Genomic DNA, 57,671 nt, shown 5'->3' on the forward strand with positions numbered 1-57,671 from the left:
GGTTGCTCTGAACTGTTTAGGTATGACAAGAATTCATCAAAACCGAGATACGAAAAAGCCCGCCTGTTTACACAAGCGGGCCTCTCTGAATATGGCAAAGGAGCAAGGATTCGAACCCTGCATGACGGCGCTATAAACCCAGCAATCCTCAAAGCGGTGCCAAGCCAATTCGTATCATCAAAACTGATGATACGAAAAAGCCCGCCTGTTTGCACAAGCGGGCCTTTCTGAATATGGCGGAGGAGCAGGGATTTGAACCCTGGATGGGCTATAAACCCATGCCGGTTTTCAAGACCGGTGCATTCAACCACTCTGCCACCCCTCCGGAACGAGGCGAATAATATCGCTAACCCCAGACTCTGTAAACCGTTAATAAATCATTTTATTCCAACTGCTTGTTCATTAGNCGGCGCAAATAGTATAAGCTCACTAAGCCGTTGTAAACCCTTATTTCTAAAAATATGTTCACATGTCTAAATCTCAGCCATCCGAAGGATTCAAACGGAACTCATATCGAACAATAAAAGGCTGCCCGAGATGGAGATTTACCATGCTGCCCCGCCGCCCCTGTGGTAAAATCAGCTTATCTTTAAATGACTTTGAACCACAATGAAGCCTAGCTTGATCCCGGCCGGGGCCCTTACCCCTCAATACTCCAATCTGCAGCTTCCCACATCGAGCCAACTGACAGATCTATTACTTGGACAAGAAAGAGTCATAGAGGCCTTTGGGCTACTGCAATCCTTATCAGGACAACAGCTCTTCCTGGCAGATTTCCAGGGTATCCACCGCACTTGGCTATTTGAAGCCCTGAGCGCCCAGAGCAAGATGCCGATGCAATACTTAAGTGGTCGCATCACCCGGGCTCAGCTACTCGGCTATCAGAATAGTCAGCAACAAAGACAACCTAGCGCCCTCACAACGCCAGGAATACTCTTTATCTGCGCCGAATCTCTATGGAAACGTGAGCCTTTATGGGAGCTATTGCTGGACACCATAGAGAAAGGGGGCTTCGAGCACCAAGGGCAATGGCAGCCCCTGCAAGCGAAAGTCGTGTTGGTAGGTTCGAGCCTGCTCTACAGCGAACTCAGGTACCATGAACGCAGATTCAGCGAATTATTTGCCCTGCTTGGGGAACTAGTATTTGAAATTGATTTGCAAAAGGTTGCTGTCAATGACTATGTAGCCTGGTTGGCAGAGTTAGCCAAGCTCAGTCATTGTCAACTGACAGAATCGGCCTTACTGCCGCTGCTCAGATACAGCAGTCGTCTGACAGAGCATCAACAACGCTTGAGCCTCGCCAGCGCAGATTTGGCACAAGTGTTCGCTGAAGCGGCTTTTTATAGCCAAGGACAAGCGCTAGACGCCAACGCCATTGAACATGCCCTGCTCCAACGCCAGCAGCGACATAACGCCCAAGAGCAGCAGTCGGCCCAAAACCTTGATGACGCCTTCATCTATTTGCCAACTGAGGGTGCTATGGTGGGGCAAATCAATGGCCTAACAGTGATAGACACCTTGGATTATTGCTACGGAGAACCGGCCAGGATCACGGCATCGGTGCACTATGGTGATGGTGAAGTCGCCGATATTGAACGGAAATCAGAGTTGGCGGGTAATATCCACGCCAAGGGAATGATGATCCTGTCCGCCTGTCTCTATCGGGTATTTGGCCGCGACGCGCCCTTGCACCTCAATGCCAATATCGTATTTGAGCAGTCCTATCAGGAAATTGATGGTGACAGCGCCTCCTTGGCCGAATACTGCAGCCTGATCTCGGCAATAACCGAACAGCCGATAGACCAAGGACTGGCTGTGACCGGCGCGCTTGATCAGTTTGGCAATGTGCAGGCGATTGGTGGCGTCAATGAGAAGATTGAGGGCTTTTTTAAACTCTGCGCGAGGCGCGGCTTGACCGGCAGCCAAGGGGTAATTATGCCCAAGTCCAATGTGCAGCAACTCAACCTGGCACCCGATGTCATCGCTGCGGTAGAGCAAGGGTTATTCCGGCTCTATGAAATCACTCATGTAGACCAAGCCGTCACTCTGTTAATGGGGATTAAAGCCGGAGAAGCCGACGAAGATAACAACTTCCCAGAGGACACGCTTTACGGCATGGTACAACAACGGCTCGACAGATTGGCGGGTAATCTTGATGAAGAACCCGGCTATTTTGCAAGGTTACTGGCAAGATTGCCATTTTTTAACCAATAACTAGCTGATCGGAGTTGTTTAGCTTACACCTGTTCGCTAATCTTGGCGGCACTTGAAGAAGGATGTGGTAACAACAATGACTAAAGCAAACAGTTTCAACAAAGAAGAGCTCATCGCCTGCGGCCATGGTGAGATATTTGGCAAGAACTCCCCTCGCCTGCCCGTGGACAACATGTTGATGATCGACAGAGTCGTGACCATCAACGACAACGGCGGAGCCTTCGGTAAAGGTGAAATTGTTGCAGAGCTGGATATCAACCCGGATCTCTGGTTCTTTGGCTGTCACTTTGTTGATGACCCTGTTATGCCTGGTTGTCTGGGACTGGATGCCATGTGGCAACTGGTTGGTTTCTTCCTTGCCTGGGAAGGGGCCGTGGGTAAAGGCCGCGCACTCGGGGTTGGTGAAGTCAAATTTACCGGCCAGGTGCTGCCAGGCGCCAAGAAGGTGACTTATAGGCTGAATATCAAGCGCACCATACACCGCAAACTGGTGATGGGTATTGCCGATGCGACTTTGGAAGTCGATGGCCGCGAGATCTACTCGGCCACCGATCTGAAAGTCGGTGTATTCAGCGATACCTCAACCTTCTAAAGCCATCGAATACGAGCAACAAGGTCGGCAATTGCCGACCTTGTTGCTTTCAGAGCGCCATAAAAATGCCCTCATCTGGGAGGGCAGTCTTGCTGAATTACTTATTGAACAGGCCGGTAATTCGGCCTTCTACCCCTTCGCGCCAGCCTCCTAGCCACTGGGAGCGAGAATCAAGATTCGAATAAGGACAAAGCTCCTTGGAGCGGCCGCCGACACCGGCTTGGAATCCCTTCGAAAAGGCTCGGTCTAAACGATCTCGTTTTTGTCTCTTCATGCAAGCGTCCTCTGTACTATTTTACATAGAAGCATCAGCTTCACTTGCTATGAATAGAACTTTTCAACGCCGAGATCAATCAAAAAATCGCCAATTATAACGAAGAAATTTTAAACTATTGAGATCCTGATTAAAAAAAAATCGGCGCCTTTTGGGCGCCGATCTCACAGGCTTAAACTAAGCTTAAATTTTGCGTCTGCGCCACCAGATCAGCGGCAGCAATGCCAACCAACCCAAACTGGCCGCACCGGAACGCTCAAACGGCTTATCGATATCACCGTCGTCCACCTGAGTACAGGCTTCACCACTATTACTGGGCTTAAGTACCACCATACGCGGCAGATAAGAAGTCACAGGCTGACCGTTACCATTAAGCTCAAACAGCGGCTTGCCGTTTTCACCGATCACCAAATTACCTTTTTCATCAAACTGGTAAGAAGGCTTACGGATAAAGGCGGTACCGACTATGGTGCCTTCCTCATTGATACTGTTGGCTTCCACCACCACTATGTCAGTGTTGTAGGTCAGGGTTTTGCCTGAGCCATCTTCAACACTCACTTCATGACGTTTCCAGTTGCCTTCGGCATCTTTCTCATAGCCTTTGGACTCACAGGTCAGTAGCTTATTGAGATTACTGAACTCACCGGACTCTTTGTCAAACAGGAAGCCCACCTTGGGTCTTGGCTTGTCCTTATCATGGGTTGACTCGATATAACCCACAACCTGGCCCTTGTTGTTGATATCTCGAGGCTTGCTGGAGAGATCAGACATGGTGTTGTAGAAATCGTTGGGCGTGACCGGCTTGGTCTCTGGGTTATTGGTATCATAGATAAAGAACTTATCGCGGATATAACCCTGAATGTACTTGTTATAGCTGCCGACCAATATCCCAGCATCATTGATGTCATAGGCAATGGAGTTACGCACATCGTCATCGACAACCGGGATCCAATGGTATTGGTATTCACCATTGGCATCTTTACTCCAGTAAGCCGCATCCATTCTCAGGTTATCTGAATCGTTATAACGATAGACATGAGAGCGTCCGGCAACAACTCCAGAGTTGTTCAGCCCCAGCCCCTGAGCAGTAAAGGTATAATCTGAATCACCGGGAGTCAGGCCAAGTGGCAACTCGGTACCGGTAACCGCACCGTTTTCGTATTGCCAGACATAGGCACGCATCTGATACTGGATATTGCGGGTGTTGTTGGCGTTGGGGTATTTTTCCCGTTGCAAACACACATCCAGCGGCAGCGTGTTGTCACTACCCAGACAGGCAGCAACCCGCTCTGCCCCATAGTTACTGATGGCAGTACTGGCATAACCGGCAATCTGGTTATTGCTGTTGATAGCCGATGCCATAGACCAACCGCCGAGTTCAGCCGTCTTGTTGTCCTTGGTATAAGTGGTGTAAGGCGGCAACAACGGCACTTCGGTGTCACCGTCTTTAACAAAACCGCGCTGTTCAAAGTCACGGTAATACCAGTAGTCCTGTTCTGTACTTTCCCCGGTATAGTCGACCTTATTCTCTTTACCTGTCATGGCTCCGACGCGAATACCGGCGTCATTGATACCATAGAAGAAACTGTCTACTGAATTTACGCTGGCCGGAACGGCAGGGTCGGTATCTGCCGGAGGGGTGCTACCGTTGATACTCTCGAAATTAGGCGTCCAGGGACTCACAGGATCGTTTTCCTGGGAGTTAAAAGTGAAGTTATTGGCAATAATGGGTTTATTAATGGAATAGGTGATCTTTTCCTCGGGCGCGATACCATCTTCAATATCAATGATGCCATCGTCATTGTCCACATCCGAGATGCTGAGCTTTTTCTTGCCCTTGGCCACAGCTATGGCTTCATTGTTGGCATTAACGCCCATACCATAGCCGGTACGAGTATCGGTCAGGTTGCCTTTGAGATCATATCCATCCAGGTTAACAATTTCGTAGACAGGAGCCGCCTGCGATACTTGTAATACACTGATAACCCCCATGGCCACCAATGACAGCGCACTATTCAACTTCATTAATTTAATTCCCATTATATTTTTTGAGCTTACTTCATTGACTCGAGTTCTTCCCAACGCTCGAAGTAAGCCTCCAGTTGCTGTTCTTTCTCTGCCAACTGTTGCAATTCGCGACCAACAATCTCTTGCTCTTGCGAATAAAAGTCCGGCTGGTTGACACGCTCCTGCAGCTGTTCCAGCTCCTGCTCCAGTGTTTCCATCAGGGCTGGTAAAGCATCCAACTCACGCTGAAGCTTATAGGAAAGCTTTTTGGTTGTCTTGGGTTCTGCGGCTTTTTGCGGTGCAACCTCCTGTTTGACAGGCTTAGCCGCCTCAGGTTCCTCAGCGTCGCGATAGAAACGTGCCCCCTGGGCAACCGCATCCTGATAGCCGCCGACATATTCACTCCAACGACCGTTGCCACTGAACCACCAGGAACTGGTGACCGTATTATCAATAAAGGCCCGGTCATGGCTGACAAGCAGCAGAGTGCCTTCATATTCAGTGAGCAGAGACTCTAGCAATTCCAGTGTCTCTATATCAAGATCATTTGTCGGTTCATCGAGAATGATAAGGTTGGCCGGCCTAAGCAGCAGTCTGGCCAGTAGCAAGCGGTTTTTCTCACCGCCGCTGAGCGCCTTGACCGGTGTGCGTGCACGCATAGGCGAAAACAAAAAGTCCTGCAGATAACTGAGGATATGCCTGTCTTTGCCGTTAACAGTGACTGTGCTCTTACCCTCGCCGACGTTCTCTTCAACCGTCTTTTCCGGATCCAAAGCTTCGCGGTATTGGTCAAAGTAGGCGACTTCCAGCTTGGTGCCCGTCTTGATTTCACCACTCTGCGGCGCTAACTGACCTATCAACAACTTAATAAGCGTGGATTTACCGCAACCATTGGGGCCAATCAGTGCGATGCGATCGCCGCGCATCACATTGGTGGAAAAGTCCCGCACCAGGTCCTTATCTGCCAGGTTGTAATTGAGATCCCGCACCTCAAACACCAACTTGCCACTGCGATCGGCTTCAGACACCTGCATTCTGGCATTGCCCTGGCGCTCCAGGCGAGCCCGGCGTTCCATTCTCAAGGCCTTGAGAGCCCTCACCCGGCCTTCATTACGGGTACGGCGAGCCTTGATCCCCTGACGGATCCACACCTCTTCCTCGGCGAGTTTCTTGTCAAAGTGGGCATTTTGCTCGGCCTCAACCCTGAGCCACTCCTGCTTACCATCGAGATAACTCTGGTAATCACCGGGCCAGGAGGTAACTACTCCGCGGTCCAGATCGACTATGCGGGTGGCAATCTTTTGAATAAAGCCACGGTCGTGACTGATAAAGGCGATGGCGCCCTTATATCCCAACAGGAACTGTTCCAGCCATTCTATGGTGTCGATATCCAGGTGGTTGGTTGGCTCATCGAGCAACAACAAATCTGGCTCGCTCACCAAAGCTCTGGCCAGGGCGACTTTACGTTGCCAACCGCCAGAGAGTTCAGACAAAGGTTTATCCGGGTCCAACCCCAGCAGCCGGCAGTTTTGCTGAATACGATTGTCGAGTTGCCAACCATCGAAGTGATCCAACTTGGATTGCAACCGCTCGAGGTTTTTCAGCATTTTCTCGAGCGCTTCACCCTGGGCCTTGGCCATAGACTGCGACAGTTGATGGTATTCTTCGAGCAGTTGGCCCACATCGGCCAGACCGGCGGCAATATAGGAATAGACAGTGCCCTGTTCCGCTTTGGGTGGGTCCTGTTGCAGGCGGCTGACTTTAACATCGGTGGCGATATTGAACTCACCATCATCAAGCAGGACTTCTCCTGCCAACACCTTCAATAGACTGGACTTGCCGGCGCCATTACGGCCGACAATACAGACCCGCTCGCCGGCTTCAATACTGAAATCTGCCTGCTGCAGCAGAGGGGTATAACCATAGGCAAGCGAGCCATTATTGATACGAACCAGACTCACATTATGCTCCTGTAAAGCGTTTTACTTGCTGTTCATCGAAGGGCCAACAGAGTTCCTCACCCATGCTGTTGGCCAGCACAGGAATAAGCACTCCATAGCGTTCGGCAAGCGTTTCTTGCTCGCAAATATCCTGGGTGCGATAACCAATATTCAGGCCATCGAGCAAGGTCATGGCCAACTCACACAGATGGCAACCATCTGTGTGGTATAGGATCAATGGCGTCTCAGGCATGGGTGATCAACCAGGTATTATGAATATGCGGATTGCGTTTGTAATCCATTGGCAGCATCTGGGCATCCATATTGGTGACTGACATGCCCTGAGCCGCCATGGCTTCGATATCCATTTTGAACTTACGTTTATTGTTGGAAAAGATTATATCTCCGCCCGGATTGAGCAGTTTGAATAGATCAGACAACAACTTGACGTGATCGCGCTGCACATCGAATGAGTCTTCCATCCGTTTGGAGTTGGAGAAGGTTGGCGGATCGATAAAGATAAGATCGAACTTGCGATCACAATCGCGGATCCACTGCAGGCAGTCACCCTGCTCGAAACGATACTGTTTGCCAATCAAACCATTGAGCACAAAGTTATCCTTGGCCCAGTTAAGGTAAGTGTTGGACATATCCACTGTCGTGACCGACTTGGCACCGCCAAGCCCGGCGTGCACCGACGCGGTTCCCGTATAGGCGAACAGGTTGAGTACATCACGGCCACTGGCTTTACTGCCCACCAGTTTACGAATAAGCCTGTGGTCGAGAAACAACCCGGTATCAAGATAGTCGGTCAGGTTGAGTTTGAAACGGGCACCATACTCCTGAGTAACCAGCTCCAGCTTTTCTTTGTCGAGCCGTTGATACTGATTTGTGCCTTTCTGCCGCTCGCGGGTCTTAAGGATGATCTTGTCCGGCTCAACACCAATGGCGCCGGGTAAAGACAGAAGCACATCGGTCAAACGTCGCTTGCTGACGGCTTCAGGTATGCTGGCAGGCGCCGCATACTCTTGAATCACCACATAATCCAGATACTTGTCGATAGCGACATTATATTCAGGAATATCTGCGTCATAGAGGCGATAACTGTCGATCCCCTCTTTACGGGCCCACTTATCCAATTGTTTTAGATTCTTTTTCACCCGGTTGGCAAAGGCACTGGCGATATCACTGACCTCAGCCCCCGACTGCTCGGCTGCCACCGCCGCCCTGCGGGTAGAATTGGCATGCAGGGTATAGAGGTTAAAGGCGCACTCAAGTGCCCCGTTGAACATCTTCATCTGCTTGTCGGCCTTGAGCTTAAGCGATGAGATCAATTCGATATCACTGCAAAGCAAGGCCACTTGCCAACCACCAAACTCACGCTTGAGCTTGTCGCCAAACTGATAGTAAAGCTGCAACAAGGAGGAGACATTGCCCAAACGTTCGCCATAAGGCGGGTTGGAGATCAACAAGCCTTTGTCCAGCGGTGGCGTGATATTGAGAGCATTAGCAACACTGAACTCGATCAGTTCACTGACACCGGCGCTCTTGGCATTACGTTTGGCCAGCGCCACCATGCGCGAGTCTATGTCCGAGCCGAAGAACTTCACTTCACAACGGTTCTTGCCTATGCTGGCCCGCGCCTTGGCTTCCTCGACTATGCTTTGCCAAAGTTTGGCGTCATGGCGATGCCAGTGCTCAAAGCCAAAGCGATGACGCTGCAGCCCCGGGGCCATATCGGCCGCAATCATGGCCGCCTCAATCAACACTGTGCCGCTGCCACAAAATGGGTCCAGCAAAGGCGTTTGTTTATCCCATTGGGCCCGGGCCAACATGTTGGCGGCAAGGTTCTCTTTCAATGGCGCCTCACCGGTACCGCTGCGATAGCCACGTTGATGCAGCGCCGGGCCGGAGAAGTTCAGCGCTATGGTTACCTGACCGTTTCGGTAGTGGGCATCGATTTTGAAGTCGGCATCGACACGTTGCACATTGGGGCGGTTTAGATCGTCTTCACGGAAGCGATCCACTACAGCATCTTTAATCTTGAGAGCGCCGAACTGGGTGTTCTTGATAAAACCACCCATGCCGTGAAAGTCGATACTAAAGGTACAACGGTTATCAAAGTGGCTCGGCCAATCGATACAGAAGGCCGCATTATAAAGCTGCTCAGCGGAATCACAGGGGCCGCGATGCATTATAAGCAAAATACGGCTTGCCAGTCTGGTCCAAAGGGTAATGCGGTATGCCAGTTCCAGCGGACAGGAGAAATAGACCCCGGCCAAACTTTCCTTGACCTCAAGCGCACCAAACTCGCGCAGTTCCTGCGCCAAAGCATATTCAAACCCCTTGGGGGCCGCCGCAAAAAAATTCAACATGAACTAACCAGATAGCAAAGCAAAAATGAATGGCGCATTATACCCTCTGATTAAGGTAAAAGATAAAAACTTCCGTTTTCAGGATCGCTTTTCTCGATCAATCCTACCGATTTGTTGGAGTTGTAACCAATACGTTTACCCCCTGCGCATTAATGAATTAAATTTGAACACTCAATGGCATTTTGATGATTTATCCTTGCATTGCCGCCCCTTGGTCGTTATAGTCCACCCCGCTTTGACGGACACCGGATGGAGCAACATGATAGCTAGCCTGGCTCAGTTCTTTCTAAGAGCCTAGAAAGTTGTCGGTTCAAATCCAGCGCCGTAAGCAAATTCCTTAATTATGAATTCAAACTGATTAGTACAATTCGGACGCGGGATGGAGCAGCATGGTAGCTCGTCGGGCTCATAACCCGAAGGTCGTCGGTTCAAATCCGGCTCCCGCAACCAATTCCTTAATTATGAATTCAAACTGATTAACACAATTCGGACGCGGGATGGAGCAGCATGGTAGCTCGTCGGGCTCATAACCCGAAGGTCGTCGGTTCAAATCCGGCTCCCGCAACCAATTCCTTAATTATGAATTCAAACTGATTAACACAATTCGGACGCGGGATGGAGCAGCATGGTAGCTCGTCGGGCTCATAACCCGAAGGTCGTCGGTTCAAATCCGGCTCCCGCAACCAATTCCTTAATTATGAATTCAAACTGATTAACACAATTCGGACGCGGGATGGAGCAGCATGGTAGCTCGTCGGGCTCATAACCCGAAGGTCGTCGGTTCAAATCCGGCTCCCGCAACCAATTCTTTAATTCCTTCATGCAGCAAGGTAGCTGGTCGGGCTCAGTTCTTTACAAGGAGCCTCGAAGATCGTCGGTTCAAATCAGCTCCTGTAACCAATTTTATCCTAAAGTAGCAAACTCCCCTCATTAACTATGAGCATAGCGAGAGCTATCGGGATCGGCTTGTTCTTGTATTGCAGGAAATTATTATGTTTCCCCTCCCCTTGGTTCAAGCTCAAAACATCAACCAGATTTCAGCCTTTGAACATGGCTACCTATTCATGACCGTTGCAAAAACTCGCGCAGAATGGCCACACCATGTAATACGTAAAAGAAAAGCCACTCTGTGAGTGGCTTTGTCAGCGTGTTATTTTTAATAAATCGGCGGCATACCTTCCGGACGAGTGCGCAACACCTTAAGAAACCACATATATTGCTCGGGGTAGGCGGTAATCACCTGCTCCACGGCCTTGTTTAATGCAATGGCTTCATTTTCCTTGCCCTGCATCGACGTGGGGGCAATTGCCGGCATAACCGTCAAGCGAAAACACCTAGCTTGCTGATCATAGCCAATCTTCACCGGCATTACTTGGGCGTTACCTGCTTGTGCCAAGCGGCCAACCACTGGCAATGTGGCCTTGACTGTTCCTAAAAATGGTGCAAATACGCTCTGTTCTGGTCCCAAGTCTTCATCCGGCAAATAGAAGAAACTATTGCCCTGTTTCAGCTCAGCCAACAAGGCCCGGATCCCGGCTTCACGCATATAGATATTGCCGCCTTGAGAGCTTCGCATCCGGTTATTGAACCAGTTGAACAATTCATTTCGATGCGCCTTGGCCATGGAGACCATGGGCAAGTCCAAATTCAGCCTCAAACCGGCATACTCTATGCCCCACACATGGGGCATGATAAAGATAATCGGCTGCCCAGCTTCACGGGCAGCGGCAATATGCTCTTCTCCCTCAACCTTGACTCTTTTGCGTATATAGGAACTCGGCATCAAGATAAGCTCAGCTTGGGCCAGCAAGGTCATCACAAAAGCTTCGGTGTTGCGCTCCAGCAACTGCTCGATTTCCGATTCACTCTTATCGGGGAAACAGGCTTTGAGATTGGCTCTGGCCACCTTAATGGGCTTATGGGCTATACGCCTGACCAAACGTGACAAACCGCGAGCGATAGGATCGCGAATAATGGCGGGCAAGAGTCCAAACAGAACCAGTACGCCTATCGCCAACCAACTGCCCCAAAATCTCGGATGCAACAATGACCAACGGAAGCGCCTATCGAAGTATTTGCCTTTCTTAGGCTTGGAAGGTGTATTTGACAAGGTTTAACCCCTGGGTTTAATCCCAATGCAATGCCAAACCTGGCATTAAAAACAACAGATCTATATGAAAGCGTTTTCTACAGACACAAACAGGGAAGCCACCCTCAGGAGCGGCTTCCCTGTTCTAAATTACTGACCGAGCAGTTATTTGCCTTTATTAGCGGCTTCTACGCGACTCTTCAGTTTCTGACCAGGGCGGAATGTCACCACCCGGCGGGCAGAAATAGGAATATCTTGACCTGTTTTGGGATTCCTTCCCGGTCTTTGATTCTTATCCCGAAGGTCAAAATTGCCAAAGCCAGATAACTTGACCTGCTCACCATTTTCGAGCGCAGTTCGGATCTCTTCGAAAAACGCTTCAACCATCTCTTTGGCTACGCGCTTATTGATACCAAGCGTTTCAAAAAGATGCTCTGCCATTTCGGCCTTGGTAAGTGCCATACTTTAATCCCTCAACGATGCGTTGAACTCGGACTTGAGTGCAGAAACGACTGTATCAACCATCTCAGCTATCTCCTTTTCCTCAAGTGTACGAGTGTTATCTTGTAACGTAAGTGCGATCGCCAGACTCTTTTTGCCCTGCTCTACACCTTTACCTCGGTATACATCGAACAAGTTTAAGCCAACCAACTGATTTCCGCCAACTTTTCTTATTAGCGTCATCACTTCACCTGCAGCGACTTCTTCATCAACTACTATGGCAATATCGCGACGATTAGCTGGAAACTTAGATACAGCCTGGGCTTGCGGCAATTTAGCCTGCAGCAAAGCATCCAATTCCAGCTCAAAAACTATAGTTTTACCATTCAGCCCGAAAGGCTTCTCGAGGCTGGGATGGACTGCACCTATGTATCCTATGACCCGATCATTTCTCAGTATTTCAGCACATTGCCCCGGATGCATAGCCGGATGCAGCGCTCCTTTAAAACTAAATTCAGCTTCGGAAACTGTCAAGCCAATAATGGCCTCTAAATCACCTTTAAGATCGAAGAAATCAACAGTTTTCGACTCCATGCTCCAGTGTTCATCACTCTGGGGACCGGCAATCACCGCGCCCAGCATGGCTTGTTGTCTTACGCCGGATTCTGCTTGTGCATCAGGAATAAAGCGTAAACCAGTCTCAAACAGGCGCACGCGCCCCTGTTGACGTGCCTGGTTGTAACCCACAGCACTCAACAATCCGGTGAACATAGACAAGCGCATGGCCGACATTTCACTGGAAATCGGGTTAGGCAACACCATAGCTTCGCTATCAGGATGCACCAGTTTTTGCAGCTTGGGATCGACAAAGCTGTAGGTGATGGCTTCCTGGAAACCACGGGCAACCAACATAGCCCTCACCCGGCTCAGCTTCAGAGCCGTCTCTTGATGATCTGTCATAGACAGACGTGCCAGCGGCGCCGTGTTGGGGATATTGTTATAGCCGTAAATTCGGGCAACTTCTTCGATAAGATCTTCTTCAATTGCCATATCGAAGCGGTAAGTGGCGGTTTTCACCTGCCAGTCACTAGCCTGCTTTTCAACCTGGAAGCCCAATCGGGTCAGAATTTGTTCAACATCTGTGTCATCGATATGATGTCCGAGCAGTTTGTCCAGCTTGCTGCGACGCAGTTTAATGTCGGCAGCCTTTGGCAGATGCGCTTCGCTCTTGGCCTCAACCACAGGGCCGGCTTCACCGCCACAGATATCCAGCACCAAACGGGTGGCTCTGTCCATAGCCTTATGCTGCAGCTCTGGGTCAACACCGCGCTCAAAACGATGCGACGAGTCGGTGTGCAGTCCAAGGCGACGGGCCTTACCCATGATGGCCAAAGGCGCGAAGAACGCACACTCCAGCATAATATCGCGGGTTTGCTCACTGACGCCGGAAGTCTCACCACCGAAGACACCTGCCAGGGCCAATGCCTGGCTGTTATCGGCAATCACTAGGGTATCGGCTGGCACAGTAATTTCATTGCCATCGAGCAGAGTCAGTTTCTCTTCACCATTACCCAGGCGTACCTTGATACCGCCGTCAATCTTGTCCAGATCGAAAGCATGCATAGGTTGGCCGAACTCAACCAACACATAGTTGGTGATATCCACGATAGGGTCTATGGAACGAATACCGCTACGGCGCAGCTTTTCCACCATCCAATCAGGCGTTTGCGCCTTGACATTGACATTACTGATAACCCGGCCCAAATATCGTGGGCAGGCTTCCGGGTTGGCAACCTCTATTTCAACTGTACGCTCACTACTAACACTGGCGGCTTCCCAGCTTGGCTCGGTCACGTTCAGTCGGTTGAGCACGCCCACTTCACGGGCCAGACCCACCATACCCAGGCAATCTGCGCGGTTGGCGGTAAGATCCACATCGATGATCACATCATCAAGCTGCAGATATTCGCGAATATCTGTACCTATAGGAGCATCCAACGGCAGCTCAATAATGCCATCGCTTTCAATCTCTATGCCCAGCTCGCCATAAGAGCACAGCATGCCATGTGAAGGCTGTCCACGCAGTTTGGCTTTCTTGATTTTGAAGTCACCAGGCAGCACCGCACCGACAACGGCCACAGCAACCTTGAGTCCCAGGCGGCAGTTAGGGGCGCCGCAAACAATATCCAGCAGCTCTTCGCCGCCGACATTGACCTTGGTGACCCGCAGCTTGTCGGCATCCGGGTGTTGACCACATTCAACCACCTCACCCACTACCACGCCGGAAAAGTCACCGGCAACGGCAATGACGTCGTCCACTTCTAGGCCGGCCATGGTGATTTGGTGAGTTAATTCGTCACGGCTAATCGCAGGGTTAACCCACTCACGAAGCCAGGATTCACTGAATTTCATAGTACTAAAGCTCCGTTATTTGAATTGCTTGAGAAAACGTAAGTCGTTTTCAAAGAAGGCACGCAGGTCGTTGACACCATAACGCAACATGGTCAAACGCTCGACGCCCATACCAAAAGCAAAACCGGAGTACTTATCAGGATCGATTCCCACACCGCGCAGCACATTAGGGTGAACCATGCCGCAACCGAGCACTTCCAGCCAGCCGTTCTTACCTTTCACATCCACTTCGGCAGACGGCTCGGTAAAGGGGAAGTATGAAGGACGGAAACGAATCTCCAGATCCTCTTCAAAGAAGTTACGCAGGAAGTCGTGCAAAATGCCTTTCAGTTCGGCAAAGTTTACATTCTCGTCCACCAGCAAACCTTCCACTTGATGGAACATTGGCGTGTGGGTCATATCATAGTCATTACGATAGACACGGCCGGGAGAGATGATTCGCAACGGTGGCTTTTCCACTTCCATGGTACGAATTTGCACCCCTGAAGTCTGGGTACGCAAAACTAACTTGGGATTGAAGTAGAAAGTATCGTGATCAGCCCGTGCAGGATGATGCTCGGGAATATTCAAGGCATCGAAGTTGTGATAATCATCTTCGATTTCTGGTCCCTGTACGACACTAAAGCCCAACTCACCAAAGAAGCTTTCAATTCGTTCTATGGTACGGGTGACCGGATGTAAACCACCATTGTCCAGGCGACGTCCCGGCAGGGTGACATCAATTTTTTCCGCCTGGAGCTTTTGCTCCAACTCGGCGGCTTTCAGCCCTTCAATGCGTTGATTGAGGAACTGCTGTACCTTCTGCTTGGCTTCGTTGACCTTCTGACCGAAGGCGGGCTTTTCTTGTGGACTCAGGGTCGCCATCAACTTCATCATGTCGGTTATCTTGCCCTTCTTGCCAAGATAATCGACGCGGATGTCATCGAGGATTTTCAGATCACTGGCCCCTTCGATGGCGGCTAAGGCCTGTTCTACGATCTCAGTTAACTGCTGCATCTTCTCTTCCAGTGCATGCCAGCCCGTAGGCGGCGATTTTGGTGTCTGTTTGAAATAAAACAGTAAAAGAGTGAAATTCTACGTTAGCCACGGGTCTTTGACCAGTGGCGAGAGCCATTTTAACAAATGAATTGCCTACAAAAAGTGCTTTTTTTGACCATTGATGCCCTAAGCCGAACGCGCTGGGGTTTGGATGGGTAAAAAGCCGTCACCAAGGTAGACATACGGGAAATCCATAAGTGAAAACCACAGCTCCGGAGCCGGTTTGTGATAAGCTCGCCGCATGGTCAATTTCGCCTCACAAATCAGTGTCAGCAGTAGACAGTAAACAGCCAGCAGCTCAAAAAGCCAAGACAAAACCTCAGGCAGAGAATACCGCCAAGGCCAGTATTCAATTGCGTGATTATCAACAGCAAGCCGTGGATGCAGCGGTGCGCTATTTCCGCGCTCAGTCTGGCTCGGCAGTGATAGTGCTGCCCACGGGAGCCGGTAAGAGTTTGGTGATTGCTGAGCTGGCCCGTATCGCCAAAGGTAAGGTACTGGTACTGACCCATGTCAAAGAGCTGGTCTCCCAAAACGCCGAAAAAGTTGCCCTGTTAACCGATGAAGCCAGCATCTACTCGGCCGGCCTGAGACAAAAACTCACCCAAGGCAAAACCGTTGTCGCCAGCGTGCAATCCGCCGGGCGCAACCTGGAAGCCTTCGACAACCACTACTCCCTGGTGGTCATAGACGAATGCCACAGAGTGAGTCTTGAGCAGGACAGCCAGTATCAGCAACTGCTTGAGCACCTCAAATCCCACAACCCCAAACTTAAGCTACTGGGATTGACGGCCACTCCTTATCGCCTTGGACTGGGATTTATCTATCGCCGCCACTATCACGGCCGGGTCGGTAATCCCGACCTAGGGATTTTCGATGACTGCATTTTCGAGTTGCCCTTAAGGCCCCTCATTAAGCAAGGCTATCTGACGCCGCCCAGGCTTTACGATGGCCTAAGCGCTCAGTATGACTTCAGCAGCCTGCCGAGTAACGGCAATGGGGAATATGATGAGGCTAAGGTTGATGCCCTGCTCAGTCACAGTGGCCGCGCGACCAAGGCCATTGTTAACCAACTAAGGCAACTGGCCAACACCCGCAAGGGAGTGATTATTTTTGCCGCCACTGTGCGTCACGCCGAAGAAGTGCTAACGCTGCTAGCTGGCGAACAGGCAGCGCTCATCACAGCGACCACAGAGATGCAACAACGGGATGCCATCATCCGTGCCTTTAAGGCTCAGGAACTTAAGTTTCTGGTCAATGTGGCCGTGCTCACAACCGGGTTTGATGCGCCCCATGTGGACCTTATTGCCATCATGCGGCCCACGGCATCTGTGAGCCTGTTTCAACAGATGGTTGGCCGCGGCCTGAGGCTGGCCGAAGGCAAACAGGACTGTCTGGTCATAGATTATGCCGCCAGCGGCTTTGATCTCTTCTATCCCGAGGTCGGCACTCCCAAGCCCGCGGCAAACTCGGTGCCGGTGCAGGTTCCCTGCCCCGAGTGTGGTTTTGCCAATATCTTCTGGGGCAAGACGGATGAGGATGGTGATATCCTCGAACACTTCGGCCGCCGCTGCCAGGGACTGTTGCAGGACAATAGTCAATGCAGTTATCGCTATCGCGCCAAGTCATGCCCGGATTGCGGCGCCGAAAACGATATCGCCGCCAAGATTTGCCACCAATGCCAATCGACTCTGGTCGACCCGGACAAACGCCTCAAAGAGGTGTTGTCAAAACAACATCATCATCTGTTCAAGGTGCAGCAAATGCTGCTGCACGCCGAAGAGGGGCGCCTCAGAGTTCAGTATCTGGATTATGACGGCAATGACTTCAACCAGTATTTTAAAATGGAGACCAGTGCTCAACGCCGGGCATTGTTTGCTTGTTTTATCCATCCCCATAGCAAAACACCCGGGCTGAAACTGCCGAAATACAGTCAACCACAACAACTGGTCGATGATGCTGCGCGGTTTCGGGCGCCGGATATGCTGCTGCTGAAAAAACAGGTGCGGCGCTGGGATTTATTGCAAACTTTCTTTGATTATCAAGGCAGGTTTCAAACCGAAAAATCATTCCTGGGATCGAGCGGCTTAGCATAGGTTCTTAAGCTGTGGTATAACTGCTGCAAATCAAGTCCAAGGGAGTCAATATGTTTGTAGTTATTTTCGGTCGTCCAGGTTGCCCATATTGTGTACGTGCCGTGCAGCTTTCTGAACAACTGGCTGAAAAGCGTGATGATTTCAAGTTTAAATATGTCGATATTCACGCCGAAGGTATCACCAAGGCCGATCTGGAAAAAACCGTAGGCAAGCCGGTTGAAACCGTGCCGCAGATTTTCGTCGACAAAGAGCACGTCGGCGGCTGCACTGAATTTGAAGCTTATGTCAGAGAAAACAATCTGCTCTGAAGCAAATCAAAAACATAACGCCAAGGCACCCAACGGGTGCCTTTTGTTTAGCTTCCCCCCAAATAAAACCATTAATCTACCCGTTCCATTTCAGCGCTGATTAAACTTCCCACCCACAGCTCTCTTTCAGAGCCTCTGATCGATATAAAACTGCGAGCTGAAATCCTTAGAAAAATGGCGGCTTTTCCCGAGAGGTTGTATTATGTAACGGCTTGAAAAGCTTATTACTGAGGATATATGCAAGGGAACCAGGCAAAGCAACAATCCAACCGATTACCTTGGCTTCCCAGCTGGCTAAAACGCTTGCCGGTCAAGTTTGCCCTCAGTCAGTTGCTCATCAGTGCGCTTATTGTTATCAGCACTGTGTTGGTATTGCTCAGCATTCAACGTAACCAGCTGCTCAGTCAACAAAGAGCATTGAACCAAAGCTATGGTCAGGTCGTTACCGCGAGACTGCAGGAAGTAACCTCGCAGATAGAAAGCCTGGTCAGTACCATGGCGAATCTTGGCGCCCTTTATCGCAGCAATGGCACAGCACTCAAGGCCAGTATCGAGTCGGTGCTGGAATTGGAAACTCAGAAAGAGATGATCACCGGCGGCGGGATCTGGCCAGAGCCGCGAGCCTTTGAACCCGGACGGATCCTAGACAGCCTCTTCTGGTATCGCGACAGCTACGGCAAACTGCAGCAGCTCAACAGCTATAACGAGCAGCCGCAGCAACGCTACCACAACGAAGATTGGTATAAACCCACTCGTTTTTTTCCGGCCGACAGAACCTTCTGGTCCAGCGCCTATCGCGATCCCTACACGGCCGAGGCCATGGTCACCGCTTCTGTGCCTATCTGGCAGGATCATGAGTTTATCGGTGCCGCCACCGTGGACATCAGCCTTGGCGGCCTCAACCGTTTCTTCAGGGGCGCACTCAAGGATCTCAGCGGTTATGTATTCGCTCTCGACTACCGCAACCATCTACTCGCCTCTCCCTGGGAAGATGAGTTGCAGGACAGCACGCAAGAAAAGCCGCTGACTCTGGATAACTTTCAACGTCTTGAACGCCTGTTCCCCGAGTTTCAATCCGTCGGTGAAGCGCTGCGCAGTGCCGATCAGGTGCTTATTCAAGAGGCCAATCAACACAAGGCCTTCAGCAATCAACAGCTCAAGAACCTGATGGGCGAGCGTGATCAAACCGAAGCCGCACTGCTTGGCACCATAATCAACAATTCGGCCAGAGAATGGCCGGCCAATGCCAAGCTGTTGTTGACCCAGGAACTGGCCCGGGATCCCTTGCTCAACGAACCCGCGTTGGTTTCGGTATTTTTGATGCCCAAGACCTACTGGAAAATTGTAATAGTTACCCCTTTGTCATCGCTCAAAGAGGACGCGACACTGATTGCCGGCAAGGTCGGCATCTACCTGGTAGCGATCCAATTGCTGGCACTGCTGCTGTTATTTCTGGTGCAGCATAGGTTATTTATCAAGCCTATCAGCCGCATGGTCGCAGCACTCAGGGAAAACAACCCCGCCCGGCTGGAGCTGGATGCCAGAGACAGAGAAGATGAGTTGGGAATGCTGGCCGGTAGCTTTATCTCCCGCACTCGCCAATTGGAAACGGCAATGGCCAGCTTGGACGCCAGTAACCTGGCGCTGGAGCAGCAGTTGGAGGTACAACACAACGCCCAGCAGATTCTTCAACTACGTACCAAACAGCTCAATGCATTGATGAATTACTCACAAAACATCATCTATATCAAAGATTTGAATGGTAAATATCTGCTGGTTAATGATAAATACTGCGAAATTACCGCCCATGAGCGGACGCAACTCATCGGCGCCGATGACAATCAGATATTTCCTCTCGGCTTGGCGCAAATCTATCAGGCCAACGATCAAAGAGTGATCAACAATCAGAGCCCCTTCTGCTCCGAAGAGCCGATAGCCACCCCTATGGGCGATATTTTATTTCAAGTAACCCGCTTCCCCGTGCGTGATGAGTTTGGTGAGTTGAGTGCTATAGGGGCTATCGCGTTCGATCTCTCCAGTCATAAGCGTCAGGAACAACAATTGGAACAAGCCCTGGAGTCGCAGGCCGATATCAACAAGCGCAACAGCCGCACCCTGCAACAACAGCAGCAACAGATAGCTCAATTGGAAGGTCAGTTGCAGCAGGCCCAGAGCAAATATCAGTTACTCAGTCTCAGCAGTACCTTGATGAAGGAGCAGGAGCTGCAACTGCCAAGATTATTGGGACAAGTTGTTGCTGAATTATCTGCCAATTTCGATCAACTCGGTACCCGGTTGCTTGAAGAGCAAAACGCCGAGTCCCTGCTTCAGTCAAAAGAGATGATCTTGCTCGGCTCCACCAGGTTACGCCATCTGTTAGCATTGGTTAACGCCCCGCAAACAGAGATCAAGGCGCTTCATTTCGATGAGTTTATGGCTCATCTGCTGGCACTGATGGCGCCACCATTAACTGCGGCAAATGTTGAAGTGAAATTAACCATTGCCAAAAAACTGCAACCCGGCGCTAGAGCCTGGCAGCTGTTATTGCTCTTCTACCCTTTGCTGAGCAATATCCTGCACCATGCCTTTACCCAGAAGTCCACTCCGGCATGGATAGCCATCCAAGCAGACCGGCTGGATGAACGCCATCTAGAGATCCTGGTGACAGACAACGGCAGCGGCATAAATCAGGAAATACTTGCCCGCATCGAGCAGTCCGCTTCACAAAATGGTGCGGGTACTCTGTCGCGGTTACAGAACTATGTGAGGTTAAAACTGCTGGGGGAAATGACCATTAGCTCAGAGCCAGAACAAGGTTGCCAGATCCGTATATTGCTGCCACTGGCGTTTATTGATTAATAGAGTAAAGGAGGCTTGAAATAAAGCAGCCCCGGTGTCTGTGCGTACTTACCCGGCGATATTCTCTCACGACAAAAAAGAAAGCCGTTCATCTTGGACGAACGGCTTTCTTCCCGCTACCCACTTTGACAAAAGCTTCAGGTAACAATTAAAAATCAGTCAATTCATTTGAGGCTGACATCCACCAAATAGTGTCCCTGCAACCAGTTTCGGCCAATCAGCAATTTATGAGTCATCTTGCTTCTGTCTTTCAGGTTGACCTTGACCGGATATTCTCTTCCCGGCTCACCAATATTGAGTTCCACCATATAACGAATTTCACTGCCCTGAGCATTACGAATAAGTGAGGTATTGGTGATCATGGCATGCAGGCGTTGCTTTTCGCCCTTTTCGTTTTCGGTGGTGAAGCTCAGCTGCTTACCGATATTCTTCTCCATATCTTCATCACCATTCTCTACTTTCAGATCTATGGCATGCAATGAGTTTTCTACCGCACCGGTATCGATGCGGGTTTGGAAGATCAGTCCTGACTCCCGCACACTAATGGGAGCAACCGGCCCTATGATACGTTTTTCTGCTACATCGACCAAAAAGTCATCGGCCAGCCAGTTGCGGCCTATAAGCAACTTGTAGTCCATATGACTACGATCCCTGAGATTGACCTTGACCTTGCGCTGGTGCTCACCAAACGCGACGTTCAACTCCACCATGTAGCGAGTCTCGCGTCCCTGGGAATTACTGACGGTAGAAGTCTTGACAATTTTGGCCTTGAGCTGCTTTTTCTCACCACGCTCGTTCTCAGTGGTAAAACTGAGCATTTTGCCCACGTTATCCTGCATCTTCTTGGCACTACCGCCAATGACCTTGAGATCCACCGCATGCATGGAAGTATTGGCCGCCCCGGTATCGATACGGGCTTCAAAACTGAGTCCGGCTTCGGCGACGGTCATAATTTCAGTCTGACCTATGACTGTCTTGTCCTGGGCAAACACAGATGTCGAAAGCAACATAAAACAAAGACCAAGTTTTTTAAGCATAGAACTATTCCATTCATTTCACTTAACAAGATGAAAATCCGGTTGAAATACCGGAACGTATAGATAAGACAGATGTTAACGCTTCAGGTTCCCGAGAGCCAGGCTCTGCCCCTGACCATTTCATCCCGGGGAAATACAGCGACCGGACAAGGGATCATCAGCGCCATGGTCCGAGCCATGCCTTCGGTGGCAACGCTATCGGTGATCACAGCTATACGGGAAAAGTCCTGCAGATGGAATAGCCCAAGACAGAGATCATCCCAAAGCGCCTGCAATGAGATGCCTTCGAAGTCGGCACCATATTCGTACCAGAGTTTGATGAGCACATGGTCCCTGAGCTTAGACTCTATCGCTGGCAGCAAGACTACAGCATAATCCTCAGCGCTGATCACACCGCTGACGCGAACTGCCACTGTATTGTCATCAAACCCGGAAAGCAGTGTCAGCATCAGGCGCCTCCACCATCTGCGTTATTGAGGTAGGAGCTTGGCAATTTCCTGATCGAACAAGTTTTTGATCAACCCGGAAAATTCAGTGATAAACAAGGTTTGCTTCGCGGTAGCCCTTTGATCTGCAACTTTAGCGAGGATCTCTTCCAAGTCGTACACTATGGCATCGATCTCGCGGATAACCGTGTTACGCTCCGAAAAAGATAACTGCGGATTCTGGCCACAGACCATAATAATCTGCGCCGACAGCTGTTCTTCAAATAATTCCATAACGCTGCTGTCGCCCAAAGGTTCCCCCTCCGGAGTCTCAAACAACCCCAAGTGTTCTGTCAGGTATTGTATGAGGTGCATATAGCCTTCTTTGTCTGTAACCATCTTTCTTCCCGCGTGCAACGTCTCAGGCCAACCCATAAAGGGTAAACTTCCGAGCGCCGTCAATGCGGCGTTCGGGAGTGACATTATGAAACAAATTCCGCCTTGAGTCTTGCCTCAAATCAAGCCGATGTTTGTTACTTGTTTAATCTTAGAACAAAAGACACGGGAACAGCCTGACTGATGCTGGATAGACCGGCAATTTCACGCAATTTTTCAAGCCCATCGGTCAAATTAAACTCTTCGGCATACACTATAACGGGTCTGTTCGAGGTCACCAAAAGACCGGAGTCACCCAGCCTGGCCACCACCACGCCAAAACTTTTGTGTTGACTCTTACCATGCAGCGACAATTTGCCCTCTATCTCTAAGGTCAATAGTTCGCCAGGCTTGAGGTTATTCACCTGCTCAGTAGGCACATGGGCAGTTAGAGTCAGTTTCGGGAAATTCGCCACCTCAAACAACATGGTTTGCATTCGCTTGTCACGGATCTCTATGCCGGTATTGACGCCGCTAAGAGGGATCTCCAACTTAAATTCACCATTCTCGGCAAGTGTGCCGCTCAACTGGTTAAACTCATGCACCTCGGCGATATCACCTTTCTTGACTGACACAAAGCTAACCCTAGAGTCGGCATTGTCCAATTGCCAGTCAGCCGCTAGGGCTAGGTGACTGAAGGCGCCGAGCGCCAGCAAGGGGAACCATTTATACATATTATTATTCCTTGTAAGGTGTGAATTGAACTGCGCCAGATTTCACCCGGGTAAAAGCAAGCGCTTTTTGTAGATTACTCATTACTAAAGCATATTGTTCACTCCAAGAAAACCTTTGCCACCATAGAGTGAATTTTTGCAACCATTTCTCTCAGCGTCATCAGGCTGTCAAACCAATGAAACAAAGCCCTTTTAAGCTACAAGCAAGGATACAGACCCGCAGCCAAGATGAAGTAACGAGGAAACTATGTCAGAGCAACAAGTGACAGGAACCGTTAAATGGTTCAACGATGAAAAGGGCTTTGGTTTTCTAACCCAGGAAAACGCCGCCGATGTGTTCGTCCACTACCGCGCCATTCAAGGCAGCGGCCGCCGCACCCTGAAAGAAGGAGAGAAGGTCAGCTTCAGCGTGACTGAAGGCCAAAAGGGGTTGCAGGCAGAAAACGTAGTGCGGTTAAAATAGCTGGGGGATAAAGTAGAGGGACGGCAGATGCCGTCCCTCTTGTTATGCCATAACGCCATCAAGGTGCGAGTCGATTGATCTCCCATCCGTCATCTGTACGGCTGTATAGGAATCTGTCATGCAGCCTGTGCTCACCGCCCTGCCAAAATTCCACACTGGAAGGCACTATGCGGTATCCGCCCCAAAACTTGGGCAAGGGGACTTCGCCCTTGGCAAACTTGGCCTTCATCTCGGCAAACTTGCTCTCGAGTGCCTGGCGGGCGCTAAGCTTGCTCGACTGTTTCGAGACCCAGGCCGCTATCTGGCTGTCTTTCGGACGGCTGACAAAGTACTTGAATACCTCTGTAGCAGACAGGGCTTCGGCTACACCTGTCACGGCGACCTGGCGCTCCAGCGGATGCCAGGGGAACAGTAAACTGACCTTGGCATTGACGGCAATCTGCTGCGCCTTACGGCTTTCCAGATTGGTAAAGAATACAAAACCCTGCTGATCAAAACGCTTCAGCAAGACTATCCGCTGAAACGGTTGGCCGGTTTCGTCCACTGTGGCCACCACCATGGCAGTAGGATCTGTCAAAGGTGCATCCTTGGCCTGCGCCATCCAGCGCTCGAACTGCGCCATGGGCTCGGCGGCCAGATCGGCGCGCCTGAGGCCGCCCTGGGTGTATTCGCGGCGAATATCACTCAAATCTGTCATTGTCTATCCTTGTCCCTGAGCCGGGCGCAATGCCCCAGCGAAACGGCCCCCCAGCCTAGCTAGGGGGCTCTATACAAAAAGAAAAGCCAACGACAAGCGTTGGCTTAACGTGAAGCGGCTTACTTGACTTTGCCCTGGCACAAGGCCCAAACATGCAGCATTTCCAGGCCCAGCGTTGCGCCCGCCAGCGCGGTAATGTCGGCGCTATCGTAAGCAGGTGCCACTTCAACCACATCCATACCCACTATGTTGAGGCCCTTGAGACCACGGATAATCTTCAGCGCCTTGTCACTGGTGAGACCACCGCACACCGGAGTACCGGTTCCCGGCGCGAAGGCAGGATCCAGGCAATCGATATCGAAAGTCACATACAAAGGCATATCGCCAACCCGCGCCTTGATCTGCGCTACGATTTCATCGGCGGTCATATCATTGGCCATGGCGGCGTCAATCACCTGAAAACCGTGGCCCTCTTTGGTGTATTCGGTGCGGATCCCCACCTGCACAGAATGGGCCGGATCGATCAAGCCTTCGTTGGGGGCATGATAGAACATGGTGCCGTGGTCAAACTTGCTGCCTTCACTGTAGGTATCGGTGTGCGCATCGAAGTGCAGCAGTGCCATCTTGCCAAACTGTTTGTGGTGCGCGCGCAGCAACGGCAGGGTCACAAAGTGATCGCCGCCAAAGCTCAGCAGTGTCTTGCCTGAGGCCAAAACTTTGCTGGCAAAGTTTTCGGTGCGCTCGGTAAAGTCGGCGGCATCACCACAGTTGAACACCAGATCGCCGGCGTCCACTATCTTGATATATTCGCTGAGGCTGAAATCCCAAGGCCAACGCTTCTCTTCCCAGGCCAGATTGGTCGAGGCATTACGGATAGCCCCTGGACCCATACGGCCACCGCTGCGGCCGGTAACGGCCATATCGAAAGGCAAACCTATTACCACTACATCCGCATCGCTTTCTAGCGGTTTGAAATCCAGTGGCTGACGCAAATAACCAAACGCATTTGAATAAAGCGAGTAATCAGGTTTATCTGCTAAAGTGGTCATAAATACTCCAAAACTTGGCTAATGCCGATATTTACATGGACTCAGGGATCAGCACTTCGTGGCACATCTGCTGATAATGACTGAAGCTGACATTATAACCCTGCTCCAGAGACAAAGAGCAACTTCCCAGACATAAATGTTCCGGGAAACCACGGGTGTCCTGCTGGGCGTTGAAGCCGATGACATCCCAACTACCGGGGTTAAGAATGGCCAGCAAACGGGCGAAGATATCTATCGGTTGCGCGGCGAGATCCAGGTTGGTCTCGAAGCTGACATAAGAGCTGCTTTCCTGCGGTGTGATATGAATAGTCATATACTCTTTACCGCGAATGCCGTTGATGGAATAACCAAAGGGCTCAAACAGGAAATCATCAAACTGAAAGCCGGGCAACATCTCTTCCAGTGCCAACAGTTGACGTATTCCGGCGCAACTTTGGTTATCGGAGCGCAAATAGTCGGCCGCTTCACCGCGAATGTGATACATCAACAGTTCATTGGTGATATCGTCGTTCTCGGCGCGATATGCCTTGTCACTGCAAAACAGATAATGATGATGGGAATCCAGATGACCGATACGATATGCCACCCCGGACATCTTATCTCTCAGTGCCTGTAAGTCTTGCTCAAAAGAGCTGGCTTGCAGGTGTGAAAGATATTCGTTTTTGCGCTGAAAAGTCGCAAAGGCTATCGCCTCTTCACCGAGAGAATCGATAAAATGCAGGGTCGAGCGCGCCAGTGTGGTGGTACCACAGGTCAACATTAAAAATCTGTCGTCCCAAACAAACAGGCTCGACTCGCTAAGCAGATAAGCATCGCAATAATCATTGCTGACGGAAGAGAGGATTTCTGCATTGGCCTTGGCCACCATCTCTTCCCAGAAGGGCTTTCCCAGTGAGCGCAGCGAAGGCGTAGCCGGCGTCACTATCACTTCAATTTTTTTTTTCTGAACCTTCAAAAAACATCTTTTATCTCTACTTATTGCAGGCCCCGAAGGGCCTGCTGAATGCACCGACCTTATGAAAAATCTTCCAGATAGGTATAACCCTTAAGACCCAATTGCAGCTCTTCAAGGATCGAGGTGCGTTCGTCTTCGGCAATATGCTGATTCACCAGCTCTTCATAGGTGCGCATAAAGGACACGGCATCCAGGTTCACATAGCGCAGCACATCGGCCACAGTGTCACCGGACAGCACAGACTCTATGTTGGCCAGGCCGCTTTCATCGAGACGCACCACAGCCGAGTTGGTATCACCAAACAGGTTGTGCATGTCACCGAGGATCTCCTGATAAGCCCCAACCAGGAAGAAACCGATAAGATACGGGCTCTCGGCACTCCAGGCAGGAACCGGCAGTGTGGTTTCAATCCCCTGCCCGTCCACATACTGATCCACCATGCCGTCCGAGTCACAGGTGATATCCAGCATCACGGCGCGGCGCTCAGGTGCGGTATCCAGCCCGGTTAGCGGCAACACAGGAAACACCTGATCTATGCCCCAGGCATCCGGCAGCGATTGGAACAGCGAGAAGTTAACGAAGAACTTGTCGGCCAGTTTCTCATTGAGTTCATCAATGATGGGCCTGTGATAACGGTTCTTGTTGTTCATCAAGCCCTGCAGCTCGTGACAGACACGCAGGTTGGTCTGCTCCGCCCAGGCGCGCTCTTCCAGGCTCAGTTGCCCAAGAGCAAACAGAGCGTGAGCTTCGGCCAGATCCGATTGAGTATCGTGGAAAATCTCAATCAAGGCGCGGGAATCGGCGCGGCCGCGGATATCGCTCCAGGACTGCCACATATTGTGCAGCAGCTGCGGAGCATCCTCTGCCGGTGGCTGGATATTCTCAGGGGAATAGGCCTCAGTACCGATAACATCCGTGATAAGTACGGCGTGGTGCGCCGTCAGGAAGCGGCCGGACTCAGAGATAATTCTCGGCACCGGCTGCTCGTACTCGGCGCAGACATCACTCAGAGCGCTGACGATATTGTTGGCGTATTCGCTCAGGCCATAGTTCATAGAGTTGTTGCTTTGGCTGCGGGTACCGTCATAGTCCACCGCCAGGCCGCCGCCCACGTCGAAACAGTTGACCTGGGCACCCAGTTTTCTCAGCTCACAGTAGAAGCGCGCCGCTTCACCCACACCATGGCGAATATCGCGGATATTGGCGATTTGCGAACCCAGGTGGAAGTGCAGCAACTGTAGCGAATCCAGCATGTCGGCACTCTTGAGCTCGTTAACCACCCGCAGCACCTGCGCAGCAGACAGACCAAACTTGGACTTTTCACCGCCGCTGGCCTGCCACTTGCCCTTGCCCTGGAACGCCAGACGTGCGCGCAGCCCCAGACGCGGAGTAACCCCAAGCTCGCGGGATTCCTGCAGTACCATCTTAAGCTCGGACATCTTCTCCAGCACTATGTAGACCTTGTGGCCCAACTTTTCGCCTATCAGTGCCAGGCGGATATATTCTTTATCCTTGTAGCCGTTACAGACTATGACTGAGCTGGCCTTTTGTGCCATCGCCAGTACCGCCATCAGCTCAGGCTTACTGCCGGCTTCAAGCCCAAGTTGCGGAGCTTCTTTGCTGACCTGGCTGGCGAGGATTTCCTCAACCACTGTCTGCTGCTGGTTCACCTTGATGGGATAAACCAACAGATAGTCCTCGCTGTACTCGTACTTTTGAATCGCCTGATTAAAGGCTTGGCACAGGCTATCGACCCTGTGGTGCAAAATCTGCGGGAAACGGACCAGCACAGGCAGGTTAACACCGGCCTTCACCATATCTTTGGCCAGTTCGTTCAGGCCGATTTTGCTGTCCGGATTCAAAGGATCCGGTGACACTGTCACCTCACCCTGATCGCTGATCCCGTAAAACCCCTGGCTCCAGTATGCGACGTTGTAGCCGACGCGGGCATCGTCAATAGACCAATCACTCATGTTCGTTAGCCTGTTATCAAAAAATGGGTTATGCGGTAACCGTCATCGCTGACGCGACCGCCTGTTCGACAAACGCCGGCAGCGCAAAGCTTGCCTGATGGATAGCCGGCGTGTAATAACGGGTGGTAATACCGGCCCGTTCAAAACGCTCTTCGAGAGTCGCCAGGCTATGCTGACGCGCCTCAAGATCATCGGTTGCCCAGGCAAAGGCCATGCTGCCACCCACATAGGTAGGCACGGCCGCCATATAGAACCGACACTCTTTCACATAAGAGCTCATGCGTCTGACGGTATTTTGCACTTCATCCAGCTGCATAAAAGGCACGCCGTTCTGAGCGACAAAAATCCCATTTTCATTGAGACAACGCTTACAGCCCTCGTAAAAGTCGGAACTGAACAGCACTTCCCCCGGACCAACGGGATCTGTGCAATCAGAGATAATCACATCAAATTTTTGCTGTGATTGCCTAACATAATCCATCCCGTCGCTGATCACCAAGTTGACTCTGGGGTCATCATAGGCGCCTTGAGAATGGTTTGGAAAATAGCTTTTACACATTTCCACTACGGCGGCATCAATCTCCACCATGGTAATGGATTCAATCTGTTTATGTTTGACCACTTCCCGCAGCATGCCGCCGTCACCGCCGCCTATAATAAGCACCCGCTTGACGTCACCGTGGGCCAGAATAGGCACATGGGTCAACATTTCGTGATAGACAAACTCATCTTTCTCTGTGGTCTGGATGGCGCCATTGAGCGCCATGACCCGTCCCATAGCAGCATTTTCAAAAATGCTCAGGTGCCACTGTTCGGTCTTTTGCTCGAACAGCACCTTTTCCACCTCAAAATACTGCCCGTATGCCGGATGCAGTGTCTCGTAGTAAATATTCTTGGCTTGCATTTAACCTAAAACTCTTGGTGTTGAATGTAAGGGTGGACAAATAACCCGTCCTCGGCAATTCCAAAACGAATGCCGAGTGAATGTATCGTCGTAGATGGACGACGGGCTCAGTTGGGACTATTGGCCTGTTCGCGGCCGGAATTGATGCGGATTAACGTGAGATGTTTCAAGCCGGTATTGTCATAGCTGACAATGGTTGAAAACCTGTGTTGTGGCACTTGGCGAACCAGTGCGGCAAATGAATGGCTGTGCATTAGCTAAAACCCTCTTAACCCCGTGTAAATGGTGCTTTGTTCATTTACACGGTTAATGACTCGTGAACCATAATAACCCTGTTACTCACGTTTGCCTGTCAGGACTGAATGTACCTTCAAAACGGCGCAATTAAACCTTGCTGTGCCCCATAATGCAAGCACGAATCACAGTTTATCCAAGGCTTTGAAATATAAACTACAGTTGCAATGTTCACCAATGCCATTTAAGCTAGTTTTTTTCGATTTATATCAATAAATTGAGCTTTGTAAGCCGATTTTATCTGTTCAAGATTTTTTAAATACTCAGGCTCCCTATTTTGATCGCCAGATACCGCTTCGGGTACCTGGTTTGATTCAATGCCGCCCCTTGGGGAATTCGAGGGTGAAAACTCACCCTCAAACAAAGGATTGTTATCTTGAAACCTGGCGATTCGAGCGCAAATCACGGCAGCTAAAAACGCCACCCAATTTAGCGAATTAATCAAAGGTCATTTCCGGAACAGACTCGCCGCAATGCAGTCTGCCCGCCGTCCTGGCGCGGATCTCCTCAACAGTTACCCCCGGCGAGCGCTCCAGTAGATGAAAGCCGTCGTCACGGATCTCCAACAGTGCCAAGTCCGTCAGCACCCGCTTGATACAGTTAACCCCGGTCAGCGGCAGCGTACAGCGCTCAAGCAACTTGGACTCACCCTGTTTGCTGCAGTGCATCATGGTACATATGATGTTGGCCGCACCGGCCACCAGATCCATGGCGCCGCCCATCCCTTTGACCATCTTGCCCGGGATCATCCAACTGGCAATATTGCCCTGTTGATCCACCTCCATCGCCCCCAACACTGTGAGATCCACATGCCCGCCCCTTATCATGGCAAAGCTCAGGGCCGAGTCGAAAATCGCCGCGCCTTTGACCGCAGTGACCGTCTCCTTACCGGCATTGATCATGTCGGCATCTATCTTTTCCTCCAACGGAAACGGCCCCATTCCCAACAGACCATTTTCCGAGTGCAGCATCACCTCTATCCCGGGTGGCAGGTAGTTGGCTACCAGAGTGGGAATGCCTATGCCCAGATTGACATAATCACCGTCACGGATCTCTCTGGCGACCCGCATAGCCATCTGTTCGCGACTCAACGCCATAATGCTGTTCTCCTGTTAGCTGGACCGAAAGGTGCGCTTTTCGATGCGTTTTTCAAACTGTCCCTGCACCAGGCGATCGACAAAAATCCCCGGCGTATGAATTTGTGATGGCGGCAGGCTGCCGGGCTCGACTATCTCTTCGGCCTCTACCACGGTTATCTTGCCCGCCATCGCTGCCAAGGGGTTGAAGTTCATCGCGGTGTGGCGATAGATGCAGTTGCCCTGCCAATCAGCCTTCCAGGCGCGAACCAGCGCAAAGTCGGCGACTATGCCGCGCTCCAGCAGATACTCCCGGCCTTCGAAATGTTCACTGGGTTTGCCCTCGGCCACCGGAGTACCGACTCCCGTGGCCGTGTAAAACGCCGGTATCCCGGCGCCGCCGGCGCGGATCCGCTCGGCCAGAGTGCCCTGTGGTACCAACTCCACCTCCAGCTCACCAGTCATCATCAATTGCTCAAATAGGGCATTTTCACCCACGTATGACGCCACCATCTTGCGAATTTGGCGGTTTTGCAGCAACAGCCCAAGACCGAAGTCGTCGACGCCACAGTTGTTGGACACCAGCTCCAGATCACGCACCTCTCTGCGCACCAACTCGGCTATCAAGCCCTCGGGAATGCCACAAAGGCCAAAGCCTCCGGCAATGATCCGCATCTCATGGGTTATCCCCTCCAATGCCTGTTCATGACTGGCAACCCTTTTATCCAACCCGGCCATAGTGATTCTCCTGTGTCAGCCTCTCTTGCCTTATTGCGCGGTCCAGCCACCGTCCAGCACCAGCGTCTGGGCGGTAATGTTGCGCGCCGCCGGTGCCATCAAAAACGCTACCGAATGCACGATTTCATCGACGCCGATAAACGCCTTCTTCGGCATGGGGGACAGCATGATGTTGTCGATAACCTCTTGCTCGCTCATGCGGTGCTCCCTTGCCTGGGACGCTATCTGCGCCTCCACCAGCGGTGTTTTCACATAAGCTGGGCAAATCGTGTTGACGGTAATGTCCCAGTCGGCGTTTTCCAGCGCCACTACCTTGCTCAGCCCCAGCAAACCGTGTTTGGCGGCCACATAGGCCGACTTGTACCTGGATGCCACCAGTGCATGGATAGAGCCGATATTGATGATGCGGCCAAAGTTGCGCTCCCGCATTCCCGGCAGCAATGCCTTGCAAAGCATCGCCGGGCCGGTGAGCATCACCTGTTGCAGCAGTTGCCACTTCTCGGCCGGAAAGGCGTCGAGGCGCGCCACATGCTGCAGTCCGGCATTGTTGATGAGCACATCCACTTCAATGTCAGCCAGTTGCTCTGTCAGCGCTTCAATGGCCCGGGGGTCGGCGACATTGAGCCCAAGGCCCAAGCAGTTGCCGCCGGCTTGATTAAGCGTGTTGGCGGCCAGTATCGCCCGCTCAGGGTCGAGATCGCTCAGCAATATCCTGTGGCCAAAGGCCGCCAGCTCAGTGGCAATCGCCAGGCCGATACCGCTGGCCGCGCCGGTGATCAATACGGTTTTAGGGTCTTTCATACAGGCTCCTTAAATTACGCCCTGCGGCGGCTTGACTCAGTCCGCCAGAAATGCACGGATTTCATCACTCTTGCTCTGAATGGAGAACAAGCCATCGAGATGGCCCCAGGGGCCTTTAATTTCACTTATCTCTACCTCTTTACCCAGTTCCTTCAGGGTGGCGGCCATCTGCCTCACCCTCTGGGGCCGCAGCAGCAGATCGCCACTGGCGGGCAGCAACAGGCTCTTGGCCTTTATCTTGGCCAAGGCGGGTTTCAGCTCGCCCCCTTGCCAATCGGCACTGAACAGTTGCGAGGCCCGTACCAGATACAGTACATGGTTGGCATCCTGCAATGCCGCCCTGGCCCCGGCGCGCTGTTGCAAGATCTGGCTGATTTGCGGCAGCGTGCGAATATCCGCCAGCGCGGCTTTGTCGGCGACAGTGAAATCCTTGAAGCTGGCCAGATAAGCCTCCGGCGCCATTGCATCCTGGGTGATATTGAGCAGCGCCGCGGTCAGCCCTGCCACCGGGGGCGTCTTGCCGTAGTAGTCGCCGCCGCGCCAGTTGGGATCCAGCCGGATAGGCAGGGCCCATTTTTCTAGTGCCGGTACGCTCCAGGCATCCATGCTGTCGGCGCCGATAACATGAATGAGCCGCTCGACTCTATCCGGGTAACTCACCGCCCAATCTAGCGCCTGAAATGACCCCATGGAGGCACCCATCACCGCATGGAGTTTTTCAATGCCGAGACTCTCCAGCAGCAAGCGCTGCACCTCTACGAAGTCATGAATGGTCACCACGGGGAAATCCAATCCCCAGGGTTTGCCGGTTTCAGGGTTGATGCTGGCAGGCCCTGTGGTGATGGTATGACCGTCGTGCACATTGGCGTTGACCAGAGTGTCGGCGCTGACAACAAAGAAGCGATTGGTATCTATCGCCTTGCCCGGCCCGATGATGGCGTCCCAATAGCCACTCTGGGGATCAGACTCGGCGTACTTGCCGGCGGCGTGGGAATTACCGGAAAAGAAATGAGTGATCAGTATGACATTGTCCTTGGCCGCATTGAGACTGCCGTAGCTTTCCCAGCCGACGGTCACACTGGGCAACACTTTGCCCGATACTGTGCGAAACTCAGTGGTGGTAAACGACTTTTTCTCCACCAGCACAGGCTGGGCGGTTGCTTTCAAGGACGAAGCCGCCGTGGCAGAAACGGACTCGGCCGAAGCCGGAGCACTGGCTTGGGCAACCCCAAGCAGCGCCGCAAACATGCAGGATGCAAATAACTTCATATTCACCTCTTAAAACCAAATAAACAGAGCCAGTGCCAGCGCGACACCGATAAGGGGCAGCAGGGTCGTCAGCGCCGCCATCGCCCAATAGGCGCGCTTGTGGGTTTCCTTACAGATGGCGCGAATGGTGGTAACCACATAACCGTTATGGGGCAAGGTATCCAAAGCACCGGAAGAGATAGCCACCACTCGATGCAACTGATCAGGGTTCACCCCCATATCCAGATAATGGGGCGCCACCAAAGGCAGGGCTATCGCCTGGCCGCCACTGGCAGAGCCGGTAAGGCCGGCGATTACGCTCACCGCCACCGCAGCCCCCAACAGCTCATTGCCCGGCATATTGGTCATCACCTCAACCGCGGTGGCAAAGGCGGTCGATGATTTGGCGACGGCGCCAAAGCCGACCACGGCGCTGGTATTGCCTATGGCCACCAGTGCGCCTGTGGTGCCGTCGTTGACCGCCCGTCCCAGATGATGAAAATGGCGGAAGTTGATTAACATCAGCGTCAACACTCCACCGAGCAAGGCAACTATCAGGGCATTTTGTGCCAGGGTATCGTGCAGCCAAAAGGAGATAACCAGCACCACAATGAGAGGGATCACCCCTGTGATGGGATGGGGCAGATCCCGCTCCGGCACTTCAGGATCATCACTGCGCGCCTCGAAACGCTCGCCTCTGGCGATGGCTCGGTTAATCATCCACTTGAGCCAAAAATAACCGCTGACCGCCATAAACAGGGCCACCACCAGGCTCACTTCCCAGGCAGCCCAGGGAGAGGTATTGAGGTATTTGATCGGGATCCAGTTCTGGATCTCAGGCGAACCGGCCGAGGTCATGGTGAAAGTCACCGAGCCCAATGCCAACGCAGCCGGAATAAAGCGCCGCGGCAGATTGGCGTCCTTGAACAGCCCCAGCGCCATGGGATAGACGGAAAATGCGACAATAAATACGCTGACGCCGCCATAGGTCAACACGGCACAGGCGGCGACCACTGCCAGCACCGCATAGCGGATCCCGAGTTTCCCCACAATAAAATGCGCCACCGCATCGGCCGCGCCGGTATCTTCCATAAACTTGCCGAACAGAGAGCCCAGCAAAAACATAAAGAACCAGGACGCCAGAAAGCCGGAAAAACCGCCCATATAGGCACTGACAAAGTCAGCCCCCGAGGCATCAAATAATGGAATATGGTTGCTCAGCGCCACCAAGGCCGCGCACAGTGGCGCGGCGACAAACAGGTTGACACCTCTGAGTGTCAAAATAATCAGCAGCAGTAAGCCACCGAAGAGTCCCAGCATACTCAACATAAGCCCATCTCTTGTTGTTGGCCGCCCTATTCCGGCGCCGCAAATTTGCAGCGATTGACCAGGCGTCATTGTTAATTTTTTGCAACCAATTTTTGCAACCAAGAGAGTGACAAGCAAAAGCCGGATTGAACATAACACCATAGTGCTATACACAAAATAACCAATAAATTTCAAACCATTAAATAACACTGTACTAAGGTGCTAATTCCCTTCCGCTTCCTTTGCTCTAGAGTAAACGCCGAAGTGTTAACAAAAACAAAACAAACAAAACAGCAAAAAGGACTTAATCATGAGTCAAGCCAAGATCCCCTACTCTCTGCTGGCACTGGCCATCGCTTCGGCATTGACGCCGATAGCGGCTCAGGCAGAAGAAACCAACAATAAGGGCGAGCTGGAACGTATTGAAGTCACCGCCAGACGCACAGTGGAAAACCTGCAGGAAGTACCGGTCGCCGTCACCTCAGTCAGTGAGGCCGAGCTTAATGAGCGCGGTATTACCGTGGTGACCGAAGTGCAGCAGTTCTCCCCCAATACCACGCTGCAGGCGAGTCGGGGAACCAACTCCACCATGACCGCCTTTATTCGCGGCGTGGGCCAGCAGGACCCGCTCTGGGGTTATGAGCCCGGCGTCGGTATCTATGTGGATGATATCTATATCGCCCGCCCACAAGGGGCGGTGCTGGATCTGCTGGATGTGCAGCAGATAGAGATACTGCGCGGCCCTCAGGGTACGCTTTACGGCAAGAACACCATAGGCGGTGCGGTCAAGTATGTGACCAAGGTGATGTCCGGCGATCCCCAGCTGAATATTCAGGGCTCCTACGGCAGCTTTAATCAGAAAGATCTCAAGCTCACCGGCCAGTATCCGTTGATAGACGAGCAGCTGTATCTGGGCTTTGGCTATGCCAACCTCAACCGCGATGGTTTCGGTGAGTTTTTGACCTCGGCCGAGCCGAACCAGGACAAAGAGAATTACAACAAAGATCTCAGTGCCATGCGGCTCACCCTGGAGTATCACCCGACAGACTCACTGTTTTTCCGCCTCGCCTGGGATAAAACAGACGATAAATCCAACGCCAAGGGCGGTTATCGCCTGCTGCCGAGTCTGCTGACCAATGCCCCGGTACCGGACAGCAAGTTTGACTCCTACACCAGTCTGCCCACCTGGAACGAGGTGGACCTCGAAGGTTGGAGCTTCACCGGCAGCTGGGACATAAACCACTCAACGCAGCTGAAATATATTGCGGCCAGAAGAGAGAGTTACTCACCCACCAACATAGATTTCGACAACACCTCGCTGCAAATTTTCGACGTACCGGCCATCTATGACGACGAGCAAACCACCCATGAGCTGCAGCTGCATCACAGCGGCGACAACTACAAGCTGGTGTCCGGTCTTTACTACTATGATGCCGAGTCCTGCGGCCAGTTTCAGGCGATTCTCGAAGAGCTTGGAAAGGCGCTCAACGCCCCTGGGCTGACCCGTGAAGTGAGCGGCTGCTCTAACTCCACCAGCAAGGCGGCCTACATTCAGGGCAGCGTAGATTTGAGTGACAACTGGTCCATGACCCTGGGGCTCAGATACACCCAGGACGAAAAGCAAGCCTATGTCCGCAACGGCCTGATATTTGATACCGTCTATCCCGAATCCGGCTGGGTGCCGGGCTATGTCCGTCCCGAAGGCGACTTGGTGCCCTTGGTATTGGACGACAGTGAAGACTGGTCCAAGCTGACCCCAAGAGTCGGGGTGGAATACCAGTACTCGGATGACATCATGTTCTTTGCCAGTTACGCCCAGGGCTTCAAGTCCGGCACCTTTAATCCCAGGGCCGAAAGCGCCGAGCCGGCGGCAGATCCTGAAACCGTTGACAGCTTCGAGCTGGGGATGAAGAGCGAATGGGGCCGCAACTTAAGGGCCAACCTGACCCTGTTCAGCCTGGATCATAAGGACAGGCAGTATATCTCTGTTTTGCCGGGCGACACGGCCGCCGATCTCAATCAGCGCCTGGGTAACATAGGCTCTTCGGAGGCACGTGGCGCCGAGCTTGAGATGACCTGGGTGGCCACAGACGCGCTGAACTTTGACCTGGCGGTGGGCTATATCGATGCGGAATTCAGTGAAGTGTTCGATACCGACCCTGCCACGGGTGAAACTTTCGACAAGTCGGACAGATTTACCATAGCCAATACCCCGGATCTCACCTTTAACCTGGGTTTCACCTATCGTCTCTATGCCGATATCGGTGAGTTTGTCTTTAACGGCAACTATTACTATCGCGGTGACTATGTGCTGTTTGAGGAAGACAGCCTGCTAACCCAGGACGCCTACGGCCTGTTGAATCTGGGGATCACCTGGTATAGCAATGACGGCAGCTGGTATGCCGGCCTCTATGGCAAAAACCTCACCGATGAAGAGTACCTTATCGGCGGCTATCAGTTTGTCACCCCGGATCCGAGCGATCCGACAGATGTCAGCAAGTACACCCCAGGACTCGGTGGCGACAACACCCTGATTGGTTATTACGGCGATCCACGTACAGTGACCCTGACGGTAGGCTACCGCTTTTAATCAGTGCCCCGAACAAGGCTTACCCTAGGGTAAGCCTTGTTTTTATTGATACTTTACCGTATAAAATTTGAAACCCGGAGCCCTTAGGATGAGTCTGGTGAAAGCCATAATTGCCGATGATCACCCGCTGTTTCGCAGCGCCCTCAAGCAAGCCGCCGCCTGCGTATTGGATGAAGCACAGATACGCGAATGCGCCGATCTCGAGGGGTTATTTGAGCTGCTCGGGCGACACAGTGAAACTGAGCTGGTGTTTCTCGACCTCGGCATTCCAGGAGCCAATGGTTTGCAGGGACTGTCGCAACTGCGCAATCAATACCCGGATGTGTTGATCATCATGGTGTCGGCCACCGAAGCACCGGCGATTATGCAGCAAGCCATCGCCCTGGGCGCTTCGGCCTATGTGCCCAAGTCCTCGCCGCTGGAGCGGATATCCGAAGCCATCGCCGAGGTGCTCAATGGCGAAACCTGGCTACCGGCGGATTTGGCGCTGGAAACTCTGGACGCCGATGACGAGCAGACGGACTTTGCCAGAAATCTAGAAAAACTGACGCCGCAACAATACAAGGTGCTGGCGATGATAGCCGATGGTCTGCTCAATAAGCAGATAGCTTATGAAATGCAGGTGCAGGAAACCACGGTCAAGCAGCATGTATCGGCCATTCTGCGCAAGCTCGGCCTCAACAACCGAACCCAGGCCGGTATCCGCTATAACCAGCTCAGCCGCCCCGAATAACGGTTTCCCCTTCCCCACAAAGCGCCTTATTTAAAAGCGCGCCTCAATTGAGCAAACGCTTGATACTGCGCCTGAGCGCCGGCAACTTCAGGGGCTTGTAAAGCAAGGGGAAACCGGCATCACTAACCTGCTCGCGAATGCTTTCGGCCTGATTGGCAGTATTGATAATCACAGGTAATCCGGACAAACCCTGGGAGGCCAACAGCTCAACCCCGGTGAGACCGGCATCCAACTGATAATCGACTATCAAAAGTTGCGGTAAGGGCAAACGCGCTCGCAGTTCAGCCAACTGCTCGGCGCCGGTGGCCTTTTCTATCTCGCAGCCCCAACTGCCCATGACCTGTCCCAGGGCTTCGAGCACGGTTTGATCATTATCCACCAGCCAAACCCGCAACCCGGCAAAATCTGACTCACTCTCCAAAGTCTTGGGTTTGACCGCGGCCACAGCCCCCGGCAGCGACTTGCATTGCAGCAACAAGGTAAACTGAGTACCGGTTCCTACCTGGGAACCCAGTAGCAAGGGGATGTCCAACAGATCGCAGATACGCTTGGTAATCGCCAGCCCAAGCCCCAGCCCTTCGGCGTTACCGCGGCTGCCGAGCTGCTTGAACTCTTCAAATATGGTCAGTTGATCTTCCTTGGCGATGCCTATGCCCGTGTCTTCCACTATCAATGACAAGAGTCCGTTTTCAAGATAGGTCTTCAGCCGCACTTCGCCCTGCTCGGTATAACGAATGGCGTTGCTGAGCAGATTACGCAGCACACGTTTGAGCAGCGCCTTGTCGGTATTGAGCAGCACTTCCTGACTCTCGAGATGAAAGCCAATACCTTTTTGCGCCGCAAGCGCCTGATACTCGTGCCTGAGGGGATCTATGATTTGCCGCAATGGAAATTCACTGACATTCACCTTGAAGGCTCCGGCGTTGAGCTTGGTCAGTTCCAGAATACTGCTGAGCAGCTCTTCGGCGCTGCCAAGGGAGCTGCGGATATTATCGGCCAGGGTTTCCAGCTCACTGCCCCTGGCTTTATCACTCATCAAGGAGCAGAACAGGCTGGCGGCATTGAAGGGTTGCAACAGATCGTGACTGGCGGCGGCAAAAAAGCGGGTCTTGCTCTCGGTTGCCTGCTCGGCCACCCGTTTGGCATTGGACAGCTCGCGGTTGGCCTGGGTCAACGCCCGGGTGCGCTGGTTGACCTTTTCTTCCAGCGAGGCATTGACGTGTTCCAGCTGGCGCTGCTGGCTGACAAAATCGGTCACATCCGTATAGGTGGTCACAAAGCCGCCACCGGGTAAGGGGTTACCCTGCATCTCATACACCCGGCCATTGCTGTGGGTACGCTGATACTTATAGGCGCTGCCCTGACGCAGATAGTCGAGACGCTTGGCAATTTCCTGCTCAGGATCTTCGCCGCGAAACATGCCTCTGTGGGCGTTGAGGCGAATGATCTCTTCCACCGGTCGACCTATATAGAGCGCCTCATCCGGGTAGAGAAACATATCCTTGTAGCCCTGATTCCAGGCCACCAGCCTCAGCTGGGAGTCCACCACACTGATCCCCTGTTGGATATTTTCTATGGTCGATTGCAGCAAGTCGCGATTAAAGCGCAGCACTTCGCGGGCCTCATCGACAAATTCGGCCACCTGCTCCAGCCCCTGATGTTTCTCATCTTTGGCGGCATCGATAATCAGCCTGGCCGAGGCGCCGCCGACCATGGCGGCGAGCTCTCTCTCGACCAACTGTTCGGTTCGCACCGGCGCATCCGCTTTCCAGTGATTGGGATCCAGCGGGAACTCGCTGGCAACCAACTGACTGGCCGAGTCGGCTTCGCCGAAGCGTTTCAGTAAGGCCGCCAGATCATGAAAACTCAAACTGGCCTTGGGCACACCTTCCCGTCTGTCATCCCGGCTGATAACAAACTTGCTGCTCTGCAGCCGCTCGGCGAGCCCCGCCGGGCGCAGCACTGGCAGCAAGATATACACCAATAGATTGAGCCCAAGCGACAGCAGCATGGACTGGGTAATATCATCCAGCCCCAGCCCCAGTAGATCCCTTGGTGCCAAAGCCTGAACACCGAATGGGCCATTGTCGAGCCAGGGCTGGTAACCAACCGCGCCTATCACCAGATTCGGCAGCAGCAAGGTATAAAACCACACCAGCGAGCCTGAGGCGATCCCCAGTTGTGCCCCGAGGCAAGAGGCCTGACGCCACCATAAACCTATGATCAGCGCAGGTGCAAACTGCGCCACCAGGGAAAAAGACATCAAGCCCACCATGGCCAGAGAGTTGGTATCGGCCAGTATTCTGTGGGTGAAGTAACTCAGCAGCAACAGCGCGAAGATCACCGCCCTTCTGGCCTGCAGCAAGGCGTTTTGGCTGAGGCCGCGACTGCCGGAGGCCAGTGATGAACGCCGCAGAATAAACTGATTGATAAAGTCGTTGGTGATCATGATTGACAGCACTATCGCCGAGACAATCACCATGCTGGTAGCCGCCGAAAACCCGCCGAGAAACACCATCAGGGAAACGGCGTGATTCTCTACCGCCATCGGCAAGGCCAGTACGAAGGAGTCCGGCGCCACCTGCTCCTTACCGAACCATAACAGGCCGGCTACCGCGATAGGCAAAATAAACAGATTGATAAGAATGAGATACAGCGGAAACAGCCAGCGCGCCGTACTGAGATGGCCCTCACCGCCCGGTTCAATAAACTGCATATGAAACTGACGCGGCAAACAGAACATGGCCAACACCCCAAGCAGGGTATGGGTGGCATAGATGTAGCCGGAGTCGACCTCAAAGCTCAAGTGCCCTTCGGCCTTGGCGCTCTGAGCCTGTTGCCAGAGTGCCAGCGGGCTGTCGAACAAACCGAAACAGACAAACAGCCCGACCGAGATAAAAGCAGCCAGCTTCACCAGCGATTCAAACGCCATACTGGCCACCAGCCCCGGGTTGTGCTCGCTGGGTCTTGGACGCCGGGCACCAAACAGTACGGCAAACAGCGCCAGCAGCAACATGATATAAAAGGTACTGTCTTGCCAGAATCCACCGGAGGAAACTTCTTCGCCCGTGAGCATGGCGATACTTTCCGAGGTGGCCGACAGCTGCAGCGAAATATAGGGCACTATGGCAATCACGGAAATAAAAGACACCAGCCCGGAGAGGCTGGAAGACTGGCCATAGCGGCTGGCGATAAAGTCGGCCAGGGATGTGAGTTTTTCATCGCGGCAGATTTGTGCCACCCGGCAGTAAAGCCGCCAGCCAAATAGAAACAGGATCAAGGTACCGGCATAGGTGGGCGCCAGCCACCAACCATGATTGGCGGCCTGGGCTGTGGTACCGAAAAAAGCCCAGGAGGTGCAGTAGACGCCGAGTGTCAGGCTATAAAACAGTGCCCGAAAGCGTTTGGGTTTATATTTATCCGCCCACCAGGCGATGATAAACAACAGCGCGAGATACAAGAGTGCCAGCAGGCTGACGGACCAAATAGAGAACATAGGCAAAGGTTTTTATTTTCAGCTTAACCAGTTCTGCTGCAAAAAGCAGCGCTAACTTTAGTCTTATTCAAACTTAGGGAAGTCTGACTTCGACAGGCCCCGGCATGCCTTCAGTCAGATGCCTTGAACACCAATTGCTGTGCAAGCCACGCCCTACAAAAGAGAAGGCCACGAGGACTTATTCGCACCTCCCTAACAAAAGGCACGGGCATAGGTGAGCGCAATCCGTTATAATCCGCCGCAGCTGAAACAAAGTTAATCAGGTTCAAAAACAGATGGCAGAAATAGGTCAAAGTTGCACCCTGGAAGTGGTCAAACAGGTTGATTTCGGGGTTTACCTCAACGCTCATGAGTTGGGACAGGTGTTATTACCCAATAAAGTGGTGCCCAAGGGTTGTCAGGTGGGCGACAAGTTGGAGGTGTTCCTCTATCTGGACTCCAACGACCTGCCCATCGCAACCACTAAAAAGCCCCTGGCTCAGGTGGGTGAGTTTGCTTATCTCAAGGTAGTTTCCATAGGTCGGGTCGGTGCCTTCCTCGATTGGGGACTGGAAAAAGATCTGCTGCTGCCCTTCGGTGAGCAGCACAAGCAGGCCGAAGAAGGCCGCAGTTACCTGGTCTATGTTCACCGTAACCGCGCCGACGAGCGGATTGTCGCTTCGTCCAAAATCGATAAGTTTGTCGATAAGAGCCCGGCTTGGTACAAGAATGGTCAACAGGTTGACCTTATCATCGCAGGTACCACAGATCTCGGCTATAAGGCGATAGTCAACAACAAGCATTGGGGCGTCATCTATCAAAATGAGGTGTTCCGTAAGCTGAAGTTTGGCCAAAAGCTCAAGGGTTATATCAAGCAGGTGCGTCACGACAACAAACTGGATCTGACCCTGCAAAAGGCCGACCGTCAGGAGTTGGATCAGCAATCACAGCGGATCATGAAGAAGCTGGCTCAGGCCGGCGGTTTCCTGCCCTACAGCGACAAGACCTCGCCCGAAGTGATCTACGCCGAACTTGGCATGAGCAAGAAGGCCTTCAAAAAAGCCATCGGCGGCCTGTTCAAGGCCGGAAAACTGCGCATCGAAGATAATGGTATCCACGCCAGTAATTGAACAAAGAACTGGCAAAGAATTGAGCAAAAATAACGCGCCTGCCCTATTCAGGACAGGCGCAGCCGAGGAAAACCGCGACATCGGCTCAAGGCTCTGATATAACTCAAAAACACTGAGTAAAATGTCGGTCAGTTGGCCGACATCTGCCTTGAATGGAACTGTCAATTATGTTGCAACTCAATGCCATCGAAGCCAGAGTGATTGGCTGCCTGCTGGAAAAAGAAGTCACCACTCCGGATCTCTATCCCCTGTCTCTCAATTCACTGACCCAAGCCTGCAATCAAAAGACCAGCCGCGATCCCGTGATGGAACTGAGCGAGTCTGAAGTGCAGCAAGCCTTGGACAGCCTGAGTAAAAAACGTCTACTGAGTGAGCAGTCCGGCTTTGGCAGCCGGGTCATTAAATACCGCCACAGATTCTGCAACACAGAATTTGGCGAGCTGCAGTTTTCTCCCGCAGAGCTGGCAATTGTGTGTTTGTTGCTGCTGCGCGGCGCCCAAACCGCAGGTGAACTCAGAAGCCGGGCTCAGCGGCTGTTTGAATTTGACGGCCTGCCACAAGTGGAGCAAACCCTGCTGGCGTTGAAAGACAAAGGCTTTATCCGCCAACTGCCCAGGGAGCCCGGAAAACGTGAGATACGCTTTGCCGAGAACTTCACTGAGAATGATGGTGTATCTGAAGGTTACGGCGGCGCAGATACCACTCAGATTGCCAATCAAGCTACAGCTCACCATGAAGGTGAACGCGAAAGAGAGTGCGAAAGTGAGCCTGAAACGGCGAGCCAGAGCCGGATAGCTTTGCTTGAGCAAGAGCTGGCGACAATGAAGCAAGAGCTGGCTTTACTAAAACAGGAATTGGCCGAGCTCAAGGCGCAACTGGCATAATTGACCGTAAAAACGACAGCTACGGCTTGAAATAGCGGCCAGGCGTTGGCCTGCCTGGCCTCATGGTGTTAGGCTGACGTCTTATCGGCAACCCAGTGCTTGCTCCGGTCGCTGCAAGGACTCCATATTGGGAGCAAAACAAGGAACCACATGACAACTGCAACTCACAGCACTCATCCCGGGGGGCTGAAAAACGCCCTGCAACTCGCGGGATTTGAACTCTATAAACTCATTTTCCACCGCCGTGGCACCCTGGCGATGATAGCTTTCGCCCTGGTGTGGTTGCTGATCCTCGCCTATCCGGTCCGAGGTGCCGCCAGCTTTCTGTTGAACCCGGACTTCAAGCATTTTGTTACCGGCGCCTTCGGTGAAGGCACTCTAGATCAACTGTTTGCCTGGCCGGTTGCCGAGCAAGCCGTCTATTGGGTCATCAGTCTCTACCTGTTCCCCATGTTCAGCATTCTTATCTGCGGCGATCAGTTCGCCTCGGACAAAAACCGCGGCACACTGCGCTTTATCTGCCTGCGTTCGGGCCGCGATGCCCTCTTCTTCGGCCGCTTCCTCGGCATGATGTTGATCCAATTGCTGTTGGTTGCCATCACAGTCATAGCAACCGTATTTTTGGCCATGAGCCGAGATATGGCGTTGGTGCTACCCGCGCTGACTTCCGGCTTGATGATGACACTCAATCTGGTATTGATCCTGCTGCCCTACACAGCCCTGATGGCGCTGTTCTCACTCTGGGCCAGCTCGGCCAGACTGGCCAGCGTATTTGCGGTGCTTTTCTTTGCCGCCATGATGATAGTAATGGCAACTATTAACGCTCAGCTGCCCATGCTCTCTTTCATCGGTTATCTGGTGCCCGGCGCACAGATAGATGCCATGCTCAATGCCCAGCCGCTAACGGCACTGTCAAGTGCCTGGTTGCCACTGCTGCAAACCATTGGATTATTAGCGATAGGCCGCACCATGATGCAGCGAGGTGATCTATGAGTCTGATTAACTGTAAAGGCCTGAGCAAACTCTACGGCAGCAAGCGTGCATTGGATAGCGTCGACTTGCAACTGGAGCCCGGTAGTCCCATCGCCCTGGTCGGCCCAAACGGTGCCGGCAAGACCACATTGATGAGCCTGCTGCTGGGTTATATACGTCCAAGTAGTGGTGAAATCACTGTGATGGGACAGCGCCCCGGCAGCACCGGACTTTTGGGACAGATCTCGGCCCTGCCCCAGGACGCCGCCCTGGATCCCGGCTTCAGTCTGCTGACTCAATTCAGCCTGTTTGCCCGCATGCAGGGTATGGGCGCCGACGCTGCCAAGGCTGAATCCATGCGGGTGCTGGCGCTGGTAGGCCTTGATGAGGTCGCCAATCAAAAACCCAACTCTCTGAGTCATGGTATGGGAAAACGCGCCGCGATTGCTCAGGCGCTGATAGGCAACCCCAAGCTGGTGCTGCTGGATGAACCCACAGCCGGACTGGATCCCGCTAACGCCCGCAAAATTCGTGAGTTGGTAGAATCCCTGAGCACAGATACCACCTTTATTATCAGCTCCCACAATCTGGATGAACTGGAAAAACTCTGTGACAAAGTGCTGTATCTGGACAAAGGTAAACTGGGCCAGTCGGTCACCATGCAGCAAAGCAGCGCCGAAGCCTATCTGACGCTGCAGATGCAACACTGTGATCAGGAAAAACTGCTGGAAGCACTCTACGCCCTCGAAGGCGTTTACGAGATCTCGGCCAAGGGCAAACAAAACTACCTTATCCGTTACCAACCGGAGAAGGACACCTTGGATATCGAACTGCTGCAGCTACTCAAGCAAAATGGCTGGCAATATCGCAGCCTGATGCGAGGCCGCACACTGGAAGATACCCTGTTCGACGGCGCAGCCTAAATCTGAATCTCAGCCACTCGTCCATACCAGTCGAGCCCTGACACGAAAAAACCTATGTCTTGGCATAGGTTTTTTCTTTCGTCTACAGCAGGTTAATGTCACGCTTTTATTTGTTCTATCGAGCCACTCAGGGTATTTACACCTAACCTTGTCATTTACACTTGTATCAGTACGTATCAAAATCAACTTACAGCAACTTAATCACATACCTTTCTACATTACGCCTGCCATTTTCACCAACAAAGTCTTGGGAAAGACGCAAGTGCGTTCTTTTTCCTAGAGAGAGGCTTGGGCCTGACAGAAGTCATCCCAGGAAGCCTGTCAAAATCAGATAAATCAGAGACTCGATTGCTGTTATCTGGGTAATAAAGATATATTTTTTAAAACAGAGTAATCGCCTGAAATAAATTAATCTTAATTTGAGAGAACAACATGAATTAGAATAAAAGCTCTAGACCGAGACCACTTATTGAAGCGATAAAAGATTGAAGAGATAGAAATTGGGCTGGCTTAGCCATGAAGACATGAACAACCAATACATAAAAATCAAGGCATAAAAAAACCGCGCTTCCTTACACCAAGAAGTGTAGGCTCGCGCGGTTTATTACGATATCGCTCGGGTTACCCCGAAAAGCGATTAGCCGATAACAGAAACGTTTTCAGCTTGAGGACCTTTTTGGCCCTGAGTAACAGTGAAGGATACTTTCTGACCTTCGTCCAGAGTCTTGAAGCCGTCAGAGTTGATGGCGCGGAAGTGTACAAACACGTCTGGACCAGACTCTTGCTCGATGAAACCGAAACCTTTGTCAGAGTTGAACCACTTAACTACACCAGTTACTTGTGACATGATATAAATCCTGTAAATAAAACTATCTTTTAAGCCTTAACGGCGGTGGAGCTGAAAATGCCGGTATTACTTATGTTTACAGGACGAACTGGTCGTATTGAAGACATAAAAATAAGCCCAACTTTCAAGCTAAGAAGACTATAAATCATTCTGGAGATAAGTCAACAAACTTAATTGACCCTTCTTAGTTTTTTTTACTTAAATTTCGAGTATTTGCCGTAACAAGTTGAAACCTATCTTATAGTTCTAGCTCTTATGTATTACGTTGGTAAATTTGAATGTGGAAATCCAGTTCACAACGCAATCCCTCAGCCTGCAGCTGCTGTTTCTGTTCGGCGCTGAGCTTCCAGGCATAGGGAGTCATCTCCAGAAAGTCATTGCAAACCGGTCCGGCCGGCAGAACCAGCGGCCACTGCAGTCTCTCATCATGCAGCAGGTTAAAACCCGGTAGCTCTGCCTTGGTCAGCTCATGCTCTCTTGGCTCACTATAGATGATCTCTTTTAACTGAAAGTGATGTCTTGGGCCTGGGGATACACAGATGAAAACGCCGCCGGGCTTACACACCCGTGCCAACTCCTGAACTTTTGATGGTGCGTAGATACGCAACATGAGATCAAAGGCTGCATCGGCAAAAGGCATGTCGTAGGCGCTGGCTACACAAAAGCGCATCTGTGGATGTGCCTTGGCGGCGTAACGAATCGCCGTTCTGGAAATATCCAAACCATAGAGTTTGCCACCAACGGCTTGTTGCAAACGCTCGCTGTAGTAGCCTTCACCACAGCCCAAGTCCAAAATCTCGGGTTGTGTCTTACAATATTCCAACGCCAATTCGTTGACCCTGCTGCTGAGAGCTTGATAATAGCCGGCATTCAAAAAAGCGCGCCTGGCCTGCATCATCTGCTTGTTGTCACCGGGATCGCGAGAATTTTTCTTCTGCACCGGCAACAGGTTGACATAGCCTTCCTTTGCCTTGTCAAAGCTGTGGTTTTGGCTACAACACCATTGTTTTCCATCCTGCACCAACTCGCTGCGGCACAGGGGACAAATATAAGTCATGCATTACTTCCATCAGAATTGGGCTTTGCAGCCCAAGGTGGTCTTACTCTTCGTCGGTCAACTGCCTGACCATGGCATTGAGCTCCGGCGAAGACAAGAGTTCATAGCACTCAAGCGCGCGCCTGAGCTTTTCTTCGGTGCCATCATGGTTGGCACTCTGGCGGTAATTGGGACGTTCAAGCGACTGATTATAACATCGCAGCAGCCATTGACGTTTCTGGGATAGACCCGTGAGCAGATGCCAAACTTCGTTGAGCAGGCCTTCGGGCAACTTAGCCCCATGCGCCAGCTGGTATCGCTCCAACCTGATTCGAGCCTGAGTCACTTCACTGAGTTGCACCGCCAACTTTTCACTGCTGGCTTGATAATCCTGAGCTTCGGCCAACGCTGTCTTGGCGAGAATGATCTCTCTTGGCTCCTGGGACAAACGCAAATCCTGCTCCAGAGGCAGCAGCTCGAATCTACCGGTTTGTAACGAGCAGAAAAATGTCTGCCCTGGCCAAAAATCGATACTCACGCCTTGCCTCAGGGCTGCGATGCAACTTGAAGTACTGGTTCCAATCTCAGAATAAAGCCTTAGACCCTGTCCGGCTGTTCGCGACACTCCATCCTTCCTGACGGATTCAAAAGGCAGCAACTGCTGAGTCAGAAAAGGTTGCAGCCTCAAAATAAACTGTCCCTGCGAAACCTTGTCTTCTCCTTCAAGCATTACCCACTCAAGCAGCGGCGAGCGCAGCGCTTCCGACAACACAAAATCACTGACACTGTCCGGCAGGCTGAGGCACAACCTGGTCGGCATTGAAAGATTGACTATGGTGGGTGAACTGAAAAACTGACTGTACATCTGCATCCCTTCGGGTAATCCGAACCTCGTTGTCCCTGCCGGCAGGCAGCTTATTGTAACCAGAGGCCATCGATTCACCAAGGGCGGTTTTTAACCGAAATACCAGCGATAATGTCGGCAAAATCCCATTTCCGTAAAAAAATGTTAAGATAAGCTTTTGTCTACAGAGCCAAAGTCATCAGCATGAGTCAAGCCCAACCTCAGCCTTCCATATTCTGGCATGATTATGAAACATTCGGCGCTAATCCGGCGAAAGACAGGCCGGCGCAATTTGCCGGGATACGTACCGATCTGGAGCTGAACATCATTGGCGAGCCCGAGACCTTTTACTGTCAGATAGCCAGCGATTACCTGCCCTCACCCGAGGCGATCCTCATCACAGGGATCACGCCGCAACTGGCCAATGGCAAAGGGCTGCCGGAAACCGAGTTTATGGGGCGGATCAATGCCCTGTTCAGCCAAGCCAATACCTGCGTCGCTGGCTACAACTCGCTGCGATTTGATGATGAGGTCAGCCGTTATGGTTTTTACCGTAACTTTATCGATCCCTATGCCAGAGAATGGCAGCAAGGCAATTCCCGCTGGGATATTATCGATCTGGTCCGGGCCTGCTATGCCCTGCGCCCGGACGGGATCAACTGGCCAACCAAAGAAGACGGCTCTCCCAGTTTCAAGCTCGAACATCTGACCCAGGCCAACGGACTCGGCCATGAAAAGGCTCACGATGCCATGTCAGATGTTTACGCCACCATAGCCTTGGCCAAACTGATAAAAGAGAAACAACCAAGGCTGTTTGACTACTATTTCAAACTCAGACGCAAGCAGGCAGTTTCTGAGCAAATCGATGTACTCAATATGCAACCTTTGGTGCATATCAGCTCCAAAATCCCGGCGACTCAGGGCTGTGCCACTCTCATAGCCCCTGTGGCCCATCATCCGGAGAACAAGAATGCCATTGTCTGCGTTAACCTGCATATGGATATCAGCCCGCTGATTGAACTGGATGTAGACAGCATTCGCGAGCGTCTCTACACGCCAAGAAGCGAATTGGCAGAAGATGAATTACCCATACCGGTTAAACAGGTGCACATCAATAAGTGCCCCTTTATTGCCACCGCCAAGACACTGACCGATGAAGCCGCCGAGCGGATTGGATTTGACAAAGCCTTTGCCCGCGAACAATACAAGCGCCTGCGCCAGCATCCGCAGATCCGCGCCAAGCTGGCAAGTCTGTTTGATACCCCGAGGGACAACCAGGGTACCGATCCGGATCTTATGCTCTACAGCGGTGGATTCTTCTCTCCGGCGGATAAGGCCAAGATGGAGATGATCCGCCATACCGCCCCCGATAATCTGGCGGCGTTGGATCTCAGCTTTGACGACCCCAGACTCAAGGAGATGCTATTTCGTTATCGTGCCCGTAACTATCCCTCGACACTTACGGACAAAGAAACACTGCGCTGGCATGAGTTCTGTCAGCAAAGGCTCAACGATCCGGATTATGTCATTCGCTTGGAAAATCTGTTGGAAGAAACTGCCGAAAATGAAAGTCACCAGCGACTTCTCAAGGCTCTGGTGCAATACTTACAGGCGCTTTAACGGGATTTTGCGAAGCCAGTCCCGTTTCAACTGTAACTTCCTGACTAAACTGGATAACCATTAGCTTAACATTTAACAAGGAATGGCCAATGCAAGACAGATTTGTAAACAGCCTGAACCAGTTGCCCAAGACACTTGCCGAGCAATTGGTGCCACTGCTCAACGATAAGTTCGCCGGTCATCTGGATGCACAGCAGCTGAGTGAATTGGCCAAGGTCAGCGGCCTTGGTGATGATGAGTTACTGCTGGCGCTCTTGCCTATTGCTGCGGCACTGGCCAATCCGCCAATCAGTGAGTTCTATGTCGGCGCCATCGCCAAAGGCAAGAGCGGTGATATCTATATGGGCGCCAATATCGAACTGCCGGGTGAAGCCTTGTGTCACTCGGTTCACGCCGAGCAAAGCGCCATCAGTCATGCCTGGCTGAGCGGTGAAAGCCAGGTAGTCGATATCATAGTCAACGAGAGTCCCTGCGGCCACTGCCGTCAATTTATGAATGAGTTGGTGGCCGGGCAAGAGATCCGCATTCACCTGCCCAAGCAGCCTACAGCGCCTTTGAGTCATTACCTGCCCTACGCCTTTGGTCCCAAAGATCTCAATGTCACCACGCCTTTGCTGAGTAAACAACAGGTAAACCTGGCGCTTGAGAGCTCCGATCCCATGGTGATTGAGGCGCTGGATCACGCCAGCCTCAGCTATGCCCCGTACAGCAAGAGCCATTGTGCGGTAGTACTGGAAACGGCTGATGGTGCCACCTTCTGTGGCCGTTACGCCGAAAACGCCGCCTTTAACCCATCCATGATGCCGATGCAGATGGCACTGTCGACCCTGCTGCGCCATAACCGCAGCTTCAGCGAAATCAAACGGGCGCTGCTGCTGGAATCGGCCGATGGCAAAATCTCTCTGGTGGGAGCCAGCATGGACGCCCTGCACGCAGTGGCGCCTGTAGAGCTGGAACATATAGTGGTCAGCCCCGAGCCCAACTGATAGCAGACTCAAAACCCAAAAAGGACAGCTGAAGCTGTCCTTTTGTTATCTTCAATCGCTGGCCTTACTTGTTGCGGCACTTCTCCTGGCGAGCCATCAGACTGGAAGTATCCCAGCGGTTACCGCCCATGGCCTGCACTTCTGCGTAGAACTGATCAACCATGGCGGTCAGCGGCAAATGTGAGCCATTGCGTCTGGCTTCATTGAGAGCGATACCTAAGTCTTTGCGCATCCAGTCCACCGCAAAACCAAAATCATATTCTCCCTGCAACATGGTCTTGTGACGATTTTCCATCTGCCAGCTCTGGGCCGCGCCTTTGCTGATCACCTCAACCACCTTCTCGCCATCGAGCCCGGCGCTCTTGGCAAAATGCATGGCTTCGGCCAAACCTTGTACCACCCCGGCGATGCAGATTTGATTGACCATCTTGGTCAACTGCCCGGCGCCAACATCTCCCAATAGTTCGGCGCAGCGGGCATAGGCAGCCATCACAGGTTTTACCCGCGCAAATACCGCCTCAGAGCCACCGGCCATAATGGTCAATACCCCATTCTCAGCACCTGCCTGACCGCCGGAAACCGGCGCGTCCATAAAAGCGATGTCCTTCTCGACCAGCAAAGCGGCCAACTCCCTTGCCACATCGCATGAGGCAGTGGTGTGATCGACAAAGATACTGCCCACAGCCATACCATGCACTGCGCCCTCTTCACCCAGTACGACCTGGCGTAAGTCATCATCATTGCCGACACAGGCAAAGACAATATCCTGCCCCTCGGCGGCTTGGGCCGGAGTCTCGCAGCAGCGCCCACCAAACTCGGCCACCCAGGCTTCAGCCTTGGAGGAAGTACGGTTGTAAACAGTGACCTGGTGCCCCTGTTTTTGCAGATGCCCAGCCATGGGATACCCCATAACACCTAGACCGAGAAATGCGACGTTCGCCATGATATTTCCTTGATTATTTTAAGTGAGGGAACAGGCTGCCCCGATTGCCGACCATGCTTCAAAGCCTTTTGCATAAAGCCAAGAGTGACAATTCGAGCCGATGTTTAAGCCGCATTTTGCCATGGGGCAGCATAAAGGAGAAGTTGATACGGGCAAACTCAGCATCCCGCATACAGAAAAGAGCCACGAATGTGGCTCTTGAAATCAACATTTAAGGATGAACGTGCGCTTCCATTTCCGCGCCGATTTTCTTGCGCATTTCCATCAACTTGATAGCCGAATCCCTAAGCTCAATGTCCCTTGCCGATGTCGGCTGCCATTCGGGCACAGGCGTTGGTTTACCTTCATCATCTACCGCTACCATAATGACGATACAGTGAGTGGTCAGCTGGCGCTCGGAATTCTTGGGATCACCAGCCTTTACGTCCAAACCTATATGCATGGAAGTGCTGCCGGTATAGATCACCTTGGCACTCACCTCCACTATATTGCCCACATGTATGGGTTTAACAAATCTGATCCCACCGGCGTAAACCGTGATGCAGTACTTACCACTCCAACCGGCCGCACAGGCATAGGCCGCCAGGTCAATCCACTTCATTACGGCGCCGCCGTGTACCTTACCACCAAAGTTGACGTCTGCGGGCTCGGCCAAAAACCTCAGGGTTATCTGTCTCTCTGTTCCTGCCATGGGTTCCTCTCATCAGGCTTGGCGGTCTGCTGACCGCACCTGGCTGAGAGTGTACGCGAAAATTTCGCAATCACCCAAACTTACATACCAGGAAACTTCCGCCAATCACCAGAGGTAAGGCCAGCCGATAGATCCACAACTGCACCTTGTCATTGATAAACCGAGATAGTTGAAAAAGTGAATAAATGCCCATCGCCAGCAGGAAGATGCCTAGCACCTCTACCCCGGCTACTACATCAGTCCCCTTCCCGGCATACACAGCCGCAGTCAGCAAGGCAAACCAGAGCACAGTATAGGCGGCAATAGCCAAACTGAAAGTGCGAACACCGATTTCCATCGCAGGTTGCCAACGACGACTTTCGCCCCTGACTAACTCGGTTAAATTAGCCGCAATCGCTCCGACCACGGCCATAACAGGAAACATTGCAGGATTGAGCATAGTGAAAACTCCAGAATCATTTGGCAGGATTCTGGCGCTATATTCAAGGAATGCCAATAGAGATGAACAAAGGTTAATTCTGGGTTTAGTTTTAGAATATGACTAACTGATTTTAAAGATAAAAAAAGCGCCATCAGGCGCTTTTTCAAGAGGTAATCTTAAACTCGCTTCAGCAGCAAGGAGCCATTGGTGCCACCGAACCCAAAAGAGTTACAAAGCACATGTTCCACCTTGGTCTGACGTGCAGTATGGGCAACAAAGTCCAGATCGCAACCTTCGTCCGGGTTATCCAAGTTGATGGTAGGTGGAACTACCTGATCCTTGAGGGCCAACACGGAGAAAATAGTTTCCACCGCACCGGCAGCACCGAGCAAATGCCCTGTCATTGACTTGGTGGAACTCACCATCAACTTGTAGGCATGATCGCCAAAGATAGACTTCACTGCCGCCGCTTCGGCCTTGTCACCTGCTGGAGTCGAGGTACCGTGAGCGTTGATATAATCTATACTTTCGGGTGCCAGATTGGCATCTTTCAAGGCATGGCTCATCGCCAGGGCTGCGCCGGCACCATCGGCTGGCGGCGAGGTCATATGGAAGGCATCGCCGCTCATACCAAAACCAATCAGTTCGGCATAAATCTTGGCACCGCGAGCCTTGGCATGTTCATATTCTTCGAGCACCAACACTCCGGCGCCGTCGCCAATAACAAAACCATCTCTGTCTTTATCCCATGGGCGGCTGGCCGCCTGAGGATCATCATTGCGAGTAGACAAGGCCTTGGCCGCCGCAAAGCCACCCACGCCCAGAGGACAAGTCACATCTTCAGCGCCACCGGCCACCATCACATCGGCATCGCCATAAGCTATGGTACGGGCTGCGAAACCTATGTTGTGAACCCCTGTGGTACAGGCGGTTGTCACCGCAAAGTTAGGGCCTGTCATACCGTACATGATCGACAAATGACCAGCAATCATGTTGATGATGGTGCTGGGTACAAAGAAGGGGGAAATTTTACGTGGGCCACCGGCCATCAAGGCGCTGTGGTTTTGTTCAATCAACCACATGCCGCCCATACCGGCGCCGATAGCGGTTCCGACTCGGGTAGGATCTTCTTTATCCATCTCCAATCCGGAGTCGCGCATGGCCTGAATGCCGGCAGCCATACCATACTGAATAAAGAGGTCCATCTTGCGGGCATCTTTACGGGACAGGTACTGCTCTACGTCAAAATCTTTGACTGAGCCTGAAAAACGGGTGCTGAATTCGCTGGCATCAAACTTGGTGATTGGCGCTATACCGCTCTGACCTGCCAGTAGGGCTTGCCAGCTGCTGTCCACTGTGTTGCCGACCGGGGTCACCAGACCCAGGCCAGTGATAACGACTCGACGTTTAGTCACTGTGTCCACCTTAGATTAACGGGTGAGTTATCATGATAGGCTAAGCCGCTGCAGCCTACCATTGCCTCCGGCAGCAGCCGAATGGGTCACAAGACACAATAATGCACGGCTGATACTGGTACAACCAGAAACTGACGGGGCGAAAACAAAAACAGGCGGCAATTATGCCGCCTGTTTTCTGGAATTCTGGATTACTGATTCTTGGAAACGTAATCGATCGCTGCCTGAACGGTAGTGATTTTCTCAGCTTCCTCATCAGGGATCTCGGTATCAAACTCTTCTTCCAGAGCCATAACCAACTCAACAGTGTCCAGAGAATCTGCACCCAGATCGTCTACGAAAGAAGCTGCTGGCTTAACGTCTTCTTCTTTAACGCCCAGTTGCTCTACGATGATTTTCTTTACACGTTCTTCGATGTTGCTCATTAGTTTTCTTTCCTATTCAAATTACGCACTTGCGTAAGATTGCGAGTAGTTTATTAGATTTGACCAACATTGCAAGCCTAGAATTCGTGGTCTAACCACGATTTTAGGCCCTCAATTGCTGCAGATCACCACCCAATTGCGACAGTATCCCTGCCATTCGCCCTTAAACCATATACATCCCGCCATTTACATGCAAGGTTTCCCCTGTGATGTAAGCAGCGGCATCCGAGGCCAAAAAGAGCACGGCGTTGGCAATTTCCTGTGCCTGACCCAAGCGCTCCATTGGAACCTGGGACATGATGGCCTGTTGCTGATCTTCTGTCAGCTCATCCGTCATATCTGTCTGGATAAAACCAGGAGCAATAGCATTAACTGTAATTTGACGAGATGCAACCTCTCTGGCGAGAGATTTTGTAAATCCGATCAAACCGGCTTTGGCCGCAGAGTAGTTCACTTGGCCTGCATTGCCCATGGTACCTACCACAGAGCCAATATTGATGATACGGCCATGACGTTTCTTCATCATTGAGCGCATCACTGGCTTGGATAACCTGAAAAGAGATGTCAGGTTAGTGTCCAGGATATCCTGCCACTCATCCTCTTTCATCCGCATCAATAAATTGTCGCGGGTGATGCCAGCATTGTTTACCAGAATATCAACATCGCCGGCTTTTTCTTTGATCGAGGCATATAAATTTTCAACAGATTGTGGATCTGTGACATTCAGCACCAAACCCTGGCCCTTATCGCCCAGATAAGCCGAGATAGCTTCGGCGCCACGCTCACTGGTTGCAGTACCAAATACTGTGGCGCCAGCTTCGGCCAGCGTGGTGGCAATCGACTTGCCAATGCCACGACTGGCGCCGGTAACCAGGGCAATCTTGCCGGTTAAGTCTAATGTTACGCTCATGAAAAGCTCCTTATTCGATCAATGCAGCCAGAGAAGCGGCATCGTTGACAGCCTTGGCTGCAAGGGATTTGTTAATGCGCTTGCAAAGCCCGGTCAAAACTTTACCTGGCCCCACCTCATAGAGCTCTGTGACCCCCATGGCCGCCATGGCTTCCACAGTTTCGGTCCAGCGCACCGGGCTGTAAAGCTGACGCACCAAGGCATCGCGGATATCAGCAGCATCTTGAGGCTGGGCGACATCCGCATTGTTAATCACGGGGATTTGTGGCTGATTAAACTCAATGTCACCAAGTGCGATCGCCAGTCGATCGGCGGCGGGCTTCATCAAGGCGCAATGGGACGGCACGCTCACAGGCAAGGCAACCGCCATTTTGGCACCTGCGGCCTTACAGGCTGCAGCGGCGCGCTCAACTGCGGCTTTTTCACCGGCAATTACCACTTGGCCTGGGCTATTGTAGTTAACCGGGCTAACCACAGCGCCTTCGGCGCTGTCTTTACAGGCCTTGGCAATGGCGTCGTTATCCAGGCCTATGATGGCAAACATGGCTCCTGTTCCGGCAGGAACTGCTTGCTGCATCAACTGACCACGCAGTTCAACCAACTTAACGGCATCGGTAAACTTGAGCACCCCGGCACACACTAGCGCAGAGTATTCACCCAAACTGTGACCTGCCATCACGTTGGGAGCGGCTTTGCCGGCCGCTTGCCAGGCGCGATACAGGGCGACACTTGCGCTCAGCAAGGCTGGCTGGGTCTTGTCAGTCTCGTTAAGAGTTTCGGCCGGACCTTGCTGAACCAGTTGCCACAAGTCGTAACCCAGCACGTCACTGGCCTCACGAAAAGTCTCGGTCACTACCGGATAGTGTTCAGCGAGATCGGCAAGCATGCCTACAGCCTGAGAACCTTGTCCCGGGAACACGAAAGCGAAGTTTTCCATATTCATTTACCTATGATTGCAGGCAGCAAAGCAGATGTTGCTACCCGAGTCCACTGATCTGCCCGGCAGATCAACTTGTATGCATTGAAACGGCCCACTCACTTGTGCAAAGAAAGCAGGCGCTGAATATCAGAAGCGAACCAAGGCGCTACCCCAGGCAAAACCGGCACCGAAGGCTTCTAACAGCAGGAGTTGCCCGCGTTTGATGCGGCCATCGCGCACCGCCTCATCCAGTGCAATCGGCACTGAGGCTGCTGAGGTATTGCCATGTTTGGCCAACGTCAGCACCACTTTATCAAGACTCATGTCCAATTTCTTGGCTGTGGCATTGATAATGCGGAAATTGGCTTGATGTGGCACCAGCCAATCTATTTCTGACTTGTCGACGTTATTCAATCTCAGGGTTTCTGTCACGACATGGGACAACTGAGTCACGGCGACCTTGAAGACATCATTGCCCTTCATGGTCATAAAGCCCACGGCTTCGGAGGTTTCTCCGGCTCTGGGTGGAAAAGCACATTTAAGCAGTTCCCCATGACGACCATCGGCGTAAATATGGGTAGAGATGATCCCCGGCTCTTCACTGGCGCCCACCACGGCGGCACCTGCGCCATCACCAAAGAGAATAATGGTGGTTCTGTCTTCCGGCTCACAGAGTCTGGAAAGCACATCGGCACCTATTACCAGCACTTTCTTGGCCGCACCGGTTTTTACAAACTGATCCGCGACCGAAAGCGCATAGACAAAGCCGGAGCATGCGGCAGCGACATCAAATGCTGGGATAGTATGAATCCCCAACATGGCCTGTACTTCACAGGCGGCGGCCGGAAAAGCATTTGCTGCACTCGTGGTACCGCAAATAATCATATCGAGTTCACTGGCTTCGATGCCTGCCATTTCAATGGCCTTCAGCGCTGCCTGATAACCCATAGTGGCAACCGTTTCACTGGCATCAGCGATCCGACGCTCAGAAATACCCGTACGCTCAACAATCCACTGGTCACTGGTTTCCACCATTTTTTCCAGATCTTGATTGCTACGCACCTGCGCCGGCAGGTAACTGCCAGTTCCAAGAATTTTTGTATGCATAAGGAGAAATCAGCTGTTTATATCTAAAAGTATCGACTCGAGACGCTGCTTGATCATCTCAGGGAGTCGACGTCTTGC

At 52.1% G+C, this 57,671-nt stretch carries 52 protein-coding genes, 5 tRNA genes and 1 pseudogene (1 of these 58 running past the window's edge); 19 read left to right on the forward strand and 39 right to left on the reverse strand.

From position 1 onward, the window contains the following. A partial coding sequence (locus tag CBE72_RS20330) for a hypothetical protein (protein WP_206191797.1) occupies positions 1 to 231 on the forward strand: 231 nt, incomplete at its 5' end. 3 nt (positions 232 to 234) lie between these two features. On the opposite strand, the gene CBE72_RS12685 is transcribed toward CBE72_RS20330, so the two are convergent. Beyond that, positions 235 to 325: transfer RNA gene (locus CBE72_RS12685), tRNA-Ser, on the reverse strand. A gap of 284 nt (positions 326 to 609) precedes the next feature. Here CBE72_RS12685 and CBE72_RS12690 point away from each other — a divergent pair. Together CBE72_RS12690 and fabA are read left to right on the forward strand one after the other, a co-directional pair. Beyond that, complete coding sequence (locus tag CBE72_RS12690) at positions 610 to 2,214, forward strand: Lon-insertion domain-containing protein (protein WP_100143929.1); 1,605 nt, start codon at positions 610 to 612, stop codon at positions 2,212 to 2,214. A 76-nt stretch (positions 2,215 to 2,290) separates the two neighbouring features. Further along, positions 2,291 to 2,806 (forward strand): bifunctional 3-hydroxydecanoyl-ACP dehydratase/trans-2-decenoyl-ACP isomerase, encoded by a 516-nt coding sequence (fabA, locus tag CBE72_RS12695; RefSeq protein ID WP_100143931.1) that lies wholly within the window; start codon positions 2,291 to 2,293, stop codon positions 2,804 to 2,806. A gap of 97 nt (positions 2,807 to 2,903) precedes the next feature. Here the strand turns inward: fabA and rmf are convergent, their stop codons facing one another. From rmf to rlmKL, 5 genes are all read right to left on the reverse strand, one after another. Then, the gene (gene rmf / locus CBE72_RS12700) at positions 2,904 to 3,080 is read right to left on the reverse strand and encodes a ribosome modulation factor (RefSeq protein ID WP_084271256.1); all 177 of its coding nucleotides are present in this window, start codon (positions 3,078 to 3,080) and stop codon (positions 2,904 to 2,906) included. Positions 3,081 to 3,263: 183 nt separating this feature from the next. Continuing rightward, on the reverse strand, positions 3,264 to 5,105 hold the full coding sequence (locus CBE72_RS12705; RefSeq protein ID WP_100143933.1) for a DUF3466 family protein: 1,842 nt from the start codon (positions 5,103 to 5,105) through the stop codon (positions 3,264 to 3,266). Between the two features lie 29 nt (positions 5,106 to 5,134). Continuing rightward, a complete protein-coding gene (locus tag CBE72_RS12710) occupies positions 5,135 to 7,048 on the reverse strand; it encodes an ABC transporter ATP-binding protein (RefSeq protein WP_100143935.1) in 1,914 nt (637 codons plus the stop codon). Between the two features lies 1 nt (position 7,049). Further along, positions 7,050 to 7,280, reverse strand: a complete 231-nt coding sequence (locus tag CBE72_RS12715) for a glutaredoxin family protein (protein WP_100143937.1) — start codon at positions 7,278 to 7,280, stop codon at positions 7,050 to 7,052. Further along, positions 7,273 to 9,402 (reverse strand): bifunctional 23S rRNA (guanine(2069)-N(7))-methyltransferase RlmK/23S rRNA (guanine(2445)-N(2))-methyltransferase RlmL, encoded by a 2,130-nt coding sequence (gene rlmKL, locus CBE72_RS12720; RefSeq protein ID WP_100143939.1) that lies wholly within the window; start codon positions 9,400 to 9,402, stop codon positions 7,273 to 7,275. Before rlmKL ends, CBE72_RS12715 begins: the two co-directional genes overlap by 8 nt. Before the next feature lie 373 nt (positions 9,403 to 9,775). On the opposite strand from rlmKL, the gene CBE72_RS12725 reads away from it, so the two are divergent. The 4 genes from CBE72_RS12725 (at position 9,776) to CBE72_RS12740 (ending at position 10,206) form a co-directional block, all read left to right on the forward strand. Then, positions 9,776 to 9,852, forward strand: a tRNA-Met gene (locus CBE72_RS12725). A 41-nt stretch (positions 9,853 to 9,893) separates the two neighbouring features. Further along, positions 9,894 to 9,970 (forward strand) — tRNA-Met (locus CBE72_RS12730). A 41-nt stretch (positions 9,971 to 10,011) separates the two neighbouring features. Beyond that, positions 10,012 to 10,088, forward strand: a tRNA-Met gene (locus CBE72_RS12735). A 41-nt stretch (positions 10,089 to 10,129) separates the two neighbouring features. Next, a tRNA-Met gene (locus CBE72_RS12740) sits at positions 10,130 to 10,206 on the forward strand. A 352-nt stretch (positions 10,207 to 10,558) separates the two neighbouring features. On the opposite strand, the gene lpxM is transcribed toward CBE72_RS12740, so the two are convergent. The 4 genes from lpxM to pheS form a co-directional block, all read right to left on the reverse strand. Continuing rightward, the gene (gene lpxM / locus CBE72_RS12745) at positions 10,559 to 11,512 is read right to left on the reverse strand and encodes a lauroyl-Kdo(2)-lipid IV(A) myristoyltransferase (RefSeq protein WP_100143941.1); all 954 of its coding nucleotides are present in this window, start codon (positions 11,510 to 11,512) and stop codon (positions 10,559 to 10,561) included. Between the two features lie 144 nt (positions 11,513 to 11,656). Continuing rightward, positions 11,657 to 11,953, reverse strand: a complete 297-nt coding sequence (ihfA, locus tag CBE72_RS12750) for an integration host factor subunit alpha (protein ID WP_025009628.1) — start codon at positions 11,951 to 11,953, stop codon at positions 11,657 to 11,659. 3 nt (positions 11,954 to 11,956) lie between these two features. Beyond that, the gene (gene pheT / locus CBE72_RS12755) at positions 11,957 to 14,344 is read right to left on the reverse strand and encodes a phenylalanine--tRNA ligase subunit beta (RefSeq protein ID WP_100143943.1); all 2,388 of its coding nucleotides are present in this window, start codon (positions 14,342 to 14,344) and stop codon (positions 11,957 to 11,959) included. Between the two features lie 15 nt (positions 14,345 to 14,359). Next, on the reverse strand, positions 14,360 to 15,340 hold the full coding sequence (gene pheS, locus CBE72_RS12760; protein WP_100143945.1) for a phenylalanine--tRNA ligase subunit alpha: 981 nt from the start codon (positions 15,338 to 15,340) through the stop codon (positions 14,360 to 14,362). A 389-nt stretch (positions 15,341 to 15,729) separates the two neighbouring features. Between pheS and radD the strand changes: the two genes are divergently transcribed. From radD to CBE72_RS12775, 3 genes are all read left to right on the forward strand, one after another. Further along, positions 15,730 to 17,478, forward strand: coding sequence for a DNA repair helicase RadD (gene radD, locus CBE72_RS12765; RefSeq protein WP_100144067.1), 1,749 nt, complete (start codon positions 15,730 to 15,732; stop codon positions 17,476 to 17,478). A 50-nt stretch (positions 17,479 to 17,528) separates the two neighbouring features. Beyond that, positions 17,529 to 17,786: a GrxA family glutaredoxin gene (locus tag CBE72_RS12770; protein ID WP_025009626.1), complete on the forward strand. Its 258-nt coding sequence runs from the start codon at positions 17,529 to 17,531 to the stop codon at positions 17,784 to 17,786. 237 nt (positions 17,787 to 18,023) lie between these two features. Then, positions 18,024 to 20,645, forward strand: a complete 2,622-nt coding sequence (locus CBE72_RS12775) for a PDC sensor domain-containing protein (protein ID WP_100143947.1) — start codon at positions 18,024 to 18,026, stop codon at positions 20,643 to 20,645. A 164-nt stretch (positions 20,646 to 20,809) separates the two neighbouring features. On the opposite strand, the gene CBE72_RS12780 is transcribed toward CBE72_RS12775, so the two are convergent. The 4 genes from CBE72_RS12780 to CBE72_RS12795 all read right to left on the reverse strand — a co-directional run bounded on the left by CBE72_RS12780 (position 20,810) and on the right by CBE72_RS12795 (position 23,216). Then, complete coding sequence (locus CBE72_RS12780) at positions 20,810 to 21,682, reverse strand: putative ATP-dependent zinc protease (RefSeq protein WP_100143948.1); 873 nt, start codon at positions 21,680 to 21,682, stop codon at positions 20,810 to 20,812. Between the two features lie 83 nt (positions 21,683 to 21,765). Further along, entirely contained in the window at positions 21,766 to 22,131 is a 366-nt protein-coding gene (locus CBE72_RS12785) for a SpoIIAA family protein (RefSeq protein ID WP_100143950.1), read from the reverse strand. 21 nt (positions 22,132 to 22,152) lie between these two features. Further along, positions 22,153 to 22,506 (reverse strand): DUF3802 family protein, encoded by a 354-nt coding sequence (locus CBE72_RS12790; protein ID WP_100143952.1) that lies wholly within the window; start codon positions 22,504 to 22,506, stop codon positions 22,153 to 22,155. A 134-nt stretch (positions 22,507 to 22,640) separates the two neighbouring features. After that, a complete protein-coding gene (locus CBE72_RS12795; protein ID WP_100143954.1) occupies positions 22,641 to 23,216 on the reverse strand; it encodes a YceI family protein in 576 nt (191 codons plus the stop codon). A 247-nt stretch (positions 23,217 to 23,463) separates the two neighbouring features. Here CBE72_RS12795 and CBE72_RS12800 point away from each other — a divergent pair, with 247 nt between their 5' ends. Beyond that, positions 23,464 to 23,679 carry a cold-shock protein gene (locus CBE72_RS12800; RefSeq protein WP_025009621.1) on the forward strand — a complete coding sequence of 72 codons (216 nt, stop codon included), beginning with the start codon at positions 23,464 to 23,466 and terminating at the stop codon, positions 23,677 to 23,679. A gap of 58 nt (positions 23,680 to 23,737) precedes the next feature. Here the strand turns inward: CBE72_RS12800 and pdxH are convergent, their stop codons facing one another. The 12 genes and pseudogenes from pdxH to CBE72_RS12860 form a co-directional block, all read right to left on the reverse strand. Then, positions 23,738 to 24,376, reverse strand: a complete 639-nt coding sequence (gene pdxH, locus CBE72_RS12805) for a pyridoxamine 5'-phosphate oxidase (RefSeq protein WP_028779301.1) — start codon at positions 24,374 to 24,376, stop codon at positions 23,738 to 23,740. Positions 24,377 to 24,495: 119 nt separating this feature from the next. After that, positions 24,496 to 25,425, reverse strand: a complete 930-nt coding sequence (gene speB / locus CBE72_RS12810; RefSeq protein WP_039033398.1) for an agmatinase — start codon at positions 25,423 to 25,425, stop codon at positions 24,496 to 24,498. Positions 25,426 to 25,456: 31 nt separating this feature from the next. Further along, positions 25,457 to 26,387: pseudogene (locus tag CBE72_RS12815) on the reverse strand (adenosylmethionine decarboxylase). Between the two features lie 52 nt (positions 26,388 to 26,439). Further along, positions 26,440 to 28,353: a biosynthetic arginine decarboxylase gene (gene speA, locus CBE72_RS12820; protein WP_100143956.1), complete on the reverse strand. Its 1,914-nt coding sequence runs from the start codon at positions 28,351 to 28,353 to the stop codon at positions 26,440 to 26,442. Between the two features lie 28 nt (positions 28,354 to 28,381). Beyond that, a complete protein-coding gene (gene speE / locus CBE72_RS12825) occupies positions 28,382 to 29,257 on the reverse strand; it encodes a polyamine aminopropyltransferase (RefSeq protein ID WP_100143958.1) in 876 nt (291 codons plus the stop codon). 107 nt (positions 29,258 to 29,364) lie between these two features. Beyond that, a complete protein-coding gene (locus tag CBE72_RS20240) occupies positions 29,365 to 29,511 on the reverse strand; it encodes a hypothetical protein (RefSeq protein ID WP_093983023.1) in 147 nt (48 codons plus the stop codon). A 224-nt stretch (positions 29,512 to 29,735) separates the two neighbouring features. Further along, entirely contained in the window at positions 29,736 to 29,996 is a 261-nt protein-coding gene (locus tag CBE72_RS12835) for a hypothetical protein (RefSeq protein ID WP_100143960.1), read from the reverse strand. Beyond that, positions 29,989 to 30,648 (reverse strand): CoA transferase subunit B, encoded by a 660-nt coding sequence (locus CBE72_RS12840; RefSeq protein ID WP_100143962.1) that lies wholly within the window; start codon positions 30,646 to 30,648, stop codon positions 29,989 to 29,991. The genes CBE72_RS12835 and CBE72_RS12840 overlap by 8 nt, the downstream gene beginning before the upstream one ends. A 15-nt stretch (positions 30,649 to 30,663) precedes the next feature. Continuing rightward, entirely contained in the window at positions 30,664 to 31,365 is a 702-nt protein-coding gene (locus CBE72_RS12845) for a CoA transferase subunit A (protein ID WP_100143964.1), read from the reverse strand. A gap of 30 nt (positions 31,366 to 31,395) precedes the next feature. Next, positions 31,396 to 32,166 (reverse strand): 3-hydroxybutyrate dehydrogenase, encoded by a 771-nt coding sequence (locus tag CBE72_RS12850; RefSeq protein ID WP_100143966.1) that lies wholly within the window; start codon positions 32,164 to 32,166, stop codon positions 31,396 to 31,398. A gap of 36 nt (positions 32,167 to 32,202) precedes the next feature. Then, positions 32,203 to 33,435, reverse strand: coding sequence for an E22 family MetX-like putative esterase (locus CBE72_RS12855; RefSeq protein WP_100143968.1), 1,233 nt, complete (start codon positions 33,433 to 33,435; stop codon positions 32,203 to 32,205). A 9-nt stretch (positions 33,436 to 33,444) separates the two neighbouring features. Beyond that, the gene (locus CBE72_RS12860; RefSeq protein WP_028779308.1) at positions 33,445 to 34,743 is read right to left on the reverse strand and encodes a GntP family permease; all 1,299 of its coding nucleotides are present in this window, start codon (positions 34,741 to 34,743) and stop codon (positions 33,445 to 33,447) included. A 289-nt stretch (positions 34,744 to 35,032) separates the two neighbouring features. Between CBE72_RS12860 and CBE72_RS12865 the strand changes: the two genes are divergently transcribed. Then, positions 35,033 to 37,312: a TonB-dependent receptor gene (locus CBE72_RS12865; RefSeq protein ID WP_100143970.1), complete on the forward strand. Its 2,280-nt coding sequence runs from the start codon at positions 35,033 to 35,035 to the stop codon at positions 37,310 to 37,312. 88 nt (positions 37,313 to 37,400) lie between these two features. Beyond that, positions 37,401 to 38,045, forward strand: a complete 645-nt coding sequence (locus CBE72_RS12870) for a response regulator (protein ID WP_025888960.1) — start codon at positions 37,401 to 37,403, stop codon at positions 38,043 to 38,045. Between the two features lie 43 nt (positions 38,046 to 38,088). Here the strand turns inward: CBE72_RS12870 and CBE72_RS12875 are convergent, their stop codons facing one another. Further along, positions 38,089 to 41,541, reverse strand: coding sequence for a PAS domain-containing hybrid sensor histidine kinase/response regulator (locus tag CBE72_RS12875; protein ID WP_100143972.1), 3,453 nt, complete (start codon positions 41,539 to 41,541; stop codon positions 38,089 to 38,091). A gap of 275 nt (positions 41,542 to 41,816) precedes the next feature. On the opposite strand from CBE72_RS12875, the gene CBE72_RS12880 reads away from it, so the two are divergent. The 4 genes from CBE72_RS12880 (at position 41,817) to CBE72_RS12895 (ending at position 45,429) form a co-directional block, all read left to right on the forward strand. Further along, positions 41,817 to 42,650 carry a CvfB family protein gene (locus CBE72_RS12880; RefSeq protein WP_100143974.1) on the forward strand — a complete coding sequence of 278 codons (834 nt, stop codon included), beginning with the start codon at positions 41,817 to 41,819 and terminating at the stop codon, positions 42,648 to 42,650. Between the two features lie 170 nt (positions 42,651 to 42,820). After that, entirely contained in the window at positions 42,821 to 43,534 is a 714-nt protein-coding gene (locus tag CBE72_RS12885; protein ID WP_100144071.1) for a YceH family protein, read from the forward strand. Positions 43,535 to 43,684: 150 nt separating this feature from the next. Further along, positions 43,685 to 44,527 carry an ABC transporter permease subunit gene (locus CBE72_RS12890; protein WP_100143976.1) on the forward strand — a complete coding sequence of 281 codons (843 nt, stop codon included), beginning with the start codon at positions 43,685 to 43,687 and terminating at the stop codon, positions 44,525 to 44,527. Continuing rightward, a complete protein-coding gene (locus CBE72_RS12895) occupies positions 44,524 to 45,429 on the forward strand; it encodes an ABC transporter ATP-binding protein (RefSeq protein ID WP_100143978.1) in 906 nt (301 codons plus the stop codon). The genes CBE72_RS12890 and CBE72_RS12895 overlap by 4 nt, the downstream gene beginning before the upstream one ends. Before the next feature lie 637 nt (positions 45,430 to 46,066). Here CBE72_RS12895 and CBE72_RS12900 read toward each other — a convergent pair. The 3 genes from CBE72_RS12900 to CBE72_RS12910 all read right to left on the reverse strand — a co-directional run bounded on the left by CBE72_RS12900 (position 46,067) and on the right by CBE72_RS12910 (position 48,177). Continuing rightward, on the reverse strand, positions 46,067 to 46,276 hold the full coding sequence (locus tag CBE72_RS12900; protein ID WP_025009607.1) for a cold-shock protein: 210 nt from the start codon (positions 46,274 to 46,276) through the stop codon (positions 46,067 to 46,069). 253 nt (positions 46,277 to 46,529) lie between these two features. Then, positions 46,530 to 47,333, reverse strand: a complete 804-nt coding sequence (gene rlmA, locus CBE72_RS12905; RefSeq protein ID WP_100143980.1) for a 23S rRNA (guanine(745)-N(1))-methyltransferase — start codon at positions 47,331 to 47,333, stop codon at positions 46,530 to 46,532. Between the two features lie 43 nt (positions 47,334 to 47,376). Then, positions 47,377 to 48,177 carry a hypothetical protein gene (locus CBE72_RS12910; protein WP_100143982.1) on the reverse strand — a complete coding sequence of 267 codons (801 nt, stop codon included), beginning with the start codon at positions 48,175 to 48,177 and terminating at the stop codon, positions 47,377 to 47,379. Between the two features lie 183 nt (positions 48,178 to 48,360). Between CBE72_RS12910 and sbcB the strand changes: the two genes are divergently transcribed. Together sbcB and cdd are read left to right on the forward strand one after the other, a co-directional pair. Next, positions 48,361 to 49,776 (forward strand): exodeoxyribonuclease I, encoded by a 1,416-nt coding sequence (gene sbcB, locus CBE72_RS12915; protein WP_100143984.1) that lies wholly within the window; start codon positions 48,361 to 48,363, stop codon positions 49,774 to 49,776. A gap of 89 nt (positions 49,777 to 49,865) precedes the next feature. After that, on the forward strand, positions 49,866 to 50,762 hold the full coding sequence (cdd, locus tag CBE72_RS12920; protein WP_100143986.1) for a cytidine deaminase: 897 nt from the start codon (positions 49,866 to 49,868) through the stop codon (positions 50,760 to 50,762). 64 nt (positions 50,763 to 50,826) lie between these two features. Here the strand turns inward: cdd and CBE72_RS12925 are convergent, their stop codons facing one another. From CBE72_RS12925 to plsX, 9 genes are all read right to left on the reverse strand, one after another. Then, positions 50,827 to 51,705 (reverse strand): NAD(P)-dependent oxidoreductase, encoded by an 879-nt coding sequence (locus CBE72_RS12925; protein ID WP_100143988.1) that lies wholly within the window; start codon positions 51,703 to 51,705, stop codon positions 50,827 to 50,829. A 211-nt stretch (positions 51,706 to 51,916) separates the two neighbouring features. Beyond that, positions 51,917 to 52,396 (reverse strand): acyl-CoA thioesterase, encoded by a 480-nt coding sequence (locus CBE72_RS12930; protein WP_100143990.1) that lies wholly within the window; start codon positions 52,394 to 52,396, stop codon positions 51,917 to 51,919. 70 nt (positions 52,397 to 52,466) lie between these two features. Then, entirely contained in the window at positions 52,467 to 52,835 is a 369-nt protein-coding gene (locus CBE72_RS12935) for a hypothetical protein (RefSeq protein WP_100143992.1), read from the reverse strand. Between the two features lie 158 nt (positions 52,836 to 52,993). Further along, entirely contained in the window at positions 52,994 to 54,232 is a 1,239-nt protein-coding gene (fabF, locus tag CBE72_RS12940; RefSeq protein WP_100143993.1) for a beta-ketoacyl-ACP synthase II, read from the reverse strand. A gap of 191 nt (positions 54,233 to 54,423) precedes the next feature. Continuing rightward, the gene (gene acpP / locus CBE72_RS12945) at positions 54,424 to 54,657 is read right to left on the reverse strand and encodes an acyl carrier protein (protein WP_006081231.1); all 234 of its coding nucleotides are present in this window, start codon (positions 54,655 to 54,657) and stop codon (positions 54,424 to 54,426) included. 163 nt (positions 54,658 to 54,820) lie between these two features. Then, complete coding sequence (gene fabG, locus CBE72_RS12950; RefSeq protein WP_100143995.1) at positions 54,821 to 55,567, reverse strand: 3-oxoacyl-ACP reductase FabG; 747 nt, start codon at positions 55,565 to 55,567, stop codon at positions 54,821 to 54,823. 10 nt (positions 55,568 to 55,577) lie between these two features. Continuing rightward, positions 55,578 to 56,504 (reverse strand): ACP S-malonyltransferase, encoded by a 927-nt coding sequence (gene fabD, locus CBE72_RS12955; protein WP_100144073.1) that lies wholly within the window; start codon positions 56,502 to 56,504, stop codon positions 55,578 to 55,580. 129 nt (positions 56,505 to 56,633) lie between these two features. Continuing rightward, positions 56,634 to 57,593, reverse strand: a complete 960-nt coding sequence (locus CBE72_RS12960; RefSeq protein ID WP_100143997.1) for a beta-ketoacyl-ACP synthase III — start codon at positions 57,591 to 57,593, stop codon at positions 56,634 to 56,636. Positions 57,594 to 57,602: 9 nt separating this feature from the next. Beyond that, a protein-coding gene (gene plsX, locus CBE72_RS12965; protein ID WP_100143999.1) for a phosphate acyltransferase PlsX crosses the window boundary here: on the reverse strand, positions 57,603 to 57,671 show its final stretch. Its footprint extends 960 nt past the window's final position; 69 of the gene's 1,029 nt are visible here — the last part of the coding sequence; its start codon lies beyond the right edge, outside the window; its stop codon occupies positions 57,603 to 57,605.

Source organism: Shewanella carassii, from assembly GCF_002777975.1.
GTDB lineage: Bacteria > Pseudomonadota > Gammaproteobacteria > Enterobacterales > Shewanellaceae > Shewanella > Shewanella carassii.

Coding starts and splice junctions, on each gene's coding strand:
- CBE72_RS12910 (WP_100143982.1), bottom strand. CDS start 48,177: ATGTACAGTCAGTTTTTCAGTTCACCCACCATAGTCAATCTTTCAATG.
- CBE72_RS12960 (WP_100143997.1), bottom strand. CDS start 57,593: ATGCATACAAAAATTCTTGGAACTGGCAGTTACCTGCCGGCGCAGGTG.
- fabG (WP_100143995.1), bottom strand. CDS start 55,567: ATGAGCGTAACATTAGACTTAACCGGCAAGATTGCCCTGGTTACCGGC.
- CBE72_RS12785 (WP_100143950.1), bottom strand. CDS start 22,131: ATGCTGACACTGCTTTCCGGGTTTGATGACAATACAGTGGCAGTTCGC.
- CBE72_RS12860 (WP_028779308.1), bottom strand. CDS start 34,743: ATGTTGAGTATGCTGGGACTCTTCGGTGGCTTACTGCTGCTGATTATT.
- pdxH (WP_028779301.1), bottom strand. CDS start 24,376: ATGACAGATTTGAGTGATATTCGCCGCGAATACACCCAGGGCGGCCTC.
- pheS (WP_100143945.1), bottom strand. CDS start 15,340: ATGCAGCAGTTAACTGAGATCGTAGAACAGGCCTTAGCCGCCATCGAA.
- CBE72_RS12690 (WP_100143929.1), top strand. CDS start 610: ATGAAGCCTAGCTTGATCCCGGCCGGGGCCCTTACCCCTCAATACTCC.
- CBE72_RS12840 (WP_100143962.1), bottom strand. CDS start 30,648: ATGGCGTTGAGTCGCGAACAGATGGCTATGCGGGTCGCCAGAGAGATC.
- CBE72_RS12795 (WP_100143954.1), bottom strand. CDS start 23,216: ATGTATAAATGGTTCCCCTTGCTGGCGCTCGGCGCCTTCAGTCACCTA.
- CBE72_RS12800 (WP_025009621.1), top strand. CDS start 23,464: ATGTCAGAGCAACAAGTGACAGGAACCGTTAAATGGTTCAACGATGAA.
- CBE72_RS12705 (WP_100143933.1), bottom strand. CDS start 5,105: ATGAAGTTGAATAGTGCGCTGTCATTGGTGGCCATGGGGGTTATCAGT.
- CBE72_RS12715 (WP_100143937.1), bottom strand. CDS start 7,280: ATGCCTGAGACGCCATTGATCCTATACCACACAGATGGTTGCCATCTG.
- rlmA (WP_100143980.1), bottom strand. CDS start 47,333: ATGACTTATATTTGTCCCCTGTGCCGCAGCGAGTTGGTGCAGGATGGA.
- CBE72_RS20240 (WP_093983023.1), bottom strand. CDS start 29,511: ATGCACAGCCATTCATTTGCCGCACTGGTTCGCCAAGTGCCACAACAC.
- sbcB (WP_100143984.1), top strand. CDS start 48,361: ATGAGTCAAGCCCAACCTCAGCCTTCCATATTCTGGCATGATTATGAA.
- CBE72_RS12870 (WP_025888960.1), top strand. CDS start 37,401: ATGAGTCTGGTGAAAGCCATAATTGCCGATGATCACCCGCTGTTTCGC.
- rlmKL (WP_100143939.1), bottom strand. CDS start 9,402: ATGTTGAATTTTTTTGCGGCGGCCCCCAAGGGGTTTGAATATGCTTTG.
- speE (WP_100143958.1), bottom strand. CDS start 29,257: ATGCAAGCCAAGAATATTTACTACGAGACACTGCATCCGGCATACGGG.
- CBE72_RS12930 (WP_100143990.1), bottom strand. CDS start 52,396: ATGGCAGGAACAGAGAGACAGATAACCCTGAGGTTTTTGGCCGAGCCC.
- CBE72_RS12855 (WP_100143968.1), bottom strand. CDS start 33,435: ATGAAGTTATTTGCATCCTGCATGTTTGCGGCGCTGCTTGGGGTTGCC.
- CBE72_RS12790 (WP_100143952.1), bottom strand. CDS start 22,506: ATGGTTACAGACAAAGAAGGCTATATGCACCTCATACAATACCTGACA.
- speB (WP_039033398.1), bottom strand. CDS start 25,425: ATGACCACTTTAGCAGATAAACCTGATTACTCGCTTTATTCAAATGCG.
- CBE72_RS12775 (WP_100143947.1), top strand. CDS start 18,024: ATGCAAGGGAACCAGGCAAAGCAACAATCCAACCGATTACCTTGGCTT.
- CBE72_RS12900 (WP_025009607.1), bottom strand. CDS start 46,276: ATGTCACAAGTAACTGGTGTAGTTAAGTGGTTCAACTCTGACAAAGGT.
- speA (WP_100143956.1), bottom strand. CDS start 28,353: ATGAGTGATTGGTCTATTGACGATGCCCGCGTCGGCTACAACGTCGCA.
- fabA (WP_100143931.1), top strand. CDS start 2,291: ATGACTAAAGCAAACAGTTTCAACAAAGAAGAGCTCATCGCCTGCGGC.
- CBE72_RS12880 (WP_100143974.1), top strand. CDS start 41,817: ATGGCAGAAATAGGTCAAAGTTGCACCCTGGAAGTGGTCAAACAGGTT.
- pheT (WP_100143943.1), bottom strand. CDS start 14,344: ATGAAATTCAGTGAATCCTGGCTTCGTGAGTGGGTTAACCCTGCGATT.
- rmf (WP_084271256.1), bottom strand. CDS start 3,080: ATGAAGAGACAAAAACGAGATCGTTTAGACCGAGCCTTTTCGAAGGGA.
- CBE72_RS12850 (WP_100143966.1), bottom strand. CDS start 32,166: ATGAAAGACCCTAAAACCGTATTGATCACCGGCGCGGCCAGCGGTATC.
- CBE72_RS12890 (WP_100143976.1), top strand. CDS start 43,685: ATGACAACTGCAACTCACAGCACTCATCCCGGGGGGCTGAAAAACGCC.
- cdd (WP_100143986.1), top strand. CDS start 49,866: ATGCAAGACAGATTTGTAAACAGCCTGAACCAGTTGCCCAAGACACTT.
- CBE72_RS12925 (WP_100143988.1), bottom strand. CDS start 51,705: ATGGCGAACGTCGCATTTCTCGGTCTAGGTGTTATGGGGTATCCCATG.
- fabD (WP_100144073.1), bottom strand. CDS start 56,504: ATGGAAAACTTCGCTTTCGTGTTCCCGGGACAAGGTTCTCAGGCTGTA.
- CBE72_RS12895 (WP_100143978.1), top strand. CDS start 44,524: ATGAGTCTGATTAACTGTAAAGGCCTGAGCAAACTCTACGGCAGCAAG.
- CBE72_RS12770 (WP_025009626.1), top strand. CDS start 17,529: ATGTTTGTAGTTATTTTCGGTCGTCCAGGTTGCCCATATTGTGTACGT.
- CBE72_RS12935 (WP_100143992.1), bottom strand. CDS start 52,835: ATGCTCAATCCTGCAATGTTTCCTGTTATGGCCGTGGTCGGAGCGATT.
- CBE72_RS12780 (WP_100143948.1), bottom strand. CDS start 21,682: ATGCTTAAAAAACTTGGTCTTTGTTTTATGTTGCTTTCGACATCTGTG.
- ihfA (WP_025009628.1), bottom strand. CDS start 11,953: ATGGCACTTACCAAGGCCGAAATGGCAGAGCATCTTTTTGAAACGCTT.
- CBE72_RS12845 (WP_100143964.1), bottom strand. CDS start 31,365: ATGGCCGGGTTGGATAAAAGGGTTGCCAGTCATGAACAGGCATTGGAG.
- CBE72_RS12875 (WP_100143972.1), bottom strand. CDS start 41,541: ATGTTCTCTATTTGGTCCGTCAGCCTGCTGGCACTCTTGTATCTCGCG.
- acpP (WP_006081231.1), bottom strand. CDS start 54,657: ATGAGCAACATCGAAGAACGTGTAAAGAAAATCATCGTAGAGCAACTG.
- CBE72_RS12865 (WP_100143970.1), top strand. CDS start 35,033: ATGAGTCAAGCCAAGATCCCCTACTCTCTGCTGGCACTGGCCATCGCT.